Here is a 57197-nt window from a genome sequence, read left to right on the forward strand (position 1 = left end):
ATCCCCGTACTTACCGACGCTGACCGGGCCGCCGCTTTTCCAGACTTACCAGGCCATGGTGTGCACGATAAAAAAATTAACTCGTTCATCCTCCTGGATAAATTTGAGTACCAAGACGCTGACAACGGTAGTGCGCTGGCTTGGGATGCAAAAGGGTGGATCGGCGGTGACGTCGATCGCCTATGGTTGCGTTCGGAAGGCGAACGTACCAATGGCGTAACCGAGAACGCTGAACTTCAGGCTCTGTGGGGACACGCCATCGGTCCTTGGTGGGATGTCGTCACCGGCATTCGACAAGACTTCAAACCTGGGTCACCTCAAACATGGGGAGCGCTCGGTATTCAGGGCATGGCCCTCTATAACTTTGAAGCTGAAGCGACTGCTTATATTGGTGAGAACGGTCAAACCGCAGCTCGGTTTGAAGGCGATTACGACATCCTGTTGACCAATCGCCTGATCTTGCAGCCGACCGCCGAAGTAAACTTGTACGGGAAAAATGATCCTCAGCGCGGCATAGGATCTGGATTGGCCAACACTGAACTAGGCCTGCGGTTGCGCTACGAAATTACTCGTCAATTCGCACCCTACATTGGTGTTAGCTGGAATCGCTCATATGGTAAGACGGCTGACCTGGCCAGCGATGAAGGGGAAAAGACAAACGAGGCCCGGTTTGTAGCTGGTATTCGGATGTGGTTCTGAGCGATTTGAGCACTAGCCCTACGAATTCAAATGATCGGGGAGTTGGCTCCCCGACTCTAAAGTAGATCCTTCAATGTAACCTTTGCAGCGGCATGAACGCTTGAGTGGGGTTCTATTGCTTCGTAGAACATCTCGCCGTCTCCAAGGGAAAAGGAAATATTCATGACAGGTAGCTTCCGACTTTCAAGTCGATTTCTGCGTATCACAACATTCACCGCGCTGTTCATTGGCTCAACGGCTCAAGCGGCGCAGACCCTGACCATCGATGTGCATCGAGATGCAAACTGCGGATGTTGCAAAAAATGGATTCAGCATCTTGAGGCCAATGGCTTCACCGTCATTGATCATGTAGAAACCAACATGAGTGCTGTCAAACAAGATCTAGGTGTCGCTCCACGACTCTCGTCTTGTCACACTGCGATGATCAACGGGAAGTTTGTTGAAGGTCATGTGCCAGTTGAGCAAATAATTGCGATGAGTAAGCGTGACGACCTTCTCGGGATCGCTGCTCCTGGCATGCCAGCAGGTTCTCCAGGAATGGAAGTCGACGGAGTGCATGAGGCCTACCAGATAATCGGCCTGACCAAAGCTGGCACAGATCAGGTGATTGCTGAATACCCCGAAAACTAATCCCACCCCGTCCATCCCGTCACAGCATGGTCACCGTTCATGGCCATGCAGCGGGACATGCTCTGTCGATTTCATTCTCAAACCATTCGCTAAGGACATCAGCAACAATTGTAAAGGCGCTCTTGCACCGAATTTGATAACCCCGTACTGCTGTCCTCAATAACAATTTGAGATGACGCCATGCTCCGTATACTGCCACGCATTGGGCAGCAGATTGCTGATCGGGATAGTGCTAAGTTTGGGAACGGCGTTGCCTCTCAGCTTGCCCTTTCGAATTAGGGCATCTGTCTCGGCTGAAAAAGTAGAAAAGGTAAATGACTGTGGTTTAAGAGTTCTTTTTTTGCAGGCTTTTCAGACGCAGGGTGGCGCGTTGTACAGCGGCCATTTTTTCTGGACGTTTCATTCGTTTCCATTTTCTGATGTCTTCCTTGGTACGACCGCAGCTGACGCATAGTTCGCTGTTCAGCTGGCAAACAGAAATACAGGGATTTTCGATGTCCTTGGCCATTGTTCAATTCCTCGTCGAACTTATGCGTGCTACGGGTTCATTGCTAAGCCAGAACGGCGACCTGATCGGGTGAGTCAGCGCCCAACTTCGTGCGGTACTCAACTGTCAGATGAGTGATCTCATGAACCGTCGCCAGCCGTTCTCGTATGTTTTCTGCATTCACTGCTGGGCTGCCCAGAACACTCACAATCGCGGCGCGGGCTTGCGGCCCCACCTGCCAGACATGAAGATCAATGATCGAAGCATCTCCCGGTCGCTCAACCAGTTCACGAATCTCTTCAGCGACATGATCATCTGTCTGGTCGAGCAATACACCCGAAGTCACCCGCATCAACGACCAAGCCCAGCGTGCAATCACAACGGCACCCACAATCCCCATTGCAGGGTCGAGCCATACCCAACCAAGGTATCGACCAGCAAGAAGGGCTGCGATGGCCAGAACCGAAGTCAGTGCATCTGCAATGACGTGAACGTATGCAGAGCGCAAATTATTGTCGTGACCATGCGCATGGTGAGACTCATCGTGGCCGTGGTCATGCCCATGGTGATGATCATGACCGCCAGACAGCAAAAGCGCGCTCACCACATTCACTGCTAGTCCGACAATTGCGATTAGAGTCGCTGTCCCGAATTGCATTTGAGTCGGTTGAAAGAGACGAAACAGCGACTCTCCAGCAATTCCCAAGGAAACCAGTCCCAAAATCAGAGCAGAAGCGAAGCCACCCAAGTCTCCCACCTTGCCAGTTCCAAAACTGTAGCGAGCACTTGAGGCATGTCTTTTCGCGTAACCGTAAGCAGCTGCGGCTATGCCCAGTGCACCTGCATGCGTTGCCATGTGAAAACCATCGGCAAGCAACGCCATTGAGCCAGTGAGATAACCTGCGGTGATTTCAGCAACCATCATTACGACGGTCAGGGCCACCACCCACAAGGTACGCTTGGCGTTTTCTTCATGTGATTTCCCAAGGAACATATGGTCGTGGGAATACTCGGCGTACGAATTACTCATCTGGGCAAATCCTATTTGGAATAGCGGCGAATGGCTTCGAGCAGCTCGTCGACACCTTTCGCTCTTTCGTCGTTGCTGAGTGTCGGATTCGCGACGTGTTCACGAGCGTGGTCTTCGATAATTTCATCCATCAGCCCATTGATAGCGCCACGGGCAGAAGCGACCAAAAGCAGAGTTTTCGAGCAGTCATCATCAGAGTCGAGTGCTCGCTCAATCGCCTGGACTTGCCCAGCGATTCGCTTTACGCGCTTAAGAAGATTGTCTTTGCTTGATCTCATGTGACTCATACCATACCCCCCCTACCTATTAGAACAATATAATCACACGTTCCAATTGGCCATACAACCCAGGGAGGGAATCCATCCGACCAGCAGCGTTGCAGCATTTGAATGCTGCATTCGAAACATTCAGCACGTCGCCTCGCCGCGCAGTACCAATACAAGCCGTATGGGCGGCCCGGCACTTCAATAATTCGATAGATGGCGTAGCGCCTATCTCTTGAGCTGCCTAGGTCAATGGTTTAGGATCGAACCACATCCCCCCTGGGAGGATGCAGCAATCAACAGAGACGAAACCAGCTGATTGCGTCTCTTCGTGGAAAGTTCGGTAACCACATGGTTACGCACTTCGCTATTTGAGATATTTCATGCTGAAAATCCTAGCCAACCGTACCTACCGTCACCTCTTCTTGGCTCAAGTGATTGCGCTCATTGGGACGGGTCTTGCCACTGTTGCATTAGGCCTATTAGCGTTCGACCTTGCAGGTGCCAATGCGGGCGCTGTGCTCGGTACGGCGTTGGCGATCAAAATGACGGCCTACATTGGCGTTGCGCCAATCGCAGCCGCTTTTGCAGAGCGTTTACCCCGTCGGGCAATGCTGGTCTCTCTGGATCTGGTGCGAGCACTGGTCGCACTGGCTCTTCCGTTTGTGACGGAAGTCTGGCAAATCTACGTGCTGATTTTCGTCCTTCAGTCCGCTTCGGCAGCGTTCACTCCGACGTTCCAGGCGACCATTCCAGACATACTGGTGGATGAAGACGACTACACCCGTGCCTTGTCGCTATCACGTCTGGCCTATGATCTTGAAAGTGTCGCGAGCCCGATGCTTGCCGCTGCACTGTTGACGGTGATCAGCTTCCATAGCCTGTTCGCCGGCACGGTCATTGGGTTCCTTGCCTCAGCGGCCCTAGTCGCCACAGTGCTGCTGCCTAAGGCGAAGCAGATACCACGACGCAGCATCTACGAACGAACCACCCGTGGCATGCGCATATTTCTGGCCACACCTCGCTTGCGAGGGCTGTTGGCTCTCAATCTTACGGTTGCGGCCGCCAGTGCTATGGTCATCGTCAATACGGTGGTGCTGGTGCAGTCGCGCTTCGCTCTGCCGCAGAGTTCTACGGCATTGGCGCTGGCCGCGTTTGGTGGCGGTTCCATGGTGGCGGCCCTGGTCTTGCCTCGACTGTTGAAAAATATCAAAGACCGAACGGCCATGTTGTTTGGTGGAGGAGTATTGCTCGCAGGCTTAGCAGTTGGCATCAACCTAACCACCTATAACTTCCTGCTACCGCTGTGGGTGGTGCTTGGGGTGGGCTACTCCTTGGCTCAAACCCCGAGCGGTCGACTGTTGCGTCGCTCGGCACATGCCGAAGATCGCCCAGCGTTGTTTGCCGCCCAATTTGCGCTATCCCATGCTTGCTGGTTGATTACCTACCCATTGGCGGGATGGCTGGGTGCCAACATTAGCCTCACTGCATCGTTTGTTGGGCTCGCTGTCGTGGCGTGTAGCGCACTGGTGGTCAGCATCGTGATATGGCGTCCAGCTCATGACCAAGAGTCGATCAGGCACACACATGAGAACTTGCCGGAGGATCACACACACCTCGGCGGTCAGGAGAGAGTGGATCACGAACACCCGTATGTGATCGATGATCAGCATCGCCGATGGCCAGATAAACGACCGTAAGTTCCTAAGATTTGCTAAGGCTGGCTGCTCAGCCTTCAGACCAGAAACCGTAGAGCTTGTAGAGCCGCAAGGTGCCCCGGATAGAACCAGTAGCCCCATTGCCGCACCGGCCAAACTTTAAAGGTTAAGGTCTGACGTAGTAGCCAGAGTCCGATCAGCGGCGCCGCGAACGCGGTGCTTAACGCCACCAATGAATAGACTTCCAAGTCCAGCGCCCTGGTTACGATGCTACTTCGCGTATTGCTCATCAGGCATAAAGCCGCTGGCAGCAGCCAAAGAACACCGGGGCCTTTGATTGCTATTAAGACAGCCGCTGGAACAAGTGCACCGTAGAAGCCGTACATAAGTGGATCATCCAGCACGTAGGCAATCGCGGCGGCCAATAACGCCATAGCGCTGCTCAACAGAGTGCGATGTTGCCATCCCCAGGCAATCACCAGCCCCAATGCCAGCGTCACCAACACGTTGAATGATCCCGAGGTGCTGATGTAGCGATAAGGCACTTCTGAAATGGCGGCGAACAACAGCATCAAGGCAAGGTAACGACCGTTCGCAGCAGTCAGCAATTCACCCTGTTTGGAACGCGCCACGTTGGCTGCAATAGCGACACAGAACAACGGAAAGGAAACTCTCCCCGGAATGAACAGGTTGCTCAACTCCGGCCACACCAACCGCAAGTGATCGATAACCATGGTCAGCATTGCCAGCCACTTGATCAGATCCAGGCTACTGCTTCGCTTCTTAAGCAAGGCATGCTGGATCGTATGAGTAGTACTCATGCCCACCCCAGTGTGACGGCGGTCAGCACGAGATAACGCACACCCTTGGCCAAGGTGACGATCAGCAGGAAACTCCAGAGTGGCTCACGCATGACTCCGGCGACGACCGTCAGTGGATCGCCAATGATGGGCACCCAACTCAGCAGCAATGACCAGCGCCCATAGCGCAGATACGACAGCTGGGCTTTTTCGAATTTACTCTCGCTCACGGGGAACCATCGCTTGTGGCGAAATCGCTCAATGGACCGTCCCAGAGCCCAGTTCAGTACAGAGCCAAGAACGTTGCCGAAAGTGGCAACCGCCAAGAGCGTTGAAGCAACGTATTGGTCGGAGAGCAACATCCCGACCAATACGGGGTCGTCTCAGAAAACGGAAAATAAAGCACGTTAAGCTCCAATTTCGCGCAGGTACTGGTACAACGTTTCGCGGCTGATGCCAAATTCACGGGCCAGCTTTGCCTTTTGCTCGCCGGCCTTGACGCGTTGCAGAAGTTCAGCGGCGCGTTCGGGCGAAAGCGCTTTCTTGCGGCCCCTGTATGCTCCGCGCTGTTTGGCGAGCGCGATGCCTTCCCTCTGTCGCTCGCGGATCAATGCTCGCTCGAACTCGGCGAACGCGCCCATGACCGACAACATCAAGTTTGCCATCGGCGAATCCTCACCGGTGAAGGTCAGGCATTCTTTGACGAACTCGATGCGCACACCGCGCCTGGTCAGCTTTTGCACAAGGCGGCGCAGGTCATCGAGGTTGCGGGCCAAGCGATCCATGCTGTGCACCACCACCGTATCTCCTTCGCGCACGAAGGCCAGCAGCGAGTCAAGTTCTGGGCGCTGGGTGTCCTTGCCCGATGCCTTGTCGGTGAATACCTTTCCGACTTCGACCTGTTCCAGTTGCCGCTTCGGGTTTTGGTCGAAGCTGCTGACCCGGACGTAGCCGATACGTTGACCTTGCAAGATGCCCCCAAACAGAAAAGTGTCAGGAATAAATCTATGACCTTGCGTAGCTTGTGTCAATAAATTAAGCGATGGAGTCTATCCGGACGTTTCTGGGTAGGCTGTCCTGACGTCAGGTTAGGGCATAGCCCAACCTGACGGATCGATTGACAGCTCATTATTATTCACTATGATTAACCCTGAGTCGAGCTATGGCAAAGTCACTCAAAATAAATCACAAAGGATAGATGATGAGCCAATCCAGCCCTTTGACGCACCAGGATGCCAACCATCGCGATTCCGCATGGGAGCGTGCTGCCAACTACGAGAAGGAAGAGCGCCCCATCCACCCAGTTAGCAAAATTGTGATCAAGGGGGCGGTTGATGTTGTGTTCTTTCGCTCGTCATCAGCGCACCTGGTCGTGGCAGGGGAAAACGTGGAAGCCATTCGTAACATCAAGACCCGCTTCGAGGGTGACAAGCTGATCATCGAGCAGGAGGGCATTTCCATTAGCGGCTATGGGGGCAATATTCACGTTTCTGGTACCGGCAACATTTTCGTGGGCGGAACGATCAATGTCGGTGGACGCCACGGCGGCGTCACTATGCAGTCCAAGGGGCGAAGCATCGTTGGAATCGCATTGCCTGAAGCCCCCAGTATCCGCATCAAGGGCAGTGGCGACGTGACCCTGTACGACCTTCAGCAGACCGTCCTCGATCTAGGCATCCAAGGTTCGGGCGATATCACGGCCTTTGGTCGCGTGGGTCTTCTGGACGCCGAGATAGCCGGTTCGGGCGACGTGGACGCCAGCGAGCTGGTCGCTACGTCCGCCAAACTGTCGGTAGTCGGCTCCGGTGATATCGACGCCTATGTCAGCGACTCAGTGAAGGCACGCGTGGCGGGTTCCGGTGACATCGTGGTGCGCGGTAACCCGCCGACCCGCGACCATTCCGTTGCCGGCTCAGGCGACATCAAGTTCAAGAAGAAGTGACGCTCCATGAAGAATGACCAAGAACGAACCGAGCTGTTGCAGCAGATCGACAAGCTGTTGACGGCAGTGGATTCGATGCAAACCTGCCTCGAAGCGCCCGAGGCCACAAACGCCGATGGCAGCTTTGACATTGCTCGCACCAACTTGCGTATCACGGCCAACGAGGCCGCGCAGGTTGTCGAACGTCAGCGAGGCGCGCAGGAGCAGCGTGAAAAGTCTCGTCCAAAAGTAACGCTGGCCACGTCGTTACTTGCCGGCGCTGAAGCGTCTGAATGGCAGGCCAACAAGCTCAAAACTAATGGCGATGAGGCCGGTGCCCGCCAGGCCAGCGAACATGCCGTCACTCTGCGCCGGATGGCATCGGAAGCGGCGGTTACTGAACGCCGGCAGAGCATGCACCTTGTACCTACCATTGATTAGGAGTAACCCCATCATGGCAACCACCGCGAAAACCCGATCCGTCACGGCTCACGTCCCTGTGCAACTGGCCGAAAAGGTCGATTTGATGGCTGAGCGCCTGGAACGCTCCAAGAACTGGATCGTCAAGCAGGCTCTGGCCGCCTGGATAGACCAGGAAGAAGAACGTAGTCGCCTGACCCGTGAGGCATTGGCCGATGTGGATGCTGGTCGCGTGATCGATCATCAAGCTGTCCAGGCCTGGGCTGAAAGCCTCAGCACTGACACTCCGTTGCCGGTACCGCGCTGATGGAGTTGAAGTGGACAAGCAAGGCGCTTTCCGACATTGCCCGGTTGTATGAGTTTCTGGCGTCGGTGAATCAGCCTGCCGCCGCACGAACAGTGCAGCAACTCACAGCCGCACCTTCCACGCTGCTGGCCAACCCGCGCATTGGCGAACGCCTGGAAGAATTCGATCCACGGGATGTGCGCCGAATTCAGATCGGCCATTACGAGATGCGTTACGAGATAGTGGATTCCACTATCTACCTACTGCGCCTGTGGCACACCCGCGAAGACCGATAGGTTTGGCTGGGCCAGGAACGGAATACATCAAACTGGCGAGCCTACGACTGATCAGAAAACCTTAGCGTACGATTTTTTCCGAATTCTGTAGGCTCCCCTAATCCAAGGCCAACCTCCTGTGCTAATTCGCCCAGTCTAGGGGGCTATAGATCAATGTCATCAACTTTGGAAATTATCCATAAATATCATATAATTAGCGCTCAAATCAGTGCATGGGAGAAGCCCTTTTGACTACCTATACCGCATCGCTTGACACCGCCAGCCAAGCCCTGGTTTGAAAATTGTACAAAAAATAACCAGTCCGCTCGATTGTCCCGCCTTCATCGCCGCCCACCGCCAGAATCCTCAAGACTTTACCCGCCGACGCCAGCTCACCTTCAAGAACCTCGTCCTGTTCCTGCTCAATCAGCCGCGCACGGCCCTGCAAACCGAACTCGATCAGTTCTATCGCGTACTCAATCAGGCGTCGACTGAGACGCAAATGGTCACTGCGCAGGCCTTCTGCAAAGCGCGCAAAAAGCTCAACCCCGAGGTATTTGAAAGTCTCAATCACCTCCTGCAGCAACAAATTGACTGCTTCGGGCTGCGTCAGAAGTGGCGTGGGCTGAGGGTGCTCGCGGTGGATGGCTCGACCGTGCATTTACCCCTGGAGTCGACCATGGCGACCTTCTTTGGCAGTCACTCTGGCTTTCCCATGGCTCGCTTGTCCACACTCTACGAAGTCGCTGACGGTCAAACCCTGCATAGCCTGATCGTGCCCCTGACCGTCGGCGAGCGCGACTGTGCCCATCTGCACCTTGAGCACCTGCCGGCTGACAGCCTGACGCTGTTTGACCGTGGTTACCCTGGGCACTGGTTATTCGCGCTGTTCGCGCAGCAACAGCGGCACTTTCTGATGCGCCTGCCCTGTGGCTATAACGCCCAGGTCAAAGCGTTTCTATACTCTGGCCAAGTTGAAGACACACAGCTTTTCGTGGCCAACCATCCTGAAGCACGTCTGTTCTGCTCCGAGGCTGGCGTTGATCCTGCCAGCCAGATCGAGCTGAGACTGATCCGGGTCGAGTTGGCCAACGGCGAAAGCGAGGTATTGCTGACCTCGTTGCTGGATCGAGAAGCCTTTCCCGCTGAGGTGTTTGCCGAGCTTTACCACCGCCGCTGGGGCATCGAAACCGACTTCCGTCGCCTCAAACAAACCCTGACGCTGGACAACTTCAGCGGCCGCAGCGTGACTGCTGTAAAGCAGGACTTTCATGCCGCTCAACTGTTGAAGAACCTGGCGCTGTTGATGCAGCACCTGCTACAGCCGGTCATCGAACAGCGCCACAAAGGTCGCAAGCTGCGATGGAAAGTCAACTTCACCCAAGGCGTGTCACGGCTCAAAAATACCCTGGTCGAGCTGCTGGTGCGGCACTGTGCTCAGGGGCTGAGCAATGTGCTGGCCTTGATGGCTAAAAGCCTCAGTGCCGTACGCTCAGGCCGTAGCTTTGCGCGCCAACGCAAACGCGCAGCCAGCCGAGGTTGTGAGGGCTACAAACCGACGCGCTGAAGAAACACCACCGCCCAACCTCCGTGCAAAAAAAAGCTGGCCACAAGCGGTCGGCATAGGCTCGTCCGGAGAACGAGAAATCTCGCCTAGACAGCCGGAACAGACGATGATCACATCACCGCCAGCCCAGTTAGACCGCCTGATTGAGCGGCAGAGGCCTGGTCATCGCCCGACGGCCATGGCGGCTGGCTGCTTCGGGGGGCTTGCCTTGGGCAGGGCTGCAGCTTAGGTTGATGACATTGCCCTTACAACTACCCAACACCAAAATTACAATTTGGTAATATCGACGCTCTTAAACATTTTTTTCACACGCCGGCTCCCATGAGTAGTTAAAGTCAACACCATACAGCCTCTTGAACACATGCAGTTCTCTCAATGATATCGCCACCCTCTACAACCTTGCCTTACTATCTGATCGTTGGAATATTTGCCACTGGCGCTCATTACATAACACTTTTGTTATTGTCTCTGGTTCTGCCCGCACTCATTGCGACGTTACTGGGAGCAATAGTCGGGACTGTTGTTAGTTATCAGGGCAACAAGCGCTGGACGTTTACAAAGGCTCGCCCATCCGACACTTATCAATGGCTGCGCTTCAGCATCACGGCCTTGGTCTACAACGGTACAAACCTGGCCCTGATGGCGACCCTGCTGGAGCACTGGCCCCAGCGCCTATGGCTGATGCAGGTGATCACCACCTGTGCCCTGACGTTGATCACTTACCAAATCAACCAGTACTGGAGCTTTCGCCATGAATCGATCAAGAGCTGAGCGCTCCCCACGTCCGATGCTCAGTGTGATTGTCTGTTGTTATAACGAAGCCAAGGTACTGCCTTTTTTTCATAAGCGGCTAATGGCTGTACTTAAGACACTCAGCATTCGCTACGAAGTAGTGTATGTCAACGACGGCAGCCGCGATGAAACACTGGCGCTACTGGATGGTTATTGCCAGACGCCTGGCGTTCGTTGTTTGAACCTGAGCCGTAACTTTGGCAAGGAAGCCGCCATGGTCGCCGGTATTGATTATGCGGTCGGGGATGCGTTGTTATTTATTGATGCCGACTTGCAAGACCCGCCCGAACTTATTCCACTCATGGTTCATCATTGGTTGACCGGTAGCGATATCGTCAATATGCAGCGCCGCAGTCGCCTGTCTGATACCTCAAGCAAACGTATCAGTGCCCACCTCTATTACAAACTGATGAACTTTTTGGCCGACAAGTTTGATGTTCCCGCAGACGTCAGCGACTTCCGCCTGATTGGCCCGGCGCCCCTGGCAGCGCTGCGCGGTATGCCGGAACGGACGCGTTTCATGAAGGGCCTGATCAGTTGGCTGGGGTTCAATACCATCGAGTTGCCCTATGACCGTGAGCCGCGTAGCGCCGGTCTCAGCAAATGGGGGCCGCTGGCGCTGATCGACCTCGGTATCGAAGGCGTATTGGCGCTGTCGCGCAAGCCGTTGCGCTGGTTCAGCCTGCTCAGCCTGATGATTTTCATCGCCACCATGGTGCTCATCATCCAGCAGATGAGCGTAAACACCGCCAATGCCCATCACGTGATCATGGGCATTGCTGCGTTCATTACCGTGGGCATAGCAATGATCGGCGAATACCTCGGGGCAACGTTGAGCGAAGTCAGGCAGCGTCCCATCTATCTACTCGACAACCTGCTCGGCGAAGCCCCTGAACGGCCGGAGCACCCCTGCCCGATACACCCTCGCGAACAAGAAAACCACTGATGATAACGACCCGTACGCTATGGCTGGTATTGATCGCCATTTTGGCCCTGCGCCTGGCAAGCCTGGGGCTGTACCCGCTGATGGACACCTCGGAAGCCCGCTACGCGGAAATGGCCCGCAAGATGCTGGTACTCGGCAACTGGGTAACCCCGCTGTTCGAGCTGGACGTACCTTTTTGGGGCAAGCCGCCACTGTCGTTCTGGACCCAGGCGCTGGGCATGAAGTTGCTGGGTATCAATGAATTCGCCATTCGCTTTCCGGCGTGGCTGCTGCATGTCGCCAGTTGCCTGATCATCATCCGGTTTGCCCGTGAGCAGGCCGATGAAAAAACGGCGGTATTGGCGGCAATTATCTTTTCCAGCTCAACCCTCGGCCTGTTGTCAGCAGGTGTGGTGTTGACCGACCCGGCATTGAGTTTCTCGGTACTGCTGGCCAGCTATGGCTTCTGGTGCGGCATGACACGGGGCGACCGCCGTTGGGCACTGGCAGGATTTGCCGGCCTGGGCCTCGGGTTGCTGGCAAAGGGGCCGTTGGTGCTGGTGCTGGTGGGGGCTCCAGCTGTGATCTGGACGCTTTACTACCGACAATGGCGTGCCTTTTTGCACTTGCCCTGGCTGCTGGGCCTTGCGTTGATGCTGGTGATTGCCGTGCCTTGGTACGTGATTGCTGAACAGCGCACGCCGGGGTTTCTCGATTACTTCCTGATCGGCGAGCACTGGAAGCGTTATGTGGTCAGCAAATGGGCCGGAGACTTGTACGGCAGCGCCCATGCCCGGCCCACGGGCGCCATCTGGATGGACCTGATGCTCGCGCTTTTTCCCTGGACGCTGCTGTTGCCAGCGGTGTACTTCGCCCTGCGCCGCTCGGCCCTGTCGGGTCGCTACTATGGTTTTATCGCCCTGTGGGCCCTGGCTACGCCGGTATTTTTCACGTTCTCCGGCAATATCCTGTGGACTTACCTGCTGCCATCGCTGCCGGCCTGGAGCCTGCTGCTGGCTGGCGCACTCAAGGCTGTGCCCTGGCAAACCGGCAAAACCATCATTGGGTTGATCCTCGCGCTGCTGCTGCCGGTATGGCTGCTGATCGCTGCCATCGACGGCCGCGCCTTTGACCGGCCGAATAACCAACGTGAGCTCGCCAGGGCCTGGCAGCAGTTGCAGGCAGAGCGTCCCGGAACCCTCTTTTACTGGGGCCGGCGCTCGTACTCGGGGGAGTTCTATACGCAGGGGCAGGCACGCCGGGTCGAGGACTTGGCTACCTTGCCCGTTGACCGCAGCTTTTACATCGCCCGTCGGGTACGTGACCTCAAGCGAGGCATCCAGGGCTTGCAGCCGTTCAATTGTGTCGAGCAACTGCGTGCCAGCCAAAGCGTGTTATTCAGGTGCGAACCACTGAAAGCACCCACTGACCTGTAGGAGCCGGCTTGCCGGCAACGCCCTGGCGACCAGCATCAACAGCGTTGCGTTACGGCTACCAGACCATCTCCTGGCTGCCCCTTTGCCCCGATACATCATCAAGCTGGGGGCGCTTTCCGGGCTGGGAATCGACCATGCACTGATGCTGGGCCTGCAAGTGAAGACCGCGTTCTAAAGCGCTAGCGCATAGGCATCTGGATTAATCTTGATCTTGGACCTCCAGTTGGAACACGATGGCTGCCTTGAACCGTTGACGAAAGGAATCTCGTTATGTTCCCTCTGGACATCTGGCTGACCTATACCGCCGCCTGCCTGTTGCTGGTGCTTTCCCCCGGGCCGGACAACCTGCTGGCCATCGCCAGGGGCCTGAGCCAGGGGCGCATGGCGGCGGCCATTTCGGGGGTTGCGTCGGGCACCGGGATTCTGTTTCACGTAGCCACCGCCTCGTTGGGCCTGACCCTATTGATGCAGACATCCGCCGTGGCCTTCTGGGTCGTAAAAGTGATCGGCGCCAGCTACCTGGTGTGGCTGGGTATCAAGGTCTTGCGTTCGCGCAGCCTGATCAACTTCAAACCGGCGGCACGGCAATCGCTCAAAAGCATCTTCCTCACCGGCTTCCTGTCTGCGGCGCTTAACCCTAAGCCGGGACTGTTTGTGCTTGCGTTCATTCCACAGTTCGTCAACCCATCATTGGGCTCGGTCACTGTGCAGATGCTGGTCTACGGCACCTGGTTCGCCGCGTTGACCGCCCTGGGCTTTGCGCTCATGGGAATTTTTGCAACGCGCCTGTCGACCTGGCTGCAGCGCAAGCCAAAAGTTGTCAACGGCCTGAATGTCGGCGCCGGACTGACCTTCGTCGCGTCCGGGCTTTCGGTAGCAGCACTCAGCCAAAAATAACCCATGATTGCTCATGGGTTATTAGTTGCAGGCCTTACGCTCGGATCAGGTGATCAAAAGCACTCAGGGAAGCCTTGTCATGCCACGCCGTTCTATCCTGTCCATTGCCGAGCGTGACAGCCTGCTGGCATTGCCAGATACCAAGGAAGAACTGATTCGTCAGTACACGTTTAGCGACACCGACCTGTCCATCATTCGGCAGCGGCGCGGCCCGGCCAACCGCCTGGGCTTCGCCGTGCAGCTCTGCTACCTGCGCTTTCCCGGTGTCATCCTTGGCGTCGATGAGCCGCCGTTTCCGCCTTTGCTGAAACTGGTCGCTGACCAGCTCAAGGTTGGCGTCGAACGCTGGGGCGAGTATGGCCAGCGGGAACAGACCCGGCGCGAGCACCTGGTCGAACTGCAAACGGTGTTCGGCTTCCAGCCCTTCACGATGAGCCACTACCGGCAGGCCGTCCAGTGGCTGACCGAGCTGGCCATGCAAACCGACAAGGGCGTCGTGCTGGCCAGCGCCTTGGTCGATCATCTGCGGCGACAGTCGGTCATTCTGCCTGCCATCAACGCCGTCGAACGAGCGACCGCCGAAGCGATTACCCGCGCCAACCGGCGCATCTACGATGCCCTGGCCGAACCGCTATCGGACGCGCATCGCCGCCGCCTCGACGATCTGCTCAAGCGCCGGGACAACGGCAAAACGACCTGGCTGGCCTGGCTGCGCCAGTCGCCCGTCAAACCGAACTCGCGGCACATGCTGGAACACATCGAACGCCTCAAGGCGTGGCAGGCGCTCGACCTGCCTTCCGGCATCGAGCGGTCGGTTCACCAGAACCGGCTGCTCAAGATTGCCCGCGAGGGCGGCCAGATGACGCCCGCCGACCTGGCCAAGTTCGAGGCGCCGCGCCGCTACGCGACCCTGGTCGCGCTTGCCATCGAGGGTATGGCCACCGTCACCGACGAAATCATTGACCTGCACGACCGCATCCTGGGCAAGCTGTTCAACGCCGCCAAGAACAAGCATCAGCAGCAGTTCCAGGCGTCCGGCAAGGCGATCAACGCCAAGGTGCGGCTGTTCGGCCGCATCGGCCAGGCGCTGATCGAGGCCAAGCAAGCTGGCCGCGATCCGTTCGCTGCCATCGAGGCCGTCATGTCCTGGGATGCCTTTGCCGAGAGCGTCACCGAGGCGCAGAAACTCGCACAGCCCGAGGATTTCGATTTCCTGCACCGCATCGGCGAGAGCTACGCCACGCTGCGCCGCTACGCGCCGGAATTCCTCGACGTGCTCAAGCTGCGGGCCGCGCCCGCCGCCAAGGACGTGCTCGACGCCATCGAGGTACTGCGCGGCATGAACAGCGACAATGCCCGCAAGGTGCCTGCGGACGCGCCGACCGACTTCATCAAGCCGCGCTGGCAGAAACTGGTCATGACCGACACCGGCATTGACCGGCGTTACTACGAACTGTGTGCCCTGTCGGAGATGAAGAACGCGCTGCGTTCCGGCGACATTTGGGTACAAGGCTCGCGCCAGTTCAAGGACTTCGAGGACTATTTGGTGCCGCCCGCGAAATTCGCCAGCCTCAAGCAGGCCAGCGAATTGCCGCTGGCCGTGGCCACCGATTGCGACCAGTACCTGCATGACCGGCTGACGCTGCTGGAAACGCAGCTCGCCACCGTCAACCGCATGGCGCTGGCCAACGAGCTGCCGGACGCCATCATCACGGAGTCGGGCCTGAAGATCACGCCGCTCGATGCGGCGGTGCCCGACACCGCGCAGGCGCTGATCGACCAGACAGCAATGATCCTGCCGCACGTCAAGATCACCGAACTGCTGCTGGAGGTAGACGAATGGACAGGCTTCACCCGGCACTTCGCGCACCTGAAATCGGGCGACCTGGCCAAGGACAAGAACCTGCTGCTGACCACGATCCTGGCCGACGCGATCAACCTGGGCCTGACCAAGATGGCGGAGTCCTGCCCCGGAACGACCTACGCCAAGCTCGCCTGGCTCCAAGCCTGGCATACCCGCGACGAAACCTATTCGACGGCGCTGGCCGAACTGGTCAACGCGCAGTTCCGGCATCCCTTCGCCGAGCACTGGGGCGACGGCACCACGTCATCGTCGGACGGCCAGAATTTCCGAACCGGCAGCAAGGCCGAGAGCACTGGCCACATCAACCCGAAATACGGCAGCAGTCCTGGGCGGACTTTCTACACCCACATCTCCGACCAGTACGCGCCATTCCACACCAAAGTGGTCAATGTCGGCGTGCGCGACTCGACCTATGTGCTCGACGGCTTGCTGTACCACGAGTCCGACCTGCGCATCGAGGAGCACTACACCGATACGGCAGGATTCACCGATCATGTATTTGGCCTGATGCACCTGCTGGGCTTCCGCTTTGCGCCGCGCATCCGCGACCTGGGCGACACCAAGCTGTTCATCCCCAAGGGCGACACTGTCTACGACGCGCTCAAGCCGATGATTAGCAGCGACAGACTGAACATCAAGGCTATTCGCGCCCATTGGGATGAAATTCTACGGCTGGCCACGTCGATCAAGCAGGGCACCGTGACGGCTTCGCTGATGCTGCGCAAGCTCGGCAGCTATCCGCGCCAGAACGGCCTGGCCGTGGCCCTGCGCGAGCTGGGGCGTATCGAGCGCACGCTGTTCATCCTGGATTGGTTGCAAAGCGTGGAGCTGCGCCGTCGCGTGCACGCTGGGCTGAACAAGGGCGAAGCCCGCAACGCGCTGGCCCGCGCCGTGTTCTTCAACCGGCTGGGCGAAATCCGCGACCGCAGCTTCGAGCAGCAGCGCTACCGGGCCAGTGGCCTCAACCTGGTGACGGCAGCCATCGTGCTGTGGAACACGGTTTATCTGGAACGGGCCGCGAATGCCCTGCGTGGACACGGCAAGCCCGTTGATGACTCTCTATTGCAGTATCTGTCGCCGCTGGGTTGGGAGCACATCAACCTGACTGGCGATTACCTCTGGCGCAGCAACGCCAAGATCGGCGCGGGCAAGTTCAGGCCGCTACGGCCGCTGCAGCCAGCTTAACGTGCTTTATTTTCCGTTTTCTAAGACGACCCCAATACGGCTTCTGACTGCATTGGTAACAGTGTGGCGGCACCGAGTGCCGCCAGGAACAGACCAACGTAGCTTGTGAGTTCAAACACTTAGGCGTCGCCTTATGCGTTCAGGCCAATCCAGCCATGGATGCCAACGTAGAGCCCGACTCCGATAATCAGTGCACTAGACAGATAAGGGGCGCGACGCGCAACGGTGCCCATCCAAGGCCAGCGGTTGGAGGCCTGCTTGGCGCCAATAGCGGCGGCTGCACCGACGGTTACCAGTGTGAGCGCCAGACCAATACTAAAGCACAGGACGAGCACGCCACCCAAGGCAACTTCTTTGACCTGGAGGCAGAGCAGCAGAACGGTGATCGCCGCTAGGCAAGGAATGAGCCCCCCCGTCAAGCCGAACATGATGATCTGTCCCGTAGTGACTTCACGGTTGGTGAAGCGCTTACGGATATCGTTGGCATGGGCACGCTCATGCGCATCCTGATAGCCATCAATCGACAATTCCAACCCTTCCAGTTCGGAGTGCGCGTGGCCGTGATCATGCTCCTGGTATTCCAAGTCGTAATCATGGGAGTGACCGGCATGGCCCAGGCTCAAGCGGGCACTGAATTCATGAGGTTCAGGGATATCGACCGTCGACTCTAGGAAACTTTCGCGCTCAACAAATGAGAAGGTTTGCGTGCTGCCATCAGAGCGGGTCGTTATCAAGCTAACGTCTGATGCTGACCAGGCATGCCCACGCAACGTTTTCATACGCCAGTGAGGAGGTACCCCCTCCTCAAATATCGACAGTTCGACCCGGCCATGGCCGGTATCAATTCGATGGGTTTCATCATGATCACCATGGTCATGCCCATCGTGGTGGTGATCGTCACCTTGCTCGAACTTGAACATCTGCTCACCGCGCCAGGTACGCCATAGCATCCAGAGCGCAATCACGATGATAAGGGCAGAGGACGCGAGCTGGAAGTACGGCTCCGTGGTTTGAGCGTCCAGGCCTTTGCCCAGATACATACCGCCGATGGCGACCAACCACACTACAGCGGTGTGCGACAGCGTCGCGGCCAGGCCCAACAAGACGGCCTGTTTGACCGAGCCACGGATGGCCACGATGAAGGCCGCCATCATGGTTTTTGAATGGCCGGGTTCCAGGCCATGCAAGGCGCCGAGCAAGATAGCGCTCGGGAAGTAGAGCCAGGCGTGCGAACCACCCTGTTGCAAGAGTTCAGCGAAGTTGGGCATATCAGACCTAGAGGTATTTGGTGATTTGTTTGAACGCTTCCAGCGGTGCGCGCTCGCCATTGCCCAAGGCCGAGACGGTGTCCTCCAGGCAGTGGTCAATGTGATCCTGGATCAGCGTGCGCTTAGCTTGGCACACTGCTTTTTCAACAGCGTGCAGCTGCTGAGCAATGTCCACGCATTCACGCCCCTCTTCGATCATGGTGATGATGCCGCGCAAATGACCATCCGCCCGCTTGAGACGCTTGATGATCGCCTCGTGACTTTGGTGGGTTTGGGGATGGCTGTGTTCGTGTTCGTGCTCACTCATGACTTGAGCCTCAGGCCTCAATGAATTACGCTGGCATCCTATCCCCCCTAGGGGGATGCGGTCAAACGCATCAAAGCCCCACAAAACGAGTTGAAACCCGAACACTATGTTCAGCAGAACACTGACAATGACGATGGTAATCGCACTTGCTCTCGCCATGTTTGTGGCTTGGGCAGGGCATACCTATACGTTGTCGGTGACATCGAAACAGCCAGCCTGGGAGATTGCACAAGACGCCCATCACTCCCATGAGCAGCAGGCAGAGATGTCGCGTGCGAGCTACTCGGATCACTACCACTCACCGTTGACCCCTGACCATCAGCACGAAACACCTCAGCTCACGTCCGCGTTGAGTTTGGCTGCACAGCCGAAGCTGTCTATACGAGTTGATGCGCGCCGATATTCCGTTCCTCGTCCGCCGATTTTCTTGATCGAGCGTCCACCCCGTCCCCCGTTCGCATCCTGACCATGGCCGCTCTGCGGCCTTTGATCCCTGCAACGTAGGATTGATCTATGCATTCGCACTCGATGAGCGGCGTTGTCGCATTCACTGCGCCATCGCACCGCCCGCTACTGCTGTTGTTTTTACTTGTCGCTGCACTTTTCGTCGGGATGCCCGAGGCGATGGCTCACGCCGTCGCGGAAGGTGACAAGGGCTTCATCCAAGAAAGTTCCGGCGTCATGTTGCTGCCCTTCATCTACATGGGCGCCAAGCACATGATGACGGGCTACGACCACCTGCTGTTTCTGTTCGGGGTGATCTTCTTCCTCTATCGCCTAAAAGACGTGGGGCTCTACGTCACGCTGTTCGCTGTAGGGCACTCGGTCACGCTGCTGCTTGGCGTACTTACAGAGGTCAGCATCAGCTCGTACATCATCGACGCCATCATCGGCTTCTCGGTGGTGTACAAGGCGCTTGATAACCTGGGTGCATTCCAGCGCTGGTTCGGTTTCCAACCCAACACCAAGGTGGCCACGCTGATCTTCGGCCTGCTCCATGGATTCGGGCTGGCCACTAAGATCCAGGAGTACGAAATCTCGCCTGATGGCCTGATTCCGAACTTGATCGCCTTCAACGTCGGCGTCGAGATCGGCCAATTGCTGGCCCTTAGCGCGATTCTCATTTTGATGGGGTATTGGCGGCGCACCGGCAGTTTCTGGCGTCACGCCTATACCGCCAACGTTGCCATGATGAGTGCCGGTTTCCTGCTGATGGGTTACCAGATCACCGGCCTGTTTGTCTCCGCGTAAGGAATTCTGACCATGTTCAATACTCCGCTTCCCACTGTTAATGAATTGCCCAGCACTCGCAAACTGCTACGTTCGACTGTTCTTGCAATATTGGTTGCTGCGGGACTTCTGGTAACAGTCGTAATGCCCTCGGAATACGCCATTGATCCGACAGGTGTAGGCCGAACACTGGGCCTTACCCAGATGGGCGAATTGAAGATCATCCTTGCCCAAGAGGCTTTAGCGGACGCAGCTCCGCCGCAAGCATCGGCTCCGGAGCCGGCTCCGCAAATTGCAGCAGTTAAACCCGAAGTGCAACCTGCGGTTCAACCTGTGGCGAAGTCCAATCTAGCCCTGAAAAAAGATCAACTAACCATCACGCTGAAGCCTGGTGAAGGGAAAGAAATCAAGCTGGAAGTGCTGAAAAACAGAACCGTCAACTATGAATGGACAACGGTTGGTGGGCCTGTGAACTACGACACCCATGGCGAGCCCTACAACGGTGAAAAGGGTTACTTCCACAGCTACAACAAGGGCAAGCAGGTCAAAAGTGATAAAGGTGAATTCATCGCTATTTTTGACGGCACCCATGGTTGGTTTTGGCGTAACCGCAGCAACAGCGACGTGACCATCTCACTGAGAACGGCCGGCGATTACTTGAGCATCAAACAGTAATCCGAAGCCGCGATGGCTGTTCTATTGCCGAAAATGCAGCGCTCAGCCTAGATAAAGACCATTTTTCTCATCCATTTTTTGAAGAGTCATTCCATGAAAACCCCAGCAACGCTGATTCGTTCGATGCTCCTGATCTGCTTTCTTGGCCTGATGACCGCATGCGGTGGCGGTGAGAAAGGAACAACATCCGAGAGCGCTGAGCACGGACACTCACACGAGTAACACCCTGAATAAAACAAGGCCGCATTTGCGGCCTTGTTTGTTTCTATATCGCAACCTGCGTACCCAGTTCGATCAGTCGGTTCAGCGGCAAATTAAAGTATTTGAGGTTGCTGTTGACGTTCTTCAGTAAAAAAGTGAACAAGCTTTCTCGCCAACGAGCCATCCCCATACGCTTGATCGGGATAACCGTCACGCGGCTAAAGAAGTAGGTGGAATGCATCGTGCAGAAATCCAGCTCTTTCATGTGTCAGAGACTCAAGGCTGCGGCTACGTCACGCTCCTCGATAAAGCCAAAGTGCAGGCTAACCCGGCAAATCCTTTACCTTAAGCCTAGACCTCAAACCGCCGATCATCTGGCACGCGCGGCCGTCCTCAGACGCCACAGTTAGCAACACCACCTGCTCGTGCAGAACCTGTTTCTGCAATTGATTGTGCGAGAGCCCATGAGGGGCAGCATCAGATCTGGAATAATGGCCGGAACATACCAACAGTTATATCAATACACAAAAAAAGGCGCCACTCGGGCGCCTAAGCCGTCTCCAAAACCAAAGGAGAAACAAAGAGACGGGGGTGTATCTGGTAATGGGGCCTAATGCCGATGGCTAGCGCCCGTTAAAGGAGTTGCAGCGGGTATTCGACAATCAGTCGGACCTCGTCCAAATCAGATTCGAAATCCGTGGCTCGTGTCGTTGCCTGGCGAACACGTAGAGACATGTCCTTCAGAGAACCTGACTGGATGACGTACTTAGCCTCGATGTCTCGTTCCCAACGCTTTTGATCCTGCAGTGGGGCGCCATCCGCTCCACGACGCATGTACACGCTGTTCGCGTTGGAATAGTCCGCATCCCAACCCTTAGCGTAGCGGGTCATGAAGCTGAGACCGGGGATGCCGAAAGCCTGCATATCTAGATCGTAGCGCAGCTGCAAGGATTGCTCTTTCGGTGAGTTGAAATCGCTGTACTGAATAGAGTTATCCAAGAAAATTGAGTCGGATTGGCGAAGGTAGTCAAAGTCGTCGTTACCATTATTGCGCTGGTACCCAACGGTCACGGTGTGCGCTCCGAATTTGACCCCGGTCTTGCCGCTCCAGATGTTGTTATCGAAGCTTCCCAGAAGTTTTTTACCCTCATCAACCGCTCGGTAGTAATTAAAGCCACCGATTAGCGATACGCTGTCTGAGAGCGGATAGCTCAATGTGGTGCCTGCGTAATACTGGTTCCACACATCCTTGAATTGGCTGGTGTAAAGACTCACACCTACGTGCTCATTGACTGTGTAATCGCCCCCTAGATAAGCGATCCACGGAGCATCTACCGCACCAGCGTAGAAAGTCGAAAAGCCGTCACGCATGCCACTGGAATTGGGTTGGCTCATCGCATGCAGTCGACCACCCTGAAGGGTCAGGTCTTTGATGCTGGTATTGGTAAACGTTGCACCACGAAAACTCTCAGGGAGGAGTCGAGAATCGCCATAGGCCACGACAGGCGTCGATGGAAATACGTCCCCTACCTTGACGACTGTATCCAGGAAACGCACTTTTGCGGCCCCGCCTACTTTTGAGTAGGAGTCTTCAGGTTGGCCTTTGCTATTGTGCGGCAAGACATCGACTGAGCTACGAGCTCCCGAGCGACCATCACCTGAATCGAGCTTGAGGCCTTCCATTGCAAACGCGTCAATGCCGAAGCCTACGGTACCTTGAGTAAAGCCTGATTCGAACCGGCCAATGATGCCATGAGCTCATTCGGCTGAGTACCCATTTCCCGTGGGGCTTGACTGGCCCTTTCGATAATCACGATTGAGATAGAGATTCCGATTGAGAATACTAAAGGTGCTCCCCTCAATGAATCCTTCAGGTCTTTGCTCAACAGCCACTGCAACTTGCCCCATGCTCATGCTAAGGGCAATGAAAGAAAGACCATAAATGCTTTTATTGTTCATTTAACACTCCAGGCTTTAGCTTGGCAGAGTTTCTTTATGAAATTTTTTATAATTATAAAAAGCCACCAGCACGTAAGGATTTCTCCTACGTGCCGGCAGACATAATTTCATACAATAGATAACTCCAGCGTGACCTGAAAATTACTTCTGTGTCAGCGAACCGTAAGCAGGCTCAAAACATACCGAACAACCTTGCGCAGTTAGGGCTAACGCTAATTAGCTTCCGTGAGGACAGTTAGTACCCATAACCTTGTATTCCAGGGTGTTGAGCTTGCCCGTCGAATCTTCATAGGTCATGCGCGAAGGGGCTACGTCACAGGTTTTATTGGCTTGAGTGGTACTGATTACCTTCTGGACATCGAGGTTCATTCCATATTCATAATGAACGACTTCAGGTGTCGTCTTTCCGTTTTCTAAGGCGTACTGCTCCATCGCCTTCTGGTTCTCTTGCATCATTCGACCATAAACAGGGTCACCACCTCCTTCAGCCATGGCCAAAGAAGACATCGTCAAGATGGAAGCGGCAAAAAAAACTTTTAGTGATTTCATGATTCTCTCCTAGTGCTCACTTACTTCTGACTAGAGGATAACCAGTGATGCCTTTCAGAAAGCTGCCGCGAATATTACATATGCGTAAGGTGTTCCACAGCACGCGTGAGCTCGACTATTAGAAATTTAACTTATTGGCGGAGTAGGCTGAATACATCAGATAAGCATTAGAGACCAACTCGGGCTCCTCATGAAGTACCCAAGCTTTTTATTAAAGATACATCTCCTCTATATCATATACAGCTGATTGGACTGCTTCAGATGGATGAGCCGTTTGAGCACAGCAAGATGAGACGAAGGGCGTGTTAAAAAAGCGTCATGGGCTGAGAATATTAGGGGCTACGTTGAGCACCGAAAACACCATCGCTGAGATGGTCTTTAACAGCCATACGAAATCGTCCCAGTATTTTATCGCGGCTAGCAGCAAAGCCCCGACGATTGGAAGGAGGGACAACCCCTTCAGCAACCGAAAGGTCCTGGTGAGGGTCCGGCCTTGCTTGTCGACTTGGTCGATGGTGATCCTGAGCAGACCCTGAAGTTTCGGAGGATAGGTTTTTATTTTGTCCTTAAAATCATCGAAGATGACATTGAAGCTGTGCAGCAGGCGCTCCGTTTGCAGCATTTGATTGTGAAGGATCGCAAGCAGAACCACAGAAACCACTGCCAGCCCAAGGACAAGGATAAAACCTTCGAATCGTGAGGTTGTTTTCTCCAGCACGACCAAACCCGCTAGCGATATCGGCAGGGCGAGCATCTTGCCGGCGATGTCGCCCAGCACCCCGCTAAGCTTGGTGCCATAGTCGATTTCAGCTTGGGCCACCTCGCGCCGGGCCCGCTCAAACGAGAAGCTATAGACGTAGGTTTGCAGATTCGCGCGGTATGTGGCGAGGACCTCCCGCCACTCCCGCACGATCACCAAGAACAGATTGGGCTCGCTCTCAAACTTCTCTATGACGCTAGCCACCGCCATCCGAATCATTAATTTTCGTTCGGAGAGGTGTGCCTTATTTTCGTTTTTTCGATTGAGTATTTCTTCCAACAAGCTCAGGTGATTGAGCTCATAGTCAAGTACCTTGGCGTCAACCTGAGTAGGCAACAGAAATGTTCTCGGCGGCTTAGCCCCATCAGGAGGCAAGGCAAAGAAAAGATTAAAACCATCTTGGCTGCTGTCTTTGTCGACACCGATCGCTAGCAGTGCAAGCAGCTCGATCAACCGACATACGCGCCTGAGCGCCTTAATCGTCGGAGGTTCGGTGTCATCACTATCTGCCCAACAGAGCTCAACAATGTACACGTTGCTCGGAAATTGGCCCTTGCCCAATGAGCCATTGCGAGCGACAAACTCGCCTAGGTTCGCGTAGAAACGGCCAGACTCGTTCGATGGCAAGCGAAACTCAATATCGAGAGAGTCTGCTTCTTCAGAGCAATGCTCGAACTTGCCATAGGCTGCGGGCAGGCCATCGCACATTCGCAACGTACCGATAATGTCGGGCGTTGGCATCCCCTCATAGCGGATGACTCCGTCCTCAATGGGGGGCGCTCCAATGGCGCGGTAGAGAGCTACCACATTAGAAAACATTCTTAGCCGACCCTGGCCAGCAGTTCTTTCTCGATCACACCAACCAGTTCGGCAGTCAGATTGGACAGTGTCAAATTTTTCCGTCCCTCATCATAATAAACGTCTGCGGCCGGATCCTTACCTAACGCTCCACGCTCGAATTGCAACGACCAGTTAGCCGCGTCCCCCTTGATACGGGTCTTCTCTTTCAGCGATTTCGCATTGACCGTAAAGTCGTCTGGCACCTTATGTTTCTCACTATTCAAATAGTCTTTCAGTCCAACAATTTCATCCACTAAGTCAGCGGGTACGTGTGCGACAGCGACGTGGCAGATAGCGTCCAAGCGCGCAGACTTGCCTGCTGCCAACTGTTCCTCCAGATACTTGATAACCGCCTCTTTGGCCTTATAACCAAAGCCTTTTAACGTTTTGTTGTCGCGAAAAAACCGTGCAACGTTATCAATGGCATTTTTGGTAGCGCGTCCGGAAGCTACTCCTTTCGCGCATCCCAGTGCAGAGATGAAATAGTCGGATGCCTGACTATCACGGCCCCGGCTGATGAAGCACAGGTAGGTTGAATCCACTTCATCCTCCGCGTCATCCTCATCCTGCTCAGGCGCAGCAGCGGCCGCGGCAGCCATAGCCTTTATGGCCACGAAGCTCGCTAAATTGATCCTGGCGGCCTGCTGAACCTTGTTGAGATCGACCTCTTGAATTTCCTTGGGCACATAGTTCTCGTCCAGCTGTATACCGCCGCGTTCCTTCATGCTGGCGACCAGGAAAAAGTCGGTTGCACCTGCGGTGTACTGAGCGCAAAGGATGTGTCCACCGGTCGATAAGACTTGATTACCTGCTTGCTCCACCAACTGGTCCATTGCCAAGTGGGTCAAGTCGATAAATCGCGCTTCATCATCTTGTACTTCTACGAACGCGGTGAAGCGCTCTGGAAACGGTCCCTGACGGTCATCATCGGCAAACTGGCCGTAGACCACGCTGTTGCCTTCTTTGCCGATGAGGCCGTGGATACCATTGACCAGAAAATGCAACGCGGGATTTTCAGTATCGAGCGCCACATCCTTCTTGACCACCTCGGAGATAAAGCTGGTCTTGGCCAGCTTCTTGAAGCTGTGAATAATGGCAGTTTTCAGCGTAATCATAGGTCGAATTCCGTTCCGATAGTATCAATATGGAATCACTGAAAATAGCACCTTACCCAGCAAACTTCAGGGCTTATCTCGATATCAGATATCACCGAAGGGCTCCAATACCTACCGATCAGTAAGGCTGCACGAACCCAACAACTGTATATGTATACAGCATCATAATCTATGCCATTCATCAGCACGAGGAGCGGAGGGTTGAAGCGCGGATTGGCCGCCGCCAATAACCACGACATCAAATTTCGGATTTTGACTCACCACCATCCCCCCTACGTTTGCTGCGCATCGCTTGCGTGGGTTCAGACTTTACGGCCCAGATCATCAATTACGACCTGTCCGTCCTCTTTGACGAAACTGCCGCGCTGCTCTTGTGAAAGCAGGTCGAGGACAGCCTCTGACGGGCGACAAAGGCGCGCCCCTAAGGGTGTAACGACGATGGGACGATTGATCAGGATGGGATGAGTCATCATGGCGTCAATGAGCTGGTCATCTGCAAGTGACAGATCACCTAACCCAAGCACTTCGTACGGCGTGCCTTTGATACGGAGCAGTGCCCGCACCTCTATACCCATATCCTTGATCAGTCTGATTAGCGTTGTACGATCAGGTGGGGTTTTCAGATACTCAATTACCGTTGGCTCTTCACCGCTGTTGCGGATCAATGCCAAGGTATTACGGGAAGTGCCACATTCCGGGTTGTGATAAATCGTGATCTGACTCATATCGGATGTCTCGCTGTCGAGAGGCTCAAATGGATCGCTGGTTGACGCGTGTGGATAGCTCCTCAGCGGACTCTTTACGCTCGGAGTAACGACCAACCAGGTAATCCTGGCGATCACGCAACAGCAGCGTGAACTTCATTAGTTCTTCCATCACGTCGACCAGGCGGTCGTAGTACGAGGACGGCTTCATCCGGCCCGCCTCATCGAATTCGGTGAATGCCTTAGCTACTGAGGATTGATTTGGGATGGTGAACATCCGCATCCAACGCCCCAGTACCCGCAACTGATTAACTACGTTGAAGGACTGCGAGCCGCCGCAGACTTGCATCACCGCAAGGGTCTTTCCTTGTGTAGGTCGTACAGCACCTATCGCCAGTGGAACCCAATCAATTTGAGCCTTGAAAACCGCACTCATGGAGCCGTGTCGCTCAGGAGAGCACCACACCTGGCCTTCCGACCATTGCATCAGCTTGCGAAGCTCCGCGACTTTGGGGTGCGTCTCGGGTGCATCATCCGGCAGCGGAAGGCCTGATGGGTCGAATATCTTTGTTTCAGCGCCAAACCGTTCCAGAAGACGGGCGGCCTCCTGGGTCACCAACCGGCTGAAGGATCGCTCTCGTGTCGATCCATACAAAAGAAGGATTCGAGGTTTATGGAGTGAAGACGTGCGAGGCGTCAGTTGCTCCAGGGTGGGAATGTCAAGCAGTTCGGCTTGGACATTCGGCAGCGTATCTTGCATACAAACTCCTAGGGATGCGCCAAGCAGGCACAACTTCCATTGCGCTTCAAAGCGAACCGATACGGTTCAGTTCTGCTTTGAGTTGGTCAGGGCTCATGGTTTTCAGCGGCAGCGCAAGAAACGCGCTCACCCGTTCGCGAATTTTGGCGAGAGTGGCTTCAAACGCTGTTGTGATCTCGATCTCCGACCCGATGGCTTCCGACGGATCGGCTAAACCCCAATGGGCCTTCAAGGCTGGCCCGAAAAAGATGGGGCATGCCTCACCCGCGGCCCGGTCACATACGGTTATCACGATGTCTGGTGGAGAGCGTTCGAAAGCATCCGAAGCTTTGCTGCTCAAGCCCGCCGTGGAAATGCCCGCAGCCTCCAGCGTTTGCAATGCCCGTTGGTTCACGCGGCCGCTGGGAAAGCTTCCTGAGCTGATCGCTTCCACACCCTCTGGCGCTAGGTCGTTGAACAGTGCCTCGGAGAGGATGCTGCGGCAGCTGTTGTGGGTACACATGAACAAGACTTTCATCAGTAGATTCCTTGATTCAGAAGCTGAGGCGCAATGCCAAGGCACAGAGGGTGGCGATAAGGATGGGCAAGGTCAGCACGATCCCGGTCTTGAAGTAGTAACCCCAACTGATCGTGATGTCCTTTTTGGCCAGCACGTGAAGCCACAAGAGCGTGGCCAGGCTACCGATGGGGGTGATTTTCGGCCCCAGGTCGCAGCCAATGATGTTGGCGTACACCATTGCTTGATGGATGACGCCATCGACTTCGGCAGCATGAATGGACAAGGCACCGATCAGGACGGTGGGCATGTTGTTCATGATTGAAGACAGAAAGGCTGTGAGCAGCCCCGTACCCAAGGACGCGCCCCAGACACCGTAGTCGGCAAATACATTCAGGATCTGGGCGATATGGTTGGTCAAACCGGCGTTCTTGAGGCCGTAGACGACCAGATACATGCCCAGGGAAAAGATCACCACCTGCCATGGCGCGCCCTTGAGCACCTTGCCGGTGTCGATGGCGTGTCCACGGGCCGCGATGACGTAAAGAATGAATGCGCAGGCAGCCGCAATGGCACTGATCGGCACGCCCAGAGGCTCGACGACAAAGAAACCGACCAGCAGCAGAGCTAGAACCCACCAGCCTGCTATGAACGTCGGGCGATCACGTATCGCCTCTTTAGGATGATGCAACTGAGCAAGTTCGTAAGTCTTGGGCAATTCCTTGCGGAAGAACCACATCAGCATCACCAGCGTAGCCGCAACGCTGACCAGATTCACCGGCACCATGACGGATGCGTATTCGCTGAACCCAATCTTGAAGTAATCCGCAGAGACAATGTTGACCAGATTCGAAACTACCAGAGGCAAACTCGCGGTATCAGCGATAAAACCGGCCGCCATGACGAATGCGAGGGTGGCAGCGGGCGAAAAGCGCAATGCAAATAGCATTGCGATCACGATGGGCGTGAGAATCAATGCCGCACCATCATTAGCAAATAATGCTGATACCGCAGCACCCAGTAGGATGATGAAAGCAAATAGCTTACGAGTGCTGCCTCCGCCCCAGCGTGCGACATGCAATGCTGCCCATTCGAAAAAGCCGGCTTCATCGAGCAGAAGACTGATGATAATCACCGCGATGAACGTTGCGGTGGCATTCCAAACGATGTGCCACACCTCGGGGATATCCCCAAGAGTGACCACTCCAGTCAAGAGCGCGAGTACAGCGCCAAAGGTTGCACTCCAGCCAACACCCAGCCCTTTGGGCTGCCAGATCACCAGGACGATGGTGGCAATAAAGATCAGTACGGCAATCAACATTTCAATCACTCGATTTGGAAGCAGATCAGCCACATACGAGCTGGTTGATAGGACGAGCATTCATGTCGCTTAGCCGTTTGGCTTCGGTATCTAGCCAATCCTGATTCGCATCCACGACGTCCTTCAGAATTGCACTCACCCAACTAGGAAGGCCGGGATTCAGGCGGTAGTAAACCCACTGGCCTTGACGACGATCCATCAGCAGTCCCGCTGAACGAAGCAGCGCCAAGTGGCGAGAAATCTTGGGCTGGCTCTGGTCGAGCGCAGCGGTAAGCTCGCATACGCACAGCTCTCCTTCGCTCACGATGAGCAGTGTGATTTTGGTTCGAGTGTCATCTGCCAAGCACTTGAATAGTGCCGTGGGATTCATGGGCTCTGTCATAGATCCTCCAAGTGTTTTGTCTTGACCAAGACGAAGAGCTTAATGCGCTCATGGATGTCATGAAGTGTGTGGCGAAACGCGTCGGGATGATCGCTGGTGACCGGATCTGCGAAATCCCAAGTGATGACTTCGCCAGCGACGGGCATCCATGCACATTCCCGTGCGGACTTGTCACACAGCGTGATGACGTAATCGAATTTTTCGTCGCGAAGCTCATCAATGGATTTGCTATGCAGTCCGGATGCATCTACGTCGACATTGGCCAGAGCAGCTACAGTACGCGGGTCGACGCTGGTTGGCTCCAAGCCCGCACTGTAAGCGGCAAAACGCGGATCTGTGTGCCGAAGCAATGCTTCTGCTAAATGGGAGCGGGCAGAGTTGGCAACGCAGATGAAAAGCACTTTGATTGGGGCAGACATGGCAACCTCGACACATACGTTGAATCGAATATATGATTTATCGCATATTCGGTAAAGCGTATATTTTTGCGTCGCCGGTCACCAGCGGGTAAGGGCAGCGCTCGTCAGATCGTCGGACGACTTTTCGTCGGAAGACGAGCTGATCACAACGCAAATCAGCTGTAACCAGTACAGCAAGTTCAACAGCAGCATTGGGCCGAATTTTCCAACACTAAGAGGTACCAGGATTGGGCCACAAAGCTCACTTGCTGAATTCTTTTTTGGCTGTTGGGCACAACATGCTAGTGCGACAGATTTCCTGTCGTCAACCAGCGCAGGCTTGTTGACGGTCAGCATCCCCAAGATTATTGTTGCAGCTAACAACGAATTTGTGACGATTATGCCGAAGCGGAAAAAAGACCAGTTGTCCCAGGATGCCGAGGATCTGTACGAGGCGTTGAATCAGCTCGTCCGTGTCTACCAGTTTCGAGATAGAGATCGGATTTGCTGCTACGACGTTTCAGTCACCCAGTGCTACGCGGTCGAAACGCTGGTCAAGAAAGGAGCCATGCGGCTTCAGGTCTTGGCTGAAGAGATGTTTTTAGACAAAAGCACGGCAAGCCGCGTAATCGATGCGCTCGAACGCAAGGGGTATGTGTCACGCGCTGAGGATAACGAAGACCGCCGTGCCGTGAAGATCCAGGCCACGGACGCGGGCAGGGAACTCTACGAAAAAATCAGGGGCGATCTCATTGCCGAAGAGATAACAATGATCGAGAACCTTTCAGCCGAAGCCAGGCAAGGAGCATTAACCTTGCTCAGGCAGATTACACGAGCTACCGAAAAACGCTGCGGCCTCACAAATGAGCGTGGCTCAGATCCAACGCAAGCCTATTGAATCTCCATTTTTTGATTCAAATGTTGTTACTACCAACATAATGGAACCCGATCATGCGTATCCGTCCTGCTGAGCCAGTTGATGCAACCTCGATAGCCACTATTTATAACCAAGGGATTGCGGAACGAAGTTCCACGTTCGAGACCACTCCGCGTAACCCTGATGACATGCTAGAGCGACTTGAGGCTCATGATCGTTATCCCGTTCTGGTGATGCTTGATGAGCACGATAAGGTCATCGGATGGGCGAGCCTTAGTGACTACCGCAATCGCGCGTGCTATGACGGCATCGCTGACTTTTCGATTTACATGAGCCGTGAGGTGCGAGGCCAGGGGCTGGGTAAGAATCTCCTTCAGGCGCTGCTTAAAGAGGCAGAAGCTCGCGGATTTTGGAAAGTCCTTTCTCGCGTGTTCACCTCTAACCGCGCCAGTCTCGCCCTGTGCGAAGCTTGCGGATTCCGCCAAGTCGGGGTTTACGAGAAACATGCATGCCTTGACGGTCGTTGGATCGACTGCGCAATTGTCGAGCGACTCATTCCTACGAATCAAATGCCGTGGCTAACACCAATGGCTGCAACCAAGACTGAATCAAATGGATTAAGCGGCTGTTAGGGTTCTCTATCACACTTAAAACCTTGTCAGTCAGGCTACGTACAGCGAAACAATCAATCACGACCTAACTGGTCAAGTCGAATGCAAATATGTGGTCAAGTCTATGTAATTACGCAGCCCACTGGAGTGGATTGCGCTAGCGACGTAATTCCCCTGCTCATGCTTGAATCGACGTTGAGATAGATACCGATGTCTGCGGACATTGAATACGCGAAATCGACGTATGCGGTATAAGCCCGTGTCTGCGGAAGTCGCTGATATCGTTGCACGTCCAATGCCCGATCAATACGCAATAGGCGTCGGTATTAATAGTGACATCCAACGCGCAGCAATAAGCCTCAGAAATCACCGGATCCAGAGCAACTGCGCCACGCCATAAAAATATCTACTGGAGCTTTGAATTGGACGCGATCATCTCCATGTATGCATTGCCACCCATGGGAATATCATAACCTGGTGGCCCTTCCCATTGCCGCGAGACACCGGTATTTCTAAGCATAACGTCAACCTTAATGCCGTCCTTAACCATGCTGTCTAAATCCCACTCGAAGTGATTTATGAGAGCCTGGCAGGCCACATGAGGCACTGTTGTCAATAATCTCAAGCTGGAGTTGTTTGGGGGTAACTTAAGCCTCGCGATCTCCGACATCGTCCATATAAATCTCCGTAACCTAAAATGCCAAAGAGACTCAAGATGAAGTTCAAGTTGAGCTGACAGCAATGGGAAAGACTTACGAGTCGCACGCTCCCTACTTACTTTTCGCGGCAAAATTGCAAGCATGTTACTGATATTTACTCGCACCTGTTTTTGGGTGATGCGGTACAAGTTCTCAACGCCCTCTATAAGAATAGTTGCGTATTTTTCGTCCTCATCGTTTACCACCGGCTCGACACTACTCTTCTGCATTAAGTTCCCTGTAATTTTACTCAACAACCAGTCCTTATCGTTTTCGTTGAGCCAACGGGTTACTTGATAAGCACTTACCCAAAGATAGTCCATACCAATGCCTGGCTTCACTTCAAGTAGCATTGAGATTTTTTCTCGATAAGCCTTTTTCTTATGTTCTGGCAAAGTTTTCTCTTTAAGACGGACCGTCGGGTTTGCCGAGCTAGCAAGTAGAGACTCTTCTGCCAAGCATTTCTCAAACTTTTCTGCACATCCAAAAAGATGGAGAGATATTAAAAGATGCCTTGCCAACGGCATATCAATTTGACCTCTTGTTGTCGATAGCCTAATCCATTGACTTCGAATTCCAGCTGCGTATGCCAAATCAATTTTCGAAATAATTTCATCGCTGAACTTATCACGAATACTGCTAAATAATTTAGCTGTGCCAATTAGGTTCCCATGAACAAACCCTTGCTTCTTTGCTTGACGCCGATAACAAGCAGCCAAAACCGTATAATCTATCGATGGCAGATTGCGTTGCAGAATATCATTTACAAAAACTGCAAACTCGCGCTCTTCATTTGAGGCGGGTGAGCGGTTCGCAGGTTTAACAGCGTTCCACCCGCAAGCACAATCATCGGTCAACCCCGGTAACAATCGGTTTTTACGATAGAAAGGGTGAGAGCAATTAGGGCAAGATTGAAGAAGTTCTTCACCGTGTCGCCAGCACGCTGTAACGCCCGGTACATGATGAGCTCGGTGCCAATATGCGTAGCCACACTCTATGAGGTCGGCCTGCACACAGGCCAAGCAAATTTTAGCTCTGCTATTCCTCGTACCTTCTCTCCTAGGCACTCGAGCGACATCAGATAAAACCTTGTCTAATTCCCTAGAGGGTTCTTTTGATAGTCCTATAAAAGGTTTGTAGGCTGGGAACGTAGTGTTAATCTCAAGCAACTCAGCCAAGTTGCTTTCTTTAACTCCCGGCAATCGAGAAGCAAGGTTTTCTAATTGCTTTGGTATGATAGATAGTTGGAATGGTGCAACGCCAAAAAGATCACGAAAAGTTTCTGCCTCGGTTTTGTTTCCGGACAAAAAATGGTATCTCGTAATACGAGATAATAGTGTCTCGTCTGGCATTGACATTGGAAAAAACAGAATACTGGACATGAGTAGCCGACTTTCTAGCGTGGGTTCTGGTAGGACGCGAGTCCTGTGGATGGTGTTCTTTTATCACATACCACCGTGTACCCGGGTAAGGATTTTTGAAGATGAACGCCATACAGTAGCGAACAGCCAGCAACTATTTTATAAGAAAACAGCCGTTTTCACGCCATAGTCAAAATGCGATACACCACACATATAAATACGTTAACTGCACGCCTCGTCAAAATTCACACATCGAATCTACGTACAGCTCAAATATGGAGGCTTGTGTCGACGGCGTTACAGAGCAATATTCATACGCGGATCAGGGTGCATTCACTCATATTTGGAATTTTCTGAGACACGCTGTTCGATACAGCGCTGATTGAGTAATTGGTTTGCCGTCAAGTTTTAGCTTCCACTCGGCCCAGCTCAGGCGCCGCCGATGGAATGCATCAAGGGTTTCGCATTCGGCTGCCAGTGCAGCCGCACAGTGCGGCAGCTTGTTGAGCTGCTTTTCAAACCTAGATAACACATGAAGCTCTCTGCCTATTTTTGTCCGTGAGATACGGACAGGTTTACCTGGAAGCGCTCGTAACATTTCAGCGCATTGAACCACTTCGTTGGCAAGGTTGAGGTCGAGGTCTTTGAATCTATCTGCCTGCTGTCCGCGCGGTCTGTGGGCTTTACCTGGCTCTTGTGTACGCTCGGACAGCCATTGCCGATCGTTTCGATGAAGCCACACATAATCTCGACACTCATGAGCTAGGCGAGCTCTGTAATCCCCCTCAAATCGATTCCTCCTATCACCCAGCTGTTTCGAAAGCCTCGCCTCTTTCCATCGGTCAGGTCCATCCGAAATCGCGCGTATCATTCGGTAGACGCATGTAACCGAGTTCCTTGTTACTGACGCCATGGTCTTCGCGTCAGCCCCCGAGAGCGCCAGCCTCCAGATCGTTTCAGATGCCTCACTCATATACTCATTGGTGCTTGAGCGATCGGTTGGAGATCCGTTGGCAGCTCGTCCACCAGGCGTTTCGGTATTGGCTGTTCGATTAAGCGACTCGGTAATAGGCCCGTTCTGCCGCAGTATCCTTTCCATGTCGACCTTCAGCGCGCAGGCCAGCAGGATGAATTTCAGCGGATGATGGGTGCCCCTCGGCTTACGCAAAAGCTTCACAACCCAGGCCGCCGGTATATACGCAGACGATTTGCTCAGTATCGAGTACTCCCCTGAGGATGGGAGAACCTCAAAGAACGCAGACATGTGCCGCGCCAATCTACCTAAGTGCAGCCGACCAGTGTCGGAAGCCATTTCCAAGGTGGTAGCACCATCCAAAAACACTGAGCGAATCGCATCAGGACATAAAGGAGGAACATCGATCTCAAGCACCTGCATCGAACGATGTGCTATTTCGTGAAGAGCACTTTGTAGATTTTGAGGGATGTCTAACGGAATGGAGTGAGACTGAACGTCCTCATCGTCCGGTAAATGCATTCTTCGAGAGTTTCTGCTCAACCAGCGGTAATCAAGGAACCTCAACGGGGTTCCATGGTGGGGACAGATCAAAACGCCTGGAAGCTGATGCACACGGTGCCAGTACGCTGCTCCCACACAGGCCATGTCCTGTTGGACACAGTCGAAGCAAAATCGCACTCTCGAAGCAAACTCGAGTCGGCTCGCGATTAACCCCAACCTTAGCATTAACCCCTTGCCGTTTCCCGCCATCAAGATATTGGCGTCGTCCACCTGTTGCGGGGTCAAAAAAGGTTCGTAGTAGGGCAGTTGCGTATGGCGCTTTATAACAGCGGCTAGCGATAAGCCTGTATCACACGGCAGCGCCTCGACAAGCTCAGCTAATCGACATGGAAAAGCAACGTTCTGCGAAAAGCATTTCGCGGACTGCGCTCCATCGAAAACTGCTGCGCAACTGCGTACGCCACAGAGCCGGGCGTATCTTGAGAGAACGCTGTGAAGCGTCTCATCGTGGAAAACGGCCGGAAAGAAATGGAATTTGAGCCCCATTTCGTCACCCTTAATTCACCCCTTCCGATACAACGGAGAAAACTCAAAGAGATCACTGCTTATCCAACCGGCGCTCTTCAACGCCTCAATGGAGTCTTCACTTTCACTTAGCGCCTGTGCCTCTGAGGTCTCAACCGCCACCGCCGCAGGTGACTGCGATTTGACTTGGTTAACGGCCGCCACATTAGGTTTGGTAGCACTATTGTCGCTGCGACTGATGACACTGCGCAGCAATGCCAGTCGCTCCGGCCGAGCCACACCATCGAACGCCATCATGTCGCTTAGTTGGTCTTCAATCGGAAGCAAATCATCGAACTGCCGCATCCGTTTCGGATCTCGGCTTCGCAGAGCGGACAAAGCTGGCTTCAATATCTGCATCTTGGTGTTGCTCACCAACGCAATTGTCTCGGCGGTAACGCATTCCGAACCACTCTGGATCGCATACCTTTGACTGAGCACCAAAAGCTTCACCAAAAAGTCGGTGACCCCTTGTGTATGCTCATACAGCGCATCAAACACATCCTCTGTCAGTTCGACCGGCTGCTGGTACCACTGATAGCTCCAGAGGTTTTCAACAAGCATGCGCCACTCGTCATCGTCCTTCTCAAAACGTTTAAATTCGAGTACCCCGACGCCGCAGCAACGCCTTGCGTTGCGCATGACGTCCGAAAATAGGCTGATCATCGAATTTGTCCCGATGAACACCACAGGAATGCCGATGTTGTTCACTAGATGGAGGAAGAAATTCAGCATGTTGTCCTTGCCCCCAGTTTTTGCAAGGTGCAGGTTCTGAAGTTCGTCGATCAGCAAAGCTCCGATGAAAAATGTACTCGCAACCTGTTCCATTTGTTGCAACGAGTCATTGATGTTCCGAGCCCGATACCGCTTGTAGTAATCCTCATCACCTAAAGCTCGCCCGACCGCATAGAAAAATTGCTGACAGAAGCCTGCCAGCGACCCATCTCGGGGACAGTCAAGCTTGAGCCAGGTGATCTGGGTATGAACGAACTGCTTTCCTTCATAACGCTCGTGGCGAATCGTTTGAGGGTAGAGACTCAAAATGGCTTCGAGTGCGGTGGACTTTCCAATGCCACTAAGGCCAACCAGACTGAACGTTTCGGCAGTGGACTTGAATCCATCGTGGTAGCGCTGTGCGCCCGAAAGTGAGTGAAGATGTCTGACAGTGTCTGGAGAGGTCGGGTTGCGTCCGACGTACCCACGTCGTACCAGCAATGAAAATACGGACTCCAGATCCATGTGGACCAACAAAGGCTGGACCACCGTTCTCAACCGGTCGATGCAGTGAACCCGAGTCGATCGGTCGAGGGTCAGCTCTTCTGGATCAACAGGACGGGGGAAGTTCGAGATTAGTTGCATTGCCACCTCTTCTGAGAAGATCGGTGGCAGCGCTTCGATGAGTGGATTTCCCGCGTAGTCCGCTATCGCCTGCTTCGTGTAGCTTGCGAAAACTTGGGCGCCTTTCATGAGTTTTGTCCTGGGCGGAGGCGTTTGAGCATATCGATAACCTGAGCGCTGCGAGGGCCGGCAAAGTTTTCTGAGCGATCTTGGGAGATCTCTGTCTTGAGCACAGGCGATTCAATCCTCACACCCTCTGGCACATGGGCGGTCTCACGCTCCTTGAGGCGCTCAACGGCGCGATTCTCACGAATATTTCCAATCATCTCAGCTTTGGTCGCAGGCGCTGGCTCATCATTTCGCTCAGCGATCGCACCGCTGACGACTTGATTAACTTCCTCCAGCAGCGAAATCCGACTCTCCAACTCAGCGCGTTTATGAGTCGGTGGAGTCTGGCGGTAAGCTTCGAGCAGATCGAAAATCTCATCGGATCGATAACCTGCATACTTGCTATCAGACTTACGCAAATCGCAACGGATGAACTGTTTGTTGTCTCCCCGAATCCAAATATGTGCTGAGGAATTTGGGTCATACCAACACTCTATCGACCAAACCCCGCGGCTACGGGCCTTCGCAAACCAGTTGTTCTCGATCGCTACATCACAGACATAGTGCATCCCTCGGAATAGCACACCACCCTTTTGCACCGTCGCTTGCTCGCGCGGAAGCAAATGGAGATAGACCAGCTCGTCGGGATGATTGTTTGGTTCGACATGACCATTTTCTAATGCCCAAGTCCAGATACCTGACGGCGTCGGATCGACACCGTCGTTCATCATCTCTTGAGTGAGCCTGTCGGGCTGCCTGTTGAAGCGGTTATAGTGAAGGACACACTGGATGATAATCTTGGTGAACTCTTTAATGCTCAGCGTTGCATCGAGTCGGTAATCTCGCTCGCCACGTTCCTTCTCCCTAGCAGCTACACCACCAGGAAGCCACCTGATGCCTGTCAGGTTGTTCAGGATACCGAACCGGCTCTCAACCATCGACTTCCAGTCAGGGCGGTAAGGCGGAGCGATTCCCAGCTCGATATTCAGGCCAGTGGCAAGACCCTCAGCTGCTTTCCCCAACATCTCGCCTCGATCAGCGTAGATGTGATGTGGGAGGTGATGACAGGCCCATTCCTCTGAATCGATTGTGACCCCATTGGTAGCGCAAAACTCAACCTTCGAAGTGAAAGCGTTGAAAAGCGCTTGCCTGGCTCCGTTCCAACTCGGGCCCTCTAATCCGATGTAGAGACCGACGATCATGCCGGAAAAGCTATCAATGACGACGTACACAACCGGCCGTCCAATGAGCATTCGCCTGGAGTATCCGTTCACGAGATAAATGTCCGCAATGGTGGCATCGATCTCAAACTGATGGCAGGGGCCACGAAGCCAGTCACGGACGGTTCCAGAAAGGGGGCGGCAATCTTTTAGCCACTTACGCATTCCCTTACGGCCACGTTCAGTTTCAACCTCGTCGAAATATTGCTTTCCCCAATAATCGAACTGTCTAAAGGAAGGAATTTCCGATTCGGGTAGCAAACGACCGCCTGATTCTGGATTTTTCGACAGGTCTTTCGCGGTATAGAACCTCCTGAGCATCTCAACATAGGCGTTGGTTATCGTAGAAGTCTTATCCCCGACAAATAACGAGTAGCCGATACGGATACAGCGCTTATCCACGGCATCGATAACCTTGGTCGGTGAAACGGCAATACCTTGATACCTTGGCTTCCTACCTGGGGGCTTTGCGGGATCATACTTGCGCTCAGGAACTCCGACGCTCGCATAGTTTTTCAAGAGCGCATTTCGAACTTGGCCATTGATCCAGTAACGGTACAGAAGTCGATAGATGCTCTTGCGCTGTATACCGAGCTCAACAGCTCTAGCGCCGACCATTTGACCCATCTCACCAGGAGCGAATATCTGACCTGGATAATCTGAGTCGATCAGGGGTGCGATGATGTTCCACTTTTCATCCCTTTCCCGCTTCTTTTTCTCATCCAAGTCATCCTCTAACACTAAGAGAAACTCAGGCGTAACGACCTTGGCTAGCTTCGTATCACCTGCAATGACGGATCCGCGAAGCTCCTCCAGGCCTAAACCAATCGGTTGGCGGGGCGGATCCGTTAATTGGATCAAAACGACCGCATCGTATCGCTCATTGAGGTACAAGACCCTAACGAAGCCCGGCACGACGGAAAACTCAGTAAGCGGTTCGAAACAATCATTGACTTGGACTTTCATGATAGGCCCTCCGCCGTCAGTGAAATTTTCATTGGTTTCTCAATGATTTCAAATGTTGATAGTGGTGCAGTCATTTGAATGGGAGTACCAACCAAATCTACCTTGATCGACTTAGCCCATATCAGGTGATGATATAAAGCCCGAGAGTCTTGATAGGAGATAAATAAACGTGCGGCAATCTTTCGCAGAGATTCAGCAGTACTCCACGGGTAGGGACGACAGCTCGCTAAGTGCCCCAGAAAATCTGTGTGTAATGATGGCTCTGCCAAGGCGCGCGGCAGTTGAGCGAACTTCCTGAGTAAGCCTAAATTCTTGATCAAATCGGGGCTGAACATTTCTTCAGTGACAATAGCCCAGTCAACGTGTTGGCCAGCCCAGAATCGCTTTTCGATCTCAAATTTTTCCAACGTTCTCCTGGCTTGTTTGCCTTCGAGGTCGCCGCGGTATTTGATTGTTCTGGCTACAGACTTAAAGCTGCCGTCGGGCTTTTTTATCGTTAATAAAAAATCCGTGGTCATAACGTAAGGAAGCACTGTCTTCGGATACTTTGGGTATCGCACTCCCATAGAGCTCGCGATTGCTTGAGCACTTTCTCGCGGTAGCAATGGATACTGCTCGCGTATATCCACAACATTTTCCGAAAATTCACATACCAAAAAATAGGCGCGTTCTAGGTCAGAAAAGAGGTGGTGGAGACGATCGATCTTCACACCTTGGATCTTGTGGGAGCGTCCTCTGGAGGGCACATCTTGGACGCGCAGCCACGGCAGATAACTGGCACCAGCTCCGCTACCGAATCCATTCGAAATATGCCGCTGAATATCTGTCTCAGACGAAAACCTACGACCGCGCAATGCTACCTCCTTCGTCCGCCGGGACCGCCTCTCCTCGCCCTGAAAAATAGTTATAGGAAAAAATCGCCCACCACCTGTTCATGGTACAGCCCTCTTTAGCCTACTCCCGGAGCGGAACGAAGCGGAGAATCTAGACCGATGGCTCAGCCCAAAAATGGAAACCCCCGTAGATACGGGGGTTTCGGCCTTGTGTCAATCTATGTTGTGTCGTGTCAATCTTTATTGTTTTGTGTCAATCTTTATTGTTAGAAACCAGGTTGGGCCTCCAGGGTAAAGCGGATTACTCCACCGTCACCGACTTCGCCAGGTTACGTGGCTGGTCAACGTCGGTGCCCTTGAGCACCGCGACGTAGTACGACAGCAGTTGCAGCGGGATGGTGTAGAGGATCGGCGACAGGGTGTCGTGGATATGCGGCATGTTGATGACGTGGGTGCCTTCGCCGTTGGTCATGCCGGCTTTTTCGTCGGCGAAGACGATCAATTGGCCGCCACGGGCGCGGACTTCCTGCAGGTTGGACTTGAGCTTCTCCAGCAGTTCGTTGTTTGGCGCCACGGTGACCACCGGCATGTCGTCGTCCACCAGCGCCAATGGGCCGTGTTTCAACTCGCCGGCCGGATAAGCTTCGGCGTGGATATAGGAGATTTCCTTGAGCTTCAGGGAGCCTTCCATCGCTACCGGGTACTGGGCGCCACGACCCAGGAACAGGGTGTGATTCTTGTCGGCAAACAGCTCGGCAACTTTTTCTACCGTGCTGTCCATGGCCAGGGCTTCGCCCAGGCGCGTCGGCAGGCGGCGCAGTTCTTCTACCAGGGTGGCTTCGACACCGGCGGCCAATGTGCCACGTACCTGACCCAGGGACAGGGTCAGCAGCAGCAGGCCCACCAGTTGGGTGGTGAACGCCTTGGTGGAGGCGACGCCGATTTCGCGACCGGCTTGGGTCAGCAGGGTCAGGTCGGACTCACGCACCAGGGAGCTGATGCTGACGTTGCAAATCGCCAGGCTGGCGAGGAAGCCCAGTTCCTTGGCGTTACGCAGGGCAGCCAGGGTATCGGCGGTTTCACCGGACTGGGAGATGGTCACGAACAGGCTGTCGGGCTGCACCACCACCTTGCGGTAGCGGAACTCGCTGGCGACTTCGACCTGGCAAGGGATGCCGGCCAGTTCTTCCAACCAGTAACGCGCAACCATACCGGCGTGGTAGCTGGTGCCGCAGGCGACGATCTGGACATTGCGTACTTTGGCAAACAGCTCGGCGGCCTGCGGGCCAAAGGCGTTGACCAGCACTTGCTTGTCGCCCAGGCGACCTTCCAGGGTGCGTTGCACCACGGCGGGCTGCTCGTGGATTTCCTTGAGCATGAAGTGGCGGAACTCGCCTTTGTCGGCGGCTTCGGCACCATCGCGGTATTGCACGGCTTCGCGCTCGACGGATTGACCGTTGACGTCCCAGATCTGCACGCTTTCACGGCGGATGTCGGCAATATCGCCTTCTTCCAGGTACATGAAACGGTCGGTGACCTGGCGCAGGGCCAGTTGGTCGGAGGCGAGGAAGTTCTCGCCCAGGCCCAGGCCGATCACCAGCGGGCTGCCGCTGCGGGCGGCGACCAGGCGGTCGGGCTGGCTGGCACTGATCACCGCCAGGCCGTAGGCGCCGTGCAGCTCCTTGACGGTGGCCTTGAGGGCGACAGTCAGGTCACCGAGATCCTTGAGCTTGTGGTTCAGCAGGTGGGCAATGACTTCGGTGTCGGTGTCCGAGGTGAACACGTAGCCCAGGCCCTTGAGTTGTTCGCGCAGCACTTCGTGGTTTTCGATGATGCCGTTATGCACCACCGCCAGGTCACCGGAGAAATGCGGGTGGGCGTTGCGTTCGCACGGCGCACCGTGGGTAGCCCAACGGGTGTGGGCAATGCCCAGGCGGCCGACCAGCGGCTCACCGAGCAACGCCTGCTCCAGCTCGCTGACCTTGCCTGGGCGACGCATGCGTTCGAGCTTGCCGGCGTTGGTGAAAACAGCTACACCGGCGCTGTCATAGCCACGGTATTCCAGGCGCTTGAGGCCTTCGAGCAAGATGGCGGTGACGTTGCGTTCAGCGACTGCGCCTACAATTCCACACATGGTGTTTCTCCTAGATGATTGCCGCGCATATCAGCGTAATGCCGCGGGCTTGGATCTGGTCGCGGGCCTCGAGCGGCAGGCGATCATCGGTAATAAGGGTATGGACGCTGCTCCAGGGCAGTTCCAGGTTGGGAATCTTGCGGCCGATCTTGTCGGATTCGACCATCACCACCACTTCCCGGGCGACTTCGGCCATCACGCGGCTCAGGCCCAGCAATTCATTAAAGGTGGTGGTACCGCGCTGCAGATCGATGCCGTCGGCACCGATGAACAGTTGATCAAAGTCGTAGGACCGCAACACCTGCTCGGCGACTTGCCCCTGGAACGAGTCCGAATGGGGGTCCCAGGTGCCGCCGGTCATCAACAGCACCGGCTCGTGTTCCAGTTCGCTCAAGGCGCTGGCCACGTGCAGGGAGTTGGTCATCACCACCAGGCCGGGCTGATGGCCCAGTTCGGGGATCATGGCGGCGGTGGTGCTGCCGCTGTCGATGATGATGCGGGCGTGTTCGCGCAGACGCATCACGGCGGCACGGGCGATAGCGCGCTTGTAGGCCGAGATGGGCTGGGCCGGATCACCGACCAGTTCCTGGGGCATGGTGATTGCGCCGCCGTAGCGACGCAGCAACAGGCCGTTGCTTTCGAGGGCGGCCAGGTCCTTGCGGATGGTCACTTCCGAGGTTTCGAAACGCTTGGCCAGTTCGTCCACGCTGACTTCGCCCTGTTCATTGAGCAACGTCAGGATGTTGTGGCGTCGTTGGGGTGTATTTCGTTTCGACATGGTAATGATAAGTTTCGTTTCGAAAGATAACGAAGGTAATCAAAACCTATTGGCAAGATATCGTCAAGCGTCGGGAACAGATTTTTCGAACAACACACGACAAATGTGGGAGGGGGCTTGCCCCGATTGCGGTAGATCAGTCGACTAAAACATCGACTGAAAATCCGCCATCGGAGGCAAGCCCCCTCCCACATTTGGATAGCACTGCTGATGAGGCTGTGGATAACTCAGGTCTTTTTGATTTTGACCGGACGCTTCCATCCGTCAATGTTGCGTTGGCGGGCGCGGGCTACGGCCAGTTGGGACTTATCCACATCCTGATTGATGGTGGAACCGGCAGCGGTGTTCGAGCCATCTCCGATGGTTACAGGTGCAACCAACGAATTATTGGAGCCTATAAACACATCCTCACCAATAGTCGTCTGATACTTGTTGGCACCGTCGTAGTTGCAGGTGATGGTGCCAGCGCCGATGTTGGTCCGCGCACCGATCACCGCATCGCCCAGGTACGTTAAGTGGCCGGCCTTGGCGCCTTCGCCCAGATGGGCATTTTTCAATTCGACAAAGTTACCCACATGGGCCTTGGCTCCCAACACGCTGCCCGGACGCAACCGTGCAAACGGACCCGCATCACTGCCCTCGCCCATCACGGCACCGTCGATATGACTATTGGCCTTGATCACCACGCCTTTGCGCAGGGTGCTGTCCTTGATCACGCAGTTCGGGCCGATCACCACGTCGTCTTCGATGATCACGCGGCCTTCGAGGATGACGTTGATATCGATCAGCACGTCGCGGCCCACGGTGACTTCACCACGTACATCAAAACGCGCCGGGTCGCGCAGGGTCACGCCCTGGGCCATCAGGCGGCGGCCTTCACGCAGTTGGTAGTGACGTTCGAGCTCTGCAAGCTGCTTGCGGTCGTTGGCGCCTTGCACTTCCATAGGGTCGTGGGGCTGCTCGGTGGCGACCAGCAGGCCATCGCTGACAGCCATTTCGATCACGTCAGTGAGGTAGTACTCGCCCTGGGCGTTGTTGTTGGACAAACGGCTCATCCAATCCGCAAGCTTATTGGCAGGGACCGCAAGAATACCGGTGTTGCCTTCGGTAATGGCGCGCTGGGCTTCGCTGGCGTCCTTGTGCTCGACGATGGCCGCGACCTTCCCGTCAGTGTTACGCACGATGCGCCCGTAGCCGGTAGGGTCATCCAGCTCTACGGTGAGCAGGCCCATCTGGCCAGGTACTACATGCTTGAGCAGGCGTTGCAGGGTTTCGACTTCGATCAGCGGCACATCGCCGTAGAGGATCAGCACGGTGTCGGCTGTGATGAACGGCACGGCTTGGGCGGTGGCGTGACCGGTCCCCAGTTGCTTGTCTTGCAGAACGAAATTCAGGTCATCCGCGGCCAGGCGCTCACGCACCACATCAGCACCATGGCCGATCACCACGTGGATACGTTGTGGGTCCAACTGCCGGGCACTGTGGATAACATGCCCGAGCATGGAGTTACCCGCGACGGGGTGCAGCACCTTGGGCAATGCCGAACGCATGCGGGTGCCCTGGCCTGCGGCGAGAATGACGATTTCAAGAGACATGAATGGCTACCAATCCTGGGCGGTCCGGCTTCAGACCAGAGAAGTGTTTTGCTAAAAAAGAAAAAGGGTAGCCGAGGCTACCCTTTTTAATCAATCGCGCATGAAGCATGACGGCGTGGCCGCTTACTTCTTGCGGATCTGCTGGAGCGTGCGCAGCTGAGCTGCAGCCTCGGCCAGACGTACAGCAGCAGCGCTGTAGTCGAAGTCCGCACCTTTCTCGTGCAGGGCCTTCTCGGCAGCCTTGACGGCTTCCTGAGCAGAAGCTTCGTCCAGGTCGCCAGCACGTTGCACGGTGTCGGCAAGTACCTTGACCATGTTCGGCTGAACCTCGAGGAAACCACCGGAGATGTAGAACACCTCCTTTTCCCCGCCTTGCTTGGTCAGCGTAATCGGACCTGGCTTCAAACTGGTGATCAATGGCGCGTGGCCCATGGCAATACCCAGGTCACCGAGTTCGCCGTGTGCAATCACCATTTCTACCAGACCGGAGAAGATTTCCCCTTCCGCGCTGACGATATCGCAATGGACTGTCATAGCCATCTGATTGCCTCAACCTGATGAGCGCCCGTTGCCGGGCGCCGGGATTACAGTTTCTTGGCTTTCTCGATCGCTTCTTCGATGCCGCCGACCATGTAGAACGCTTGTTCTGGCAGGTGGTCGTAGTCACCGTTGAGGATGCCTTTGAAGCCAGCAATGGTGTCTTTCAGGGAAACGTATTTACCCGAGGCACCGGTGAAGACTTCAGCCACGAAGAACGGCTGCGACAAGAAGCGCTGGATCTTACGAGCGCGGGATACCAACTGCTTGTCGGTTTCCGACAGTTCGTCCATACCCAGGATCGCAATGATGTCCTTCAGTTCTTTGTAACGCTGCAGCACGTACTGAACGCCGCGAGCGGTGTCGTAGTGCTCCTGGCCGATCACGTTCGGGTCCAGTTGGCGCGAAGTCGAGTCGAGTGGATCGACCGCTGGGTAGATACCCAGGGAAGCGATGTCACGGGACAGTACGACGGTGGCGTCCAAGTGGGCGAAGGTGGTCGCAGGCGACGGGTCGGTCAAGTCATCCGCAGGTACGTATACCGCTTGGATCGAGGTGATCGAACCTTCCTTGGTCGAAGTGATACGTTCTTGCAGAACGCCCATCTCTTCAGCCAGGGTCGGCTGGTAGCCTACTGCCGAAGGCATACGGCCCAGCAGTGCGGATACTTCAGTACCGGCCAAGGTGTAACGATAGATGTTGTCGACGAACAGCAGAACGTCGTTACCTTCGTCACGGAACTTCTCGGCCATGGTCAGGCCAGTCAGGGCTACGCGCAGACGGTTTCCCGGCGGCTCGTTCATCTGACCGTAAACCAGTGCCACTTTGTCCAGAACGTTGGAGTCCTTCATCTCGTGGTAGAAGTCGTTACCCTCACGAGTACGCTCACCCACACCGGCGAACACGGAATAACCGCTGTGCTCGATGGCGATGTTACGGATCAGTTCCATCATGTTTACGGTCTTGCCTACACCGGCACCACCGAACAGACCGACTTTACCGCCCTTGGCGAACGGGCAAACCAGGTCGATAACCTTGATGCCGGTTTCCAGCAGGTCGTTGCCGCCAGCTTGTTCCGCGAACGAAGGTGCTGGACGGTGAATGCCCCAGCGCTCTTCGGTGTCGATCGGGCCAGCTTCGTCAATCGGGTTGCCCAGTACGTCCATGATCCGGCCCAGGGTCGCTTTACCGACCGGTACGGAGATGGCAGCGCCAGTGTCGACAACGTCCAGACCGCGCTTCAAGCCTTCGGTGGAACCCATCGCAATGGTACGAACTACGCCGTCGCCCAGCTGCTGCTGAACTTCCAGGGTAGTTTCCGCGCCTTGTACTTTCAGCGCGTTGTAGATGCTCGGTACGCTGTCGCGTGGAAATTCCACGTCGATAACGGCGCCGATGATTTGAACGATACGTCCGCTACTCATAGCTGGATCCTCTGAATATTTGAACCGTTAAACCGCGGCAGCGCCGCCGACGATTTCCGAGATCTCTTGGGTGATCGCAGCCTGACGCGCCTTGTTGTAGATCAGCTGCAAATCGCTGATCAGATCACCGGCGTTATCGGTAGCGTTTTTCATCGCGATCATCCGCGCCGCTTGTTCAGCTGCGTTATTCTCGACCACCGCCTGGTACACCTGCGACTCCACGTAGCGCACCATCAAGCCGTCAAGCAGCTCTTTGGCGTCTGGTTCGTAGAGGTAGTCCCAGTGGTGCTTGAGTTCCTGATCCGGGGTCGCCACCAGTGGGATCAATTGCTCCACGGTTGGCTGCTGGGTCATGGTGTTGATGAACTTGTTGGATACCACGGACAGGCGGTCAATCCGGCCCTCCAGGTACGCATCCAGCATCACCTTCACACTGCCGATCAGATCATTGATCGACGGTTCTTCACCCAGGTGGCTGATAGCTGCAACGACGTTACCGCCGAAGTTACGGAAAAAGGCCGCACCCTTGCTACCAACGACACACAGATCGATCTCGACGCCGTTTTCGCGGTTTACCGCCATGTCCTTGACCAGGGCCTTGAACAGGTTGGTATTCAAACCACCGCACAAACCACGGTCACTGCTCACTACCACATAACCCACACGCTTGACTGCGCGGTCGATCATGAACGGGTGGCGGTATTCCGGGTTGGCGTTGGCCAGATGCCCAATTACCTGGCGGATACGCTCCGCATAAGGACGGCTAGCAGCCATGCGCATTTGTGCCTTGCGCATTTTGCTGACCGCCACTTTTTCCATGGCGCTGGTAATTTTTTGCGTGCTTTTGATGCTCGCAATCTTACTGCGAATCTCTTTTGCGCCTGCCATGTAACACCTATCAGGTTAGCAAGCGGGAGCCTTGCGGCTCCCGCTGCGGCTTACCAGGTTTGGGTGGCCTTGAACTTCTCGATACCGGCTTTCATGCCAGCGTCGATATCGTCATTGAAGTCACCCTTCACGTTGATCTTCGCCATCAATTCGGCGTGATCGCGGTTGAAGTAAGCAATCAGCGCTTGTTCAAAGCTGCCGACCTTGGCGATTTCAACGTCGGTCAGGAACCCACGCTCAGCGGCATACAGCGACAACGCCATGTCAGCGATCGACATTGGGGCGTATTGCTTCTGCTTCATCAGCTCGGTAACGCGCTGACCATGCTCAAGTTGCTTACGGGTCGCTTCGTCCAGGTCAGAAGCGAACTGGGCAAATGCCGCCAGTTCACGGTACTGAGCCAGAGCGGTACGGATACCACCGGAGAGCTTCTTGATGATCTTGGTCTGAGCGGCACCACCCACACGGGATACCGAAACACCGGCGTTCACTGCAGGGCGAATGCCCGAGTTGAACATGGCCGATTCCAGGAAGATCTGACCGTCGGTGATGGAAATCACGTTGGTCGGAACGAACGCGGAAACGTCGCCAGCCTGGGTTTCGATGATCGGCAATGCGGTCAGGGAACCGGTTTTGCCGGTCACTGCGCCGTTGGTGAACTTCTCTACGTATTCTTCCGAAACGCGAGATGCGCGCTCCAGCAGACGGGAGTGGAGATAGAACACGTCGCCTGGGTAAGCTTCACGGCCTGGTGGACGGCGCAACAGCAGGGAAATCTGGCGGTAAGCCACTGCTTGCTTGGACAGATCGTCATAGACGATCAGCGCGTCTTCACCGCGGTCGCGGAAGAATTCACCCATGGTGCAACCGGAGTACGGTGCCAGGAATTGCAGCGCAGGAGATTCCGAAGCACTGGCAGCCACGATGATCGTGTTGGCCAGGGCGCCGTTTTCTTCCAGCTTGCGAACCACGTTGGCGATGGTCGATTGCTTCTGACCAATGGCTACGTAGACGCAGAAAATGCCGCTGTTCTTCTGGTTGATGATCGCGTCGATCGCCAGAGCGGTTTTACCGATCTGACGGTCACCGATGATCAGCTCACGCTGGCCACGGCCGACAGGGATCATGGCATCGACAGCCTTGTAGCCAGTCTGTACAGGCTGGTCTACCGACTTACGCCAGATCACGCCTGGAGCAACTTTCTCGACCGCATCGGTCTCGGTGTTGCCCAGTGGACCTTTACCGTCAACAGGGTTACCCAGTGCGTCGACTACGCGACCCAGCAGTTCCTTACCAACCGGAACCTCCAGGATGCGGCCGGTGCACTTGGCGCTCATGCCTTCAGCCAGACTGGTGTACGCACCCAATACAACGGCACCTACGGAGTCTTGCTCCAGGTTGAGTGCCATACCGTAGACGCCGCCCGGAAACTCGATCATCTCGCCGTACATGACGTCGGCCAGACCGTGAATCCGCACGATACCGTCAGATACGCTGACGACAGTGCCTTCGTTACGGGCTTGGGAGGTCACATCGAGCTTGTCGATGCGGCCTTTGATAATTTCACTTATTTCGGAAGGATTGAGTTGCTGCATTGCTCTGCTGCCCCTTCAAACTCAAGATTTCAATGCTTCGGCAAGTTTCGCGATTTTGCCGCGAATCGAGCCATCGATAACCAGGTCGCCGGCGCGGATAACGACACCACCAATCAGGGATGCGTCCTCCGTAGCTTGCAGGCGCACTTCCCGATTGAGTCGTGCACTGAGAACCTTGGCGAGTTTGTCTTGCTGTTCTTGGTTCAATGCAAAAGCACTGGTCACTTCAACGTCTACCGATTTCTCCGCTTCGGCCTTGTACAGGTCGAACAGAGCGGCAATCTCCGGCAGTAGCGGGAGACGGTCGTTTTCGGCAACGACGTGGATGAAGTTCTGCACTTTCACATCAAACTTGTCGCCGCACACTTCAATAAAAGTGGCGGCCTTGTCTGCGCTCGTCAGGCGCGGGGCCTTGAGCACGCGCTGCATGGTGTCATCTTGCGACACTGCTGCAGCCAGGCCGAGCATGGCTGACCAAGAGGCCAGCTGCTGGTGGGCCTGGGCGTGCTCGAAGGCTGCCTTAGCATAAGGTCGGGCCAACGTGGTCAGTTCTGCCATGATCGCCCTCGCTTAAATTTCAGCAGCCAGTTTGTTAACCAGCTCCGCGTGCGCGTTTTGATCGATTGTGGCACCGAGGATCTTCTCAGCACCGCCGACCGCCAGAGCACCCAGTTGGGCACGCAGCGCGTCTTTGACGCCGTTCAGTTCCTGTTCGATCTCGGCATGAGCCGAAGCCTTCACACGGTCAGCTTCGACGCGGGCTTTTTCAACAGCCTCTTCGACGATCTGGTTGCCGCGCTTCTTGGCTTGCTCAATGATTTCAGCTGCCTGTGCTTTAGCATCGCGCAGTTGATGACCCACTTTCTCTTGGGCCAACTCCAGGTCGCGAGCTGCACGGCTGGCAGCGTCCAAACCATCAGCGATCTTCTTCTGACGTTCGTGCAAAGCCGCGATGACCGGAGGCCACACGAACTTCATGCAAAACACTACAAAAATGAAGAACGCAACGGATTGGCCAATCAGGGTTGCATTAATGTTCACGCCAACACCTCGCTCATTCGTTGTCCATCACCCCAATCAACTCGAAAATTCGAGTGATTAGCCAGCGAGTTGACCAACGAAGGGGTTCGCGAAGGTGAAGAACAGAGCGATACCAACGCCGATCATGGTTACGGCGTCGAGCAGGCCGGCAACGATGAACATTTTAACTTGCAGCATTGGGACCATTTCTGGCTGACGCGCTGCGCCTTCCAGGAATTTGCCGCCCAGCAGGCCGAAACCAATGGCAGTACCCAGGGCGCCCAGGCCGATCAACAGTGCAACAGCGATAGCGGTTAGACCAACTACAGTTTCCATCTTTCCTCCCGACTTTTACGTCGTATGGTTTAGGTTTTTTAGATTTTAAAGCGGTAAAACAAATCGTTTCATAGCCCTTTCAGGCCACCTTCCCGTTTCACCGGGAAGGACATCAGACTAGTCGAGACTGGTCTTAATGGTTCTCTTCGTGCGCCATCGACAGGTAGACGATGGTCAGCATCATGAAGATAAACGCCTGCAGGGTGATGATCAGGATGTGGAACACAGCCCACGCCCACTGCAGAACAACGCCCAGGCCGCTAAGCCAGAGCAGACCACTGCCGAACATCACAGCGATCAGAATGAATACCAGCTCGCCGGCATACATGTTGCCGAACAGTCGCAGTGCCAGGGAAATCGGCTTGGCGACCAGGGTTACGAATTCCAGCAGGAAGTTCACCGGGATCAGCAGGGCTTGAACGAAGATGTTCTTGCTGCCGAACGGGTGCAGGGTCAGTTCGCCGATGAAGCCGCCGATGCCCTTGACCTTGATGCTGTAGAAAATGATCAACGCGAACACCGACAGGGCCATGCCCAGGGTGGCGTTAGGATCCGTGGTGGAAACCGCACGGAATGGAATGTGGTGATCGCCGGAAATCAGGATGGCCAGTTGAGGAATCCAATCGACCGGTACCAGGTCGACGGCGTTCATCAGGAACACCCAGACGAAGATGGTCAGTGCCAGCGGTGCAATCACCGGGCTACGGCCATGGAAGCTGTCTTTCACGCTGCCATCGACGAATTCGACCAATACTTCAACGAAGTTCTGCAAGGCACCCGGCTGACCGGAGGTCGCCTTCTTTGCCGCCATGCGGAAAATCAGGACGAAGATCAGACCCAATGCGACCGACCAGCCCAGAGTATCCAGGTGGAAAGCCCAAAAGCCCATTTCCTTGGCTTCTGCTGCGGTGTGGGCGAAGCCCCAGCCGCCGTTGGGAAGCTGACCAAAGGTCAGGTTCTGCAAGTGGTGCTGGATATAGCCCGAAGCGGTTGTTTCTGCCATGGTTGCCTCAAACGCCCTAAGGTTTCGAAAGTCTTGTTTTCATTAGCAGGGGAGCGAACCAGCTGACCAGTTGGGTCAACACGAAGACGCCGAATACAGCCAGCGGCGCCAATGGCTTCACACCTGCAAAGGTCAGTGCAAACAGCACTGCCGTCAAAATCAGTTTCCCCGCCTCGCCGGCATAAAAAGACCGGACGATGGCCTGGGCTGCTCGGGCGCCGGAAAACCGAAAGGCCCTGTGAGCAAAATACATATTGGGCAGCAAGGCTATCAGGCCTCCGCAGAGTCCTGAATACCCGGCTACGACTCCATGCCAGTACCAAAGCGCCAATGCGGCGATCAGCACCATGACAAATTGAGCCAATAAAACCGGGAAAACGGCCAAGCGATGGAACGGCAACGTGTTTGGCGTGCGGGTTTCCATCACTCTTGCTCCTCAATGGTCGGCTGCCGGAAATCAATAACTTGGCATAATTTGTGCCGACAAAATGCGCGCAGAGTATAGGGGCGGTTCTGCCCCTATTCAACTGCCGGGTAGTGATTTCCGATCACGCGCTACATAAGCAAATGTTTCAGCGAATGTGGGCAAGGACGCCCTGAAGCTCATCGAGCGAGTTATATCCGATGACCAATTGGCCTTTGCCTTTCTTGCCATGGCGAATTTGCACCGCAGAGCCCAGGCGCTCGGCCAGGCGCTGCTCGAGACGCGCGATATCCGGATCAGGTTTGGCCGTTTCGACCGGTGCAGGTTTGCCACTGAGCCACTGGCGAACCAGGGCTTCAGTCTGACGAACGGTGAGACCTCGTGCGACAACGTGTCGCGCCCCTTCAACTTGTTGATTTTCCGGTAAACCGAGCAAAGCGCGGGCATGACCCATTTCCAGATCGCCATGGGAAAGCATCGTCTTGATGACTTCCGGCAGAGCGATCAGGCGCAACAAGTTGGAGACCGTGACGCGGGATTTACCCACCGCCTCGGCCACTTGTTGCTGGGTCAGCTGGAATTCCTGCTGCAAACGCTGCAGGGCGATCGCTTCTTCGATCGGATTGAGGTCTTCTCGCTGGATGTTCTCGATCAACGCCATGGCGATGGCAGTTTCATCCGAGACATCGCGCACCATCGCCGGGATGGTTTCCTTGCCGGCCTGCTGGCTGGCGCGCCAGCGGCGCTCACCGGCAATGATTTCGAAGCGGCCACCACCAATCGGGCGTACCACGATCGGCTGCATCACGCCCTGAGCCTTGATCGAATTGGCCAGCTCTTCAAGCGCTTGGGGATCCATGTCCCGCCGTGGCTGGTATTTACCGCGTTGGATCAGGTCCAGCGGCAGGTGTTGCAGCTCACGCTCGTCGGCCTGCACCGCTTGTTCTTCAAGGGTCGTGACAGTCGGACCACTCAGGAGCGCATCCAGTCCACGTCCGAGACCTCGTTTCTTGACGGCCATGGGGATTCCTTAAGTTGGCTGGGCTGCAGCAGTGCGTGAATTGCGGCGTTGGCGACGAACCATCTCGCCGGCCAGGGCCAGGTAGGCAATCGCACCACGCGATGTTTTGTCGTATGCCAAAGCCGGCATGCCGTAGCTTGGCGCTTCGGCCAGACGGATATTGCGCGGGATCACGGTGTCGTACAGTTGCTCGCCAAAGTGTTCCTTGAGCTGCGCCGAAACATCGTTCATCAGGCTCAAGCGCGGGTCGAACATGGTCCGCAGCAAGCCTTCGATCTGCAGGTTCGGGTTCAGCAACTCGGCGATACGCTTGATGTTATCCACAAGGTCGCTCAACCCTTCCAGTGCGTAGTACTCGCACTGCATGGGGATAATTACCCCATCGGCAGCCACCAAAGCGTTGAGCGTGAGCATCGACAGCGACGGCGGACAGTCGATCAGGATGTAGTCGTAATTCTCGCGGATCGGCGCCAAGGCACTGCGCAACCGGCTTTCTTTCATCTGCATTTCCAACAGCACGACTTCCGCCGCGGTCAAATCGCGGTTGGCCGGCAGCAGTTGATAACCGCCATGCTCGGAGTAGTGCATGGCCTGGGCGAGGTCGCACTCACCAATCAGCAAGTCGTAGACCGAGTTTTCCAGGCCGTGTTTATCCACACCGCTACCCATGGTGGCGTTGCCCTGTGGATCGAGATCGATCAACAGCACCCGGCGCTTTGTCGCGACCAGGGATGCTGCGAGGTTGATGCAGGTGGTGGTTTTGCCCACGCCACCTTTCTGGTTCGCTATCGCGAATACCTTAGCCATTCTTGCTTGTGTTCCCAATCATGCCGTGCGGCGCAGTATCAGCAGATGGCGTTGGCCTTGGCAACCGGGTACGGCCAAGGCGTGTTCGCTATCGAGGTGGAAGTCTGCCGGCAATGCTAACAGCTCGTCGCTTGGATGAACGCCCTTCATTGCCAGCCAACGGGTTTCGCGGTCGCCCAGGTGGCGGGTCCAGTTGCAGAAGTTCTCCATACTGCTGAATGCCCGGGAAACAATTCCGTTGAAAGGCTGCTCAGGCGTGAAGGCTTCAACGCGACTGTGGATAACTTGCAGGTTATCCAGCTTGAGTTCGAGTTTGACCTGGGTCAGGAAGCGGGTTTTCTTGCCGTTGCTGTCCAGGCAGGTCACTTGGGACTCGGGAAACAGGATGGCCAACGGGATGCCCGGCATGCCGCCGCCACTGCCAACGTCCAACCAGCGACCATTTTCGATGAATGGCATCACGCTCAAGCTGTCGAGCAAGTGACGGGACACCATTTCGTTGGGATCACGCACGGCGGTCAGGTTGTAAGCCTTGTTCCATTTGATCAACAGGGCCAGGTAGCCCAACAGCAATTCGTGCTGGACCGGGGTCAGGTCGACGCCCAACTGGTGTGCGCCTGTGGATAACTCTTCGGCGTGTTGCGAGGTGACCAACGAACTCAAGCGCTTTGCTCCAACTGACGGCCCGCGCCGCGTTTTTTCAAATGAATCATCAACAGCGAAATGGCTGCCGGGGTTACGCCAGGGATACGTGACGCCTGACCCAGGGTTTCCGGCCGAGTTATCCCCAGCTTGCTTTGAATTTCCTTCGACAACCCGGAAATGCCGGTGTAGTCGATATCCGCAGGCAGCTTGGTGTTTTCACTGGCACGCAGGCGAGCGATTTCGTCCTGCTGGCGATCAATGTAACCGGCGTACTTGGTCTTGATTTCAACCTGCTCGGCAACCTGTGGATCATCCGCGCCACCGCCGGTCACTTCGACCAGACCAGCGTAGTCGATTTCCGGACGGGACAGCAGGTTCAGCAAGTTGTATTCATGGGTCAGCGGTGTGCCAAATTTTTCGGCAATTGCATCACCCTGTTCGGTGCCAGGGCGAACCCAAGTGCTTTTCAGGCGTTGCTCTTCCAGTTCGATACTTTCGCGTTTTTGGCAGAAAGCGGCCCAGCGTGCGTCGTCGACCAGGCCCAATTCGCGGCCTTTTTCGGTCAGGCGCAAATCGGCATTGTCTTCACGCAGGATCAGTCGATATTCGGCCCGGGAGGTAAACATCCGGTACGGTTCCTGGGTCCCCAGGGTAATCAGGTCATCGACCAATACGCCGATGTACGCTTCATCGCGGCGTGGGCACCAGCTGTCTTTGCCCTGTGCGCGCAACGCGGCGTTGGTCCCGGCCAGCAAACCTTGGGCGCCGGCTTCTTCGTAGCCAGTGGTGCCGTTGATTTGCCCGGCAAAGAACAGGCCGCCGATCACTTTGGTTTCCAGGCTGTATTTCAGGTCGCGCGGGTCGAAATAGTCGTACTCGATGGCGTAGCCCGGACGCACGATGTGGGCATTTTCCATGCCGCGAATCGATTGCACGATCTGGATTTGCACGTCGAACGGCAGTGATGTGGAAATACCGTTCGGGTACAGCTCATGGGTGGTCAAGCCTTCGGGTTCGATGAAGACCTGATGGCTTTCCTTGTCGGCAAAACGGTGGATCTTGTCTTCGATCGATGGGCAGTAACGCGGGCCAATGCCTTCGATCACCCCGGAATACATCGGCGAACGGTCGAGATTCGCCGCGATGATTTCGTGGGTACGGGCATTGGTGTGGGTAATCCAGCAGCTGACCTGTTTCGGATGCTGCTCCTTGGAGCCCATGAACGACATGACCGGAATCGGCGTATCCCCAGCTTGCTCGGTCATCACTGAGAAATCCACGGAACGCCCGTCGATACGCGGCGGAGTTCCGGTTTTCAAGCGACCGACCCGCAGTGGCAATTCACGTAGACGTTGGGCCAGGGCAATCGACGGAGGATCACCGGCGCGGCCGCCGGAATAGTTCTGCATGCCGATGTGGATAAGTCCGCCGAGGAAGGTACCGGTGGTCAACACCACGGATTCCGCGAAGAAACGCAGGCCCATCTGGGTGACGACACCACGTACCTGGTCTTGCTCGACGATCAAGTCATCGGCGGCCTGTTGAAATATCCACAGGTTCGGCTGGTTTTCCAGGGTTTCGCGAACCGCTGCTTTGTACAGGATGCGGTCGGCTTGAGCCCGTGTGGCACGCACGGCCGGGCCTTTACGGCTATTGAGCACGCGAAATTGAATGCCACCCTTGTCGGTAGCCATGGCCATCACGCCGCCAAGGGCGTCGATTTCCTTGACCAGATGGCTTTTGCCGATCCCACCGATGGCAGGGTTGCAACTCATCGCACCGAGGGTTTCCACGTTGTGCGTCAGCAACAGGGTTTTTACGCCCATGCGCGCTGACGCCAGTGCTGCCTCGGTACCGGCATGACCGCCGCCGATGACGATCACTTCAAAACGGGAAGGGAAATCCACCACGCACCTCGTGCCTGCTTATGTAGGTAATTAGGAATTGATTGGTTGAGCTGGTTTTAGAGCTTTGGCGGCAAGTATAGGGACTTAGCCCTCCCTAAAGAACCCTTTGCACAAAATTTAACCAGCTGTGGATGAATCAAAGACAATAGAAATTAAAAGAGAGAAGTTTATTAAATCTTTGTTTTTATGTTTATTTCTACTGAGGCACCTTTCTGTGGATAGATCTCTACAGGCCTTTATTTTCTTCGTGTACAGCGCTTTAAAAGTCTGTGGTCATGTGCCCATGAGGGGCTTGGATAAGTGCTTTAAGCCTGTGGATTAAACAGGTGGTTATCCACAGGCGGGTTTTAGCCCAGGTTTCGAGCCCTGTTATCAACCGAGCACAGGGGCGGTTATTCACAGGGCTTAATCCACAGAAATGGGAGCACTGAAGCAAATTGCGCGCACGCGGAGGCCACCCACGACCTGGTTATGCATAGAGAAAGGAGGAAATCGGGGTACGCGAAAGAAACAGACAGGCGCGAATGGCCTGCCTATAGAAAACGAAAGACTATTTACCGATGCAGAAGCTGGAAAAAATCCGTCCCAGCAAATCATCCGAGCTGAATGCCCCCGTGATTTCGCCCAACAGCTGTTGGGCCTGGCGTAGATCCTCAGCCAGCAGCTCCCCTGCCCCCGCCAAGGTCAGCTGTGCCCGACCGTGTTCCAAGGCCGCGCTGGCATGACGCAACGCCTCCAGGTGCCTGCGGCGAGCGCTGAAGCTGCTTTCTGAAGTCTGTTCGTAACCCATGCAGGCCTTGAGGTGGTCACGCAGCAGCTCCAGGCCGTCCCCGGCCGACTTCGCACTCAGACTTATAGTGACGTGGCCATCGTCACTGGTTTCCATGGCAATGGCTTCCCCTGTGAGGTCAGCCTTATTGCGGATCAAGG

55 protein-coding genes and 5 pseudogenes (1 of these 60 running past the window's edge) are annotated in these 57197 nt (G+C 55.1%); 17 read left to right on the top strand and 43 right to left on the bottom strand.

Going from position 1 to position 57197, the window contains the following annotated elements; genetic code table 11:
* Together ACODSV_RS14465 and ACODSV_RS14470 are read left to right on the top strand one after the other, a co-directional pair.
* On the top strand, nt 1-699 hold a 699-nt coding region (locus ACODSV_RS14465; protein WP_489078281.1), incomplete at its 5' end, for a copper resistance protein B.
* A 162-nt stretch (nt 700-861) separates the two neighbouring features.
* On the top strand, nt 862-1329 hold the full coding sequence (locus ACODSV_RS14470) for a DUF411 domain-containing protein (protein ID WP_019334904.1): 468 nt from the start codon (nt 862-864) through the stop codon (nt 1327-1329).
* Nucleotides 1330-1654: 325 nt separating this feature from the next.
* On the opposite strand, the gene ACODSV_RS14475 is transcribed toward ACODSV_RS14470, so the two are convergent.
* From ACODSV_RS14475 to ACODSV_RS14485, 3 genes are read right to left on the bottom strand one after another with little or no spacing between them, the layout of a single operon-like run.
* Complete coding sequence (locus ACODSV_RS14475; protein ID WP_017341650.1) at nt 1655-1837, bottom strand: DUF1289 domain-containing protein; 183 nt, start codon at nt 1835-1837, stop codon at nt 1655-1657.
* A gap of 43 nt (nt 1838-1880) precedes the next feature.
* Nucleotides 1881-2846 carry a CDF family Co(II)/Ni(II) efflux transporter DmeF gene (gene dmeF / locus ACODSV_RS14480; protein ID WP_019334903.1) on the bottom strand — a complete coding sequence of 322 codons (966 nt, stop codon included), beginning with the start codon at nt 2844-2846 and terminating at the stop codon, nt 1881-1883.
* Nucleotides 2847-2857: 11 nt separating this feature from the next.
* On the bottom strand, nt 2858-3133 hold the full coding sequence (locus ACODSV_RS14485; RefSeq protein ID WP_025992775.1) for a metal/formaldehyde-sensitive transcriptional repressor: 276 nt from the start codon (nt 3131-3133) through the stop codon (nt 2858-2860).
* A 359-nt stretch (nt 3134-3492) separates the two neighbouring features.
* On the opposite strand from ACODSV_RS14485, the gene ACODSV_RS14490 reads away from it, so the two are divergent.
* Complete coding sequence (locus ACODSV_RS14490; protein ID WP_032901572.1) at nt 3493-4809, top strand: MFS transporter; 1317 nt, start codon at nt 3493-3495, stop codon at nt 4807-4809.
* A gap of 35 nt (nt 4810-4844) precedes the next feature.
* Here ACODSV_RS14490 and ACODSV_RS14495 read toward each other — a convergent pair whose 3' ends face one another.
* The 3 genes and pseudogenes from ACODSV_RS14495 to ACODSV_RS14505 all read right to left on the bottom strand — a co-directional run bounded on the left by ACODSV_RS14495 (nt 4845) and on the right by ACODSV_RS14505 (nt 6538).
* Nucleotides 4845-5588 (bottom strand): TraX family protein, encoded by a 744-nt coding sequence (locus ACODSV_RS14495; RefSeq protein WP_019334900.1) that lies wholly within the window; start codon nt 5586-5588, stop codon nt 4845-4847.
* Nucleotides 5585-5947 (bottom strand): annotated as a pseudogene (locus ACODSV_RS14500) (YqaA family protein); the annotation flags it as partial. The pseudogene ACODSV_RS14500 and the gene ACODSV_RS14495, both read right to left, overlap by 4 nt.
* A 27-nt stretch (nt 5948-5974) precedes the next feature.
* On the bottom strand, nt 5975-6538 hold the full coding sequence (locus tag ACODSV_RS14505; protein ID WP_019334898.1) for a recombinase family protein: 564 nt from the start codon (nt 6536-6538) through the stop codon (nt 5975-5977).
* A 230-nt stretch (nt 6539-6768) separates the two neighbouring features.
* On the opposite strand from ACODSV_RS14505, the gene ACODSV_RS14510 reads away from it, so the two are divergent.
* The 10 genes from ACODSV_RS14510 to ACODSV_RS14555 all read left to right on the top strand — a co-directional run bounded on the left by ACODSV_RS14510 (nt 6769) and on the right by ACODSV_RS14555 (nt 17135).
* Nucleotides 6769-7509 carry a GIN domain-containing protein gene (locus ACODSV_RS14510; RefSeq protein WP_019334897.1) on the top strand — a complete coding sequence of 247 codons (741 nt, stop codon included), beginning with the start codon at nt 6769-6771 and terminating at the stop codon, nt 7507-7509.
* Between the two features lie 6 nt (nt 7510-7515).
* Nucleotides 7516-7929 carry a hypothetical protein gene (locus tag ACODSV_RS14515; RefSeq protein ID WP_016502319.1) on the top strand — a complete coding sequence of 138 codons (414 nt, stop codon included), beginning with the start codon at nt 7516-7518 and terminating at the stop codon, nt 7927-7929.
* 13 nt (nt 7930-7942) lie between these two features.
* Nucleotides 7943-8215 carry a CopG family ribbon-helix-helix protein gene (locus tag ACODSV_RS14520; protein ID WP_016502318.1) on the top strand — a complete coding sequence of 91 codons (273 nt, stop codon included), beginning with the start codon at nt 7943-7945 and terminating at the stop codon, nt 8213-8215.
* Nucleotides 8215-8490 (top strand): type II toxin-antitoxin system RelE/ParE family toxin, encoded by a 276-nt coding sequence (locus tag ACODSV_RS14525; RefSeq protein WP_016502317.1) that lies wholly within the window; start codon nt 8215-8217, stop codon nt 8488-8490. Before ACODSV_RS14520 ends, ACODSV_RS14525 begins: the two co-directional genes overlap by 1 nt.
* A 274-nt stretch (nt 8491-8764) precedes the next feature.
* Nucleotides 8765-10036: an IS4-like element ISPa1635 family transposase gene (locus tag ACODSV_RS14530; RefSeq protein WP_023082049.1), complete on the top strand. Its 1272-nt coding sequence runs from the start codon at nt 8765-8767 to the stop codon at nt 10034-10036.
* Nucleotides 10037-10411: 375 nt separating this feature from the next.
* On the top strand, nt 10412-10807 hold the full coding sequence (locus tag ACODSV_RS14535; protein ID WP_080034397.1) for a GtrA family protein: 396 nt from the start codon (nt 10412-10414) through the stop codon (nt 10805-10807).
* Between the two features lie 16 nt (nt 10808-10823).
* Nucleotides 10824-11774 carry a glycosyltransferase family 2 protein gene (locus ACODSV_RS14540; RefSeq protein WP_019334893.1) on the top strand — a complete coding sequence of 317 codons (951 nt, stop codon included), beginning with the start codon at nt 10824-10826 and terminating at the stop codon, nt 11772-11774.
* Nucleotides 11774-13189, top strand: a complete 1416-nt coding sequence (locus tag ACODSV_RS14545; protein ID WP_019334892.1) for an ArnT family glycosyltransferase — start codon at nt 11774-11776, stop codon at nt 13187-13189. Before ACODSV_RS14540 ends, ACODSV_RS14545 begins: the two co-directional genes overlap by 1 nt.
* A 270-nt stretch (nt 13190-13459) precedes the next feature.
* Nucleotides 13460-14086 carry a LysE family translocator gene (locus ACODSV_RS14550; RefSeq protein ID WP_019334890.1) on the top strand — a complete coding sequence of 209 codons (627 nt, stop codon included), beginning with the start codon at nt 13460-13462 and terminating at the stop codon, nt 14084-14086.
* Between the two features lie 79 nt (nt 14087-14165).
* Nucleotides 14166-17135 carry a Tn3 family transposase gene (locus ACODSV_RS14555; protein WP_019334889.1) on the top strand — a complete coding sequence of 990 codons (2970 nt, stop codon included), beginning with the start codon at nt 14166-14168 and terminating at the stop codon, nt 17133-17135.
* A 32-nt stretch (nt 17136-17167) separates the two neighbouring features.
* Here the strand turns inward: ACODSV_RS14555 and ACODSV_RS14560 are convergent.
* The 3 genes and pseudogenes from ACODSV_RS14560 to ACODSV_RS14570 all read right to left on the bottom strand — a co-directional run.
* A pseudogene (locus tag ACODSV_RS14560) lies at nt 17168-17254 on the bottom strand (YqaA family protein); the annotation flags it as partial.
* Nucleotides 17255-17266: 12 nt separating this feature from the next.
* Nucleotides 17267-18403, bottom strand: coding sequence for a nickel/cobalt efflux protein RcnA (locus ACODSV_RS14565; RefSeq protein ID WP_019334888.1), 1137 nt, complete (start codon nt 18401-18403; stop codon nt 17267-17269).
* Nucleotides 18404-18410: 7 nt separating this feature from the next.
* Nucleotides 18411-18710, bottom strand: a complete 300-nt coding sequence (locus ACODSV_RS14570) for a metal-sensing transcriptional repressor (protein WP_019334887.1) — start codon at nt 18708-18710, stop codon at nt 18411-18413.
* Between the two features lie 513 nt (nt 18711-19223).
* On the opposite strand from ACODSV_RS14570, the gene ACODSV_RS14575 reads away from it, so the two are divergent.
* Complete coding sequence (locus ACODSV_RS14575) at nt 19224-19961, top strand: HupE/UreJ family protein (RefSeq protein WP_019334886.1); 738 nt, start codon at nt 19224-19226, stop codon at nt 19959-19961.
* A 12-nt stretch (nt 19962-19973) separates the two neighbouring features.
* Nucleotides 19974-20615 (top strand): hypothetical protein, encoded by a 642-nt coding sequence (locus ACODSV_RS14580; protein WP_032901570.1) that lies wholly within the window; start codon nt 19974-19976, stop codon nt 20613-20615.
* A 265-nt stretch (nt 20616-20880) separates the two neighbouring features.
* Here the strand turns inward: ACODSV_RS14580 and ACODSV_RS14585 are convergent.
* The 11 genes and pseudogenes from ACODSV_RS14585 to ACODSV_RS14635 form a co-directional block, all read right to left on the bottom strand.
* Nucleotides 20881-21304 (bottom strand): annotated as a pseudogene (locus tag ACODSV_RS14585) (KUP/HAK/KT family potassium transporter); the annotation flags it as partial.
* Nucleotides 21305-21449: 145 nt separating this feature from the next.
* Nucleotides 21450-22775, bottom strand: a pseudogene (locus tag ACODSV_RS14590) (OprD family porin).
* A 216-nt stretch (nt 22776-22991) separates the two neighbouring features.
* Nucleotides 22992-23324 (bottom strand): DUF2790 domain-containing protein, encoded by a 333-nt coding sequence (locus ACODSV_RS14595; RefSeq protein ID WP_032901564.1) that lies wholly within the window; start codon nt 23322-23324, stop codon nt 22992-22994.
* Nucleotides 23325-23640: 316 nt separating this feature from the next.
* Nucleotides 23641-24903 carry a hypothetical protein gene (locus ACODSV_RS14600; protein ID WP_032901563.1) on the bottom strand — a complete coding sequence of 421 codons (1263 nt, stop codon included), beginning with the start codon at nt 24901-24903 and terminating at the stop codon, nt 23641-23643.
* A 2-nt stretch (nt 24904-24905) separates the two neighbouring features.
* Nucleotides 24906-26039: a nucleoid-associated protein gene (locus ACODSV_RS14605; RefSeq protein WP_032901562.1), complete on the bottom strand. Its 1134-nt coding sequence runs from the start codon at nt 26037-26039 to the stop codon at nt 24906-24908.
* Between the two features lie 302 nt (nt 26040-26341).
* Nucleotides 26342-26764, bottom strand: coding sequence for an arsenate reductase (glutaredoxin) (arsC, locus tag ACODSV_RS14610; protein WP_032901560.1), 423 nt, complete (start codon nt 26762-26764; stop codon nt 26342-26344).
* 25 nt (nt 26765-26789) lie between these two features.
* Entirely contained in the window at nt 26790-27503 is a 714-nt protein-coding gene (gene arsH / locus ACODSV_RS14615; RefSeq protein ID WP_032901559.1) for an arsenical resistance protein ArsH, read from the bottom strand.
* Between the two features lie 46 nt (nt 27504-27549).
* The gene (locus tag ACODSV_RS14620; protein WP_032901558.1) at nt 27550-28020 is read right to left on the bottom strand and encodes an arsenate reductase ArsC; all 471 of its coding nucleotides are present in this window, start codon (nt 28018-28020) and stop codon (nt 27550-27552) included.
* Between the two features lie 16 nt (nt 28021-28036).
* Nucleotides 28037-29320, bottom strand: a complete 1284-nt coding sequence (locus ACODSV_RS14625; RefSeq protein ID WP_032901557.1) for an arsenic transporter — start codon at nt 29318-29320, stop codon at nt 28037-28039.
* Nucleotides 29321-29345: 25 nt separating this feature from the next.
* A complete protein-coding gene (locus ACODSV_RS14630; RefSeq protein WP_032901556.1) occupies nt 29346-29702 on the bottom strand; it encodes a metalloregulator ArsR/SmtB family transcription factor in 357 nt (118 codons plus the stop codon).
* Nucleotides 29699-30121 carry an arsenate reductase ArsC gene (locus tag ACODSV_RS14635; RefSeq protein ID WP_080761505.1) on the bottom strand — a complete coding sequence of 141 codons (423 nt, stop codon included), beginning with the start codon at nt 30119-30121 and terminating at the stop codon, nt 29699-29701. Before ACODSV_RS14635 ends, ACODSV_RS14630 begins: the two co-directional genes overlap by 4 nt.
* A 379-nt stretch (nt 30122-30500) precedes the next feature.
* Between ACODSV_RS14635 and ACODSV_RS14640 the strand changes: the two genes are divergently transcribed.
* Both ACODSV_RS14640 and ACODSV_RS14645 read left to right on the top strand, forming a co-directional pair.
* Nucleotides 30501-30998, top strand: a complete 498-nt coding sequence (locus ACODSV_RS14640; protein WP_032901576.1) for a MarR family winged helix-turn-helix transcriptional regulator — start codon at nt 30501-30503, stop codon at nt 30996-30998.
* A 53-nt stretch (nt 30999-31051) separates the two neighbouring features.
* Nucleotides 31052-31609, top strand: coding sequence for an arsinothricin resistance N-acetyltransferase ArsN1 family A (locus tag ACODSV_RS14645; RefSeq protein ID WP_019334872.1), 558 nt, complete (start codon nt 31052-31054; stop codon nt 31607-31609).
* 385 nt (nt 31610-31994) lie between these two features.
* On the opposite strand, the gene ACODSV_RS14650 is transcribed toward ACODSV_RS14645, so the two are convergent.
* The 23 genes and pseudogenes from ACODSV_RS14650 to mnmE form a co-directional block, all read right to left on the bottom strand.
* Complete coding sequence (locus ACODSV_RS14650) at nt 31995-33668, bottom strand: TniQ family protein (RefSeq protein ID WP_080761506.1); 1674 nt, start codon at nt 33666-33668, stop codon at nt 31995-31997.
* A 316-nt stretch (nt 33669-33984) separates the two neighbouring features.
* A complete protein-coding gene (locus tag ACODSV_RS14655; RefSeq protein ID WP_317845838.1) occupies nt 33985-35142 on the bottom strand; it encodes a TnsD family Tn7-like transposition protein in 1158 nt (385 codons plus the stop codon).
* A 54-nt stretch (nt 35143-35196) separates the two neighbouring features.
* A pseudogene (locus tag ACODSV_RS14660) lies at nt 35197-35670 on the bottom strand (TniQ family protein); the annotation flags it as partial.
* Between the two features lie 15 nt (nt 35671-35685).
* The gene (locus ACODSV_RS14665; protein WP_032857199.1) at nt 35686-37155 is read right to left on the bottom strand and encodes an ATP-binding protein; all 1470 of its coding nucleotides are present in this window, start codon (nt 37153-37155) and stop codon (nt 35686-35688) included.
* Complete coding sequence (locus ACODSV_RS14670) at nt 37152-39320, bottom strand: Mu transposase C-terminal domain-containing protein (protein ID WP_032901510.1); 2169 nt, start codon at nt 39318-39320, stop codon at nt 37152-37154. The genes ACODSV_RS14665 and ACODSV_RS14670 overlap by 4 nt, the downstream gene beginning before the upstream one ends.
* Entirely contained in the window at nt 39317-40174 is an 858-nt protein-coding gene (locus ACODSV_RS14675; protein WP_032901514.1) for a TnsA endonuclease N-terminal domain-containing protein, read from the bottom strand. Before ACODSV_RS14675 ends, ACODSV_RS14670 begins: the two co-directional genes overlap by 4 nt.
* A 280-nt stretch (nt 40175-40454) precedes the next feature.
* A complete protein-coding gene (glmS, locus tag ACODSV_RS14680; protein WP_024078248.1) occupies nt 40455-42287 on the bottom strand; it encodes a glutamine--fructose-6-phosphate transaminase (isomerizing) in 1833 nt (610 codons plus the stop codon).
* Between the two features lie 10 nt (nt 42288-42297).
* Nucleotides 42298-43065, bottom strand: a complete 768-nt coding sequence (locus ACODSV_RS14685; protein WP_024078249.1) for a DeoR/GlpR family DNA-binding transcription regulator — start codon at nt 43063-43065, stop codon at nt 42298-42300.
* Between the two features lie 227 nt (nt 43066-43292).
* Entirely contained in the window at nt 43293-44660 is a 1368-nt protein-coding gene (gene glmU, locus ACODSV_RS14690) for a bifunctional UDP-N-acetylglucosamine diphosphorylase/glucosamine-1-phosphate N-acetyltransferase GlmU (RefSeq protein WP_024078250.1), read from the bottom strand.
* Between the two features lie 123 nt (nt 44661-44783).
* A complete protein-coding gene (locus tag ACODSV_RS14695; protein ID WP_024078251.1) occupies nt 44784-45200 on the bottom strand; it encodes a F0F1 ATP synthase subunit epsilon in 417 nt (138 codons plus the stop codon).
* 44 nt (nt 45201-45244) lie between these two features.
* Nucleotides 45245-46621 (bottom strand): F0F1 ATP synthase subunit beta, encoded by a 1377-nt coding sequence (atpD, locus tag ACODSV_RS14700; RefSeq protein WP_015886645.1) that lies wholly within the window; start codon nt 46619-46621, stop codon nt 45245-45247.
* 27 nt (nt 46622-46648) lie between these two features.
* Nucleotides 46649-47509, bottom strand: coding sequence for a F0F1 ATP synthase subunit gamma (gene atpG, locus ACODSV_RS14705; RefSeq protein ID WP_003233565.1), 861 nt, complete (start codon nt 47507-47509; stop codon nt 46649-46651).
* A gap of 50 nt (nt 47510-47559) precedes the next feature.
* Nucleotides 47560-49104, bottom strand: coding sequence for a F0F1 ATP synthase subunit alpha (atpA, locus tag ACODSV_RS14710; protein WP_003177064.1), 1545 nt, complete (start codon nt 49102-49104; stop codon nt 47560-47562).
* A 21-nt stretch (nt 49105-49125) separates the two neighbouring features.
* Nucleotides 49126-49662, bottom strand: a complete 537-nt coding sequence (locus ACODSV_RS14715; protein ID WP_053258794.1) for a F0F1 ATP synthase subunit delta — start codon at nt 49660-49662, stop codon at nt 49126-49128.
* A gap of 12 nt (nt 49663-49674) precedes the next feature.
* The gene (locus ACODSV_RS14720; RefSeq protein ID WP_015886647.1) at nt 49675-50145 is read right to left on the bottom strand and encodes a F0F1 ATP synthase subunit B; all 471 of its coding nucleotides are present in this window, start codon (nt 50143-50145) and stop codon (nt 49675-49677) included.
* Between the two features lie 57 nt (nt 50146-50202).
* Nucleotides 50203-50460, bottom strand: a complete 258-nt coding sequence (gene atpE, locus ACODSV_RS14725; RefSeq protein ID WP_002555987.1) for a F0F1 ATP synthase subunit C — start codon at nt 50458-50460, stop codon at nt 50203-50205.
* A gap of 133 nt (nt 50461-50593) precedes the next feature.
* Nucleotides 50594-51463 (bottom strand): F0F1 ATP synthase subunit A, encoded by an 870-nt coding sequence (gene atpB, locus ACODSV_RS14730; protein WP_024078254.1) that lies wholly within the window; start codon nt 51461-51463, stop codon nt 50594-50596.
* Nucleotides 51464-51479: 16 nt separating this feature from the next.
* The gene (locus ACODSV_RS14735) at nt 51480-51887 is read right to left on the bottom strand and encodes a F0F1 ATP synthase subunit I (protein WP_024078255.1); all 408 of its coding nucleotides are present in this window, start codon (nt 51885-51887) and stop codon (nt 51480-51482) included.
* Between the two features lie 148 nt (nt 51888-52035).
* On the bottom strand, nt 52036-52908 hold the full coding sequence (locus tag ACODSV_RS14740) for a ParB/RepB/Spo0J family partition protein (protein WP_024078256.1): 873 nt from the start codon (nt 52906-52908) through the stop codon (nt 52036-52038).
* A gap of 9 nt (nt 52909-52917) precedes the next feature.
* Entirely contained in the window at nt 52918-53715 is a 798-nt protein-coding gene (locus tag ACODSV_RS14745) for a ParA family protein (RefSeq protein WP_015886651.1), read from the bottom strand.
* 18 nt (nt 53716-53733) lie between these two features.
* Nucleotides 53734-54378 (bottom strand): 16S rRNA (guanine(527)-N(7))-methyltransferase RsmG, encoded by a 645-nt coding sequence (gene rsmG, locus ACODSV_RS14750; protein ID WP_489045044.1) that lies wholly within the window; start codon nt 54376-54378, stop codon nt 53734-53736.
* Entirely contained in the window at nt 54375-56267 is a 1893-nt protein-coding gene (gene mnmG / locus ACODSV_RS14755) for a tRNA uridine-5-carboxymethylaminomethyl(34) synthesis enzyme MnmG (protein ID WP_102623688.1), read from the bottom strand. The genes rsmG and mnmG overlap by 4 nt, the downstream gene beginning before the upstream one ends.
* Nucleotides 56268-56817: 550 nt before the next feature.
* On the bottom strand, nt 56818-57197 hold the end of the coding sequence (gene mnmE, locus ACODSV_RS14760; RefSeq protein WP_150054704.1) for a tRNA uridine-5-carboxymethylaminomethyl(34) synthesis GTPase MnmE. Its footprint extends 991 nt past the window's final position; 380 of the gene's 1371 nt are visible here — the last part of the coding sequence; the start codon falls outside the window, past its right edge — the gene reads right to left on this strand; its stop codon occupies nt 56818-56820.

It is taken from the genome of Pseudomonas sp. FG86 (assembly GCF_057808775.1).

What these genes read in the sequence shown, in the direction of transcription:
- ACODSV_RS14470 (WP_019334904.1), top strand. Translation starts at nt 862, where the DNA reads ATGACAGGTAGCTTCCGACTTTCAAGTCGATTTCTGCGTATCACAACA.
- ACODSV_RS14475 (WP_017341650.1), bottom strand. Translation starts at nt 1,837, where the DNA reads ATGGCCAAGGACATCGAAAATCCCTGTATTTCTGTTTGCCAGCTGAAC.
- dmeF (WP_019334903.1), bottom strand. Translation starts at nt 2,846, where the DNA reads ATGAGTAATTCGTACGCCGAGTATTCCCACGACCATATGTTCCTTGGG.
- ACODSV_RS14485 (WP_025992775.1), bottom strand. Translation starts at nt 3,133, where the DNA reads ATGAGTCACATGAGATCAAGCAAAGACAATCTTCTTAAGCGCGTAAAG.
- ACODSV_RS14490 (WP_032901572.1), top strand. Translation starts at nt 3,493, where the DNA reads ATGCTGAAAATCCTAGCCAACCGTACCTACCGTCACCTCTTCTTGGCT.
- ACODSV_RS14495 (WP_019334900.1), bottom strand. Translation starts at nt 5,588, where the DNA reads ATGAGTACTACTCATACGATCCAGCATGCCTTGCTTAAGAAGCGAAGC.
- ACODSV_RS14510 (WP_019334897.1), top strand. Translation starts at nt 6,769, where the DNA reads ATGAGCCAATCCAGCCCTTTGACGCACCAGGATGCCAACCATCGCGAT.
- ACODSV_RS14515 (WP_016502319.1), top strand. Translation starts at nt 7,516, where the DNA reads ATGAAGAATGACCAAGAACGAACCGAGCTGTTGCAGCAGATCGACAAG.
- ACODSV_RS14520 (WP_016502318.1), top strand. Translation starts at nt 7,943, where the DNA reads ATGGCAACCACCGCGAAAACCCGATCCGTCACGGCTCACGTCCCTGTG.
- ACODSV_RS14525 (WP_016502317.1), top strand. Translation starts at nt 8,215, where the DNA reads ATGGAGTTGAAGTGGACAAGCAAGGCGCTTTCCGACATTGCCCGGTTG.
- ACODSV_RS14535 (WP_080034397.1), top strand. Translation starts at nt 10,412, where the DNA reads ATGATATCGCCACCCTCTACAACCTTGCCTTACTATCTGATCGTTGGA.
- ACODSV_RS14540 (WP_019334893.1), top strand. Translation starts at nt 10,824, where the DNA reads ATGCTCAGTGTGATTGTCTGTTGTTATAACGAAGCCAAGGTACTGCCT.
- ACODSV_RS14545 (WP_019334892.1), top strand. Translation starts at nt 11,774, where the DNA reads ATGATAACGACCCGTACGCTATGGCTGGTATTGATCGCCATTTTGGCC.
- ACODSV_RS14550 (WP_019334890.1), top strand. Translation starts at nt 13,460, where the DNA reads ATGTTCCCTCTGGACATCTGGCTGACCTATACCGCCGCCTGCCTGTTG.
- ACODSV_RS14555 (WP_019334889.1), top strand. Translation starts at nt 14,166, where the DNA reads ATGCCACGCCGTTCTATCCTGTCCATTGCCGAGCGTGACAGCCTGCTG.
- ACODSV_RS14565 (WP_019334888.1), bottom strand. Translation starts at nt 18,403, where the DNA reads ATGCCCAACTTCGCTGAACTCTTGCAACAGGGTGGTTCGCACGCCTGG.
- ACODSV_RS14570 (WP_019334887.1), bottom strand. Translation starts at nt 18,710, where the DNA reads ATGAGTGAGCACGAACACGAACACAGCCATCCCCAAACCCACCAAAGT.
- ACODSV_RS14575 (WP_019334886.1), top strand. Translation starts at nt 19,224, where the DNA reads ATGCATTCGCACTCGATGAGCGGCGTTGTCGCATTCACTGCGCCATCG.
- ACODSV_RS14580 (WP_032901570.1), top strand. Translation starts at nt 19,974, where the DNA reads ATGTTCAATACTCCGCTTCCCACTGTTAATGAATTGCCCAGCACTCGC.
- ACODSV_RS14595 (WP_032901564.1), bottom strand. Translation starts at nt 23,324, where the DNA reads ATGAAATCACTAAAAGTTTTTTTTGCCGCTTCCATCTTGACGATGTCT.
- ACODSV_RS14600 (WP_032901563.1), bottom strand. Translation starts at nt 24,903, where the DNA reads ATGTTTTCTAATGTGGTAGCTCTCTACCGCGCCATTGGAGCGCCCCCC.
- ACODSV_RS14605 (WP_032901562.1), bottom strand. Translation starts at nt 26,039, where the DNA reads ATGATTACGCTGAAAACTGCCATTATTCACAGCTTCAAGAAGCTGGCC.
- arsC (WP_032901560.1), bottom strand. Translation starts at nt 26,764, where the DNA reads ATGAGTCAGATCACGATTTATCACAACCCGGAATGTGGCACTTCCCGT.
- arsH (WP_032901559.1), bottom strand. Translation starts at nt 27,503, where the DNA reads ATGCAAGATACGCTGCCGAATGTCCAAGCCGAACTGCTTGACATTCCC.
- ACODSV_RS14620 (WP_032901558.1), bottom strand. Translation starts at nt 28,020, where the DNA reads ATGAAAGTCTTGTTCATGTGTACCCACAACAGCTGCCGCAGCATCCTC.
- ACODSV_RS14625 (WP_032901557.1), bottom strand. Translation starts at nt 29,320, where the DNA reads ATGTTGATTGCCGTACTGATCTTTATTGCCACCATCGTCCTGGTGATC.
- ACODSV_RS14630 (WP_032901556.1), bottom strand. Translation starts at nt 29,702, where the DNA reads ATGACAGAGCCCATGAATCCCACGGCACTATTCAAGTGCTTGGCAGAT.
- ACODSV_RS14635 (WP_080761505.1), bottom strand. Translation starts at nt 30,121, where the DNA reads ATGTCTGCCCCAATCAAAGTGCTTTTCATCTGCGTTGCCAACTCTGCC.
- ACODSV_RS14640 (WP_032901576.1), top strand. Translation starts at nt 30,501, where the DNA reads ATGCCGAAGCGGAAAAAAGACCAGTTGTCCCAGGATGCCGAGGATCTG.
- ACODSV_RS14645 (WP_019334872.1), top strand. Translation starts at nt 31,052, where the DNA reads ATGCGTATCCGTCCTGCTGAGCCAGTTGATGCAACCTCGATAGCCACT.
- ACODSV_RS14650 (WP_080761506.1), bottom strand. Translation starts at nt 33,668, where the DNA reads ATGTCCAGTATTCTGTTTTTTCCAATGTCAATGCCAGACGAGACACTA.
- ACODSV_RS14655 (WP_317845838.1), bottom strand. Translation starts at nt 35,142, where the DNA reads ATGCATTTACCGGACGATGAGGACGTTCAGTCTCACTCCATTCCGTTA.
- ACODSV_RS14665 (WP_032857199.1), bottom strand. Translation starts at nt 37,155, where the DNA reads ATGAAAGGCGCCCAAGTTTTCGCAAGCTACACGAAGCAGGCGATAGCG.
- ACODSV_RS14670 (WP_032901510.1), bottom strand. Translation starts at nt 39,320, where the DNA reads ATGAAAGTCCAAGTCAATGATTGTTTCGAACCGCTTACTGAGTTTTCC.
- glmS (WP_024078248.1), bottom strand. Translation starts at nt 42,287, where the DNA reads ATGTGTGGAATTGTAGGCGCAGTCGCTGAACGCAACGTCACCGCCATC.
- ACODSV_RS14685 (WP_024078249.1), bottom strand. Translation starts at nt 43,065, where the DNA reads ATGTCGAAACGAAATACACCCCAACGACGCCACAACATCCTGACGTTG.
- glmU (WP_024078250.1), bottom strand. Translation starts at nt 44,660, where the DNA reads ATGTCTCTTGAAATCGTCATTCTCGCCGCAGGCCAGGGCACCCGCATG.
- ACODSV_RS14695 (WP_024078251.1), bottom strand. Translation starts at nt 45,200, where the DNA reads ATGGCTATGACAGTCCATTGCGATATCGTCAGCGCGGAAGGGGAAATC.
- atpD (WP_015886645.1), bottom strand. Translation starts at nt 46,621, where the DNA reads ATGAGTAGCGGACGTATCGTTCAAATCATCGGCGCCGTTATCGACGTG.
- atpG (WP_003233565.1), bottom strand. Translation starts at nt 47,509, where the DNA reads ATGGCAGGCGCAAAAGAGATTCGCAGTAAGATTGCGAGCATCAAAAGC.
- atpA (WP_003177064.1), bottom strand. Translation starts at nt 49,104, where the DNA reads ATGCAGCAACTCAATCCTTCCGAAATAAGTGAAATTATCAAAGGCCGC.
- ACODSV_RS14715 (WP_053258794.1), bottom strand. Translation starts at nt 49,662, where the DNA reads ATGGCAGAACTGACCACGTTGGCCCGACCTTATGCTAAGGCAGCCTTC.
- atpE (WP_002555987.1), bottom strand. Translation starts at nt 50,460, where the DNA reads ATGGAAACTGTAGTTGGTCTAACCGCTATCGCTGTTGCACTGTTGATC.
- atpB (WP_024078254.1), bottom strand. Translation starts at nt 51,463, where the DNA reads ATGGCAGAAACAACCGCTTCGGGCTATATCCAGCACCACTTGCAGAAC.
- ACODSV_RS14735 (WP_024078255.1), bottom strand. Translation starts at nt 51,887, where the DNA reads ATGGAAACCCGCACGCCAAACACGTTGCCGTTCCATCGCTTGGCCGTT.
- ACODSV_RS14740 (WP_024078256.1), bottom strand. Translation starts at nt 52,908, where the DNA reads ATGGCCGTCAAGAAACGAGGTCTCGGACGTGGACTGGATGCGCTCCTG.
- ACODSV_RS14745 (WP_015886651.1), bottom strand. Translation starts at nt 53,715, where the DNA reads ATGGCTAAGGTATTCGCGATAGCGAACCAGAAAGGTGGCGTGGGCAAA.